Origin of the sequence: Terrimonas pollutisoli (assembly GCF_029360765.1) — a bacterium.
GTDB lineage: Bacteria > Bacteroidota > Bacteroidia > Chitinophagales > Chitinophagaceae > Terrimonas_B > Terrimonas_B pollutisoli.
Map to the genome: position 1 here is coordinate 115,344 of NZ_JARKNA010000004.1, position 57,671 is coordinate 173,014.

The following is a 57,671-nucleotide window of genomic DNA, read 5'->3' on the forward strand; positions in this document are numbered from 1 at the left end:
ACAGTTGTGCAGGGTATGTTAGCAAGGGTCTGCCTGCATATGGCAGGTTACCCGGTAAATGATCAGAGCAAATACGCAGAAGCGCTTGAATGGGCGAAAAAAGTAAAAGCTTCAAACCAGCATTCGTTGAATATGTACATTGATCCGAAGTACGTCAACTTCGATCCTAAATTTACCCCTACTTCTCCTTATAGTCAGATTTTTATTAATCAGGCACAAGATCTTTACGATGTAAAAGAAAGCATGTGGGAGGTTGAATTTAAAGGGAACAGGACTGATGGTTTTAATGAAAACGGCAGAATAGGTAACAACATCGGTATTATCTTTCAACCTGCTGCTGGTACTGCTCTCGAAAGAGACAGTGGTTTTTGCTGGGGTTTGGTGAAGGTAACAGGAGTGCTGTATAACCTATATGGAACAAAAGATACACTACGGAGAGACTGGGCAATCGGCAATTATTCAATTAACAGGCTCACAGGTATAAGAACCCCGCTTTTAGCTTCAAATAAGCACGGCCGTTACCCCGGCAAATGGAGAAGATCATTTGAATTAGTAACTCCAAAAAACAAGAATTATACGCCCATCAACTTTCCCTTATTACGCTATGCAGATGTATTGCTCATGCTTGCTGAAGCAGAGAACCAGGTAAATGGTCCTACCCTTGAAGCTTATGAAGCGGTAAATATGGTAAGAAGAAGAGCGTTTAATGCTGCTTCTTTATCTGAACCTAATATAAATGCAGATGCACCTGCCGGGCTTGATAAAGCATCGTTTCAACAATTTATTGAAGACGAACGTGCACGTGAATTATGTTTTGAATCGTTAAGAAAATTAGATCTCATCCGCTGGAACAAATTTGTTAGCCGTATGAAAGATGTGAGTGCCGATTTCACTGCAAATGGTGGCGGCAATGCCTATGGTAGTCTTGCTGGCAGAAATGTTAACCAACGTCATTTGTTATTTCCCATACCCGCCGCAGAAATATTACTCAACAAGAAGTTAACGCAAAACCCGGGTTGGTAACTAAACCTTGCACCTCCATTTTTAAAAAAAAACTATTTAAAATGCGCATAAATTATATAGTGGCTATAGCCGGATTATTTTTCCTGGCCTCATGCAGCAAGGAAATTAAATTAGAACCAGTATCATTCAACGTTGTTGCCGATAGTGCTTCTTACAATGCAGGAAGCAAAACGACATTCAATTTTTCAGGTAAACCTAATTACATTTCTTTTTATTCGGGTGAACCTGGCCAAAGATTCGAATTTAAAGACAGAGAAACAGCTAATGGCATTCCTTTATTAAGTTTCACTTCGCAACTAGATACAGGCACACAAACGAATACGCTGAAGTTGATGATCACCTCTGATCTTAATGGATTTATTGATTCGGCGTCAATCGTAAATGCACCTTGGACAGATATCAGTAATCGTGCAGTATGGGCAACCAATGCAACTGCACTTGGTTCCGGCAATGTTGACTTGTCTGATTTTGCTGCAGCTGACAAACCTGTCTATATTGCTTTCAAATACAAGGCAGCAGCAGGTTCAATTCAAAATAAGTGGACACTGACAAAGTTTTCTCTGCGCAACTCTTTGAGTGATGGCACTTCCTATCTTATTGATTCAGTTCCTACCATAACAACAGCCACTAATTATGGTAATACCAGCAATCTTCCTGTATGGGTGGGACAAAAAACAGTTGGTTCCACTACCGCATTTGATGTAAAAGCAATAATGATTGTTGCAGGTGAAACTTCTGCTGCAACAGCAACCAATGATGTAGAAGCATGGTTTGTTACAGGTCCGGTTAACTTGAAAAAGGTAACTCCTGATGCTGGGGTTCCTATTCAAACTATTGTCAACTATATGCCATCCTATACATATACTTATTCAAAGAGTGGCACGTATGAAGCGGTATTTGTAGCAAGTAATCAAAATGTTAATGCGGCTTCAAATACCGTGAAAAAAGTTGCTATTACTATTAACTAAACTAATAGTTCAACAACGGCCTTTTTAAAAGACATACTTAATAACAACGAATATATAGGCTTCAATGTCAACTAAAAGGTGATATTGAAGCCTGTATTTATTTACGTCATTTACTTGTTTGTAAAACACCGCATCATTCTATCAATCAGCCGTCCGGTTTAGAAAGAGGGTGTTTTGTTTTAATATTTTTTCATAATTATCTAAATGAAAAAAAAGATTGAGCTTACTTTGTCTTAGGGGAAATTTCGGCAAGCCGGTAACAGTAGTGATTGATAAATAACAGCATTTTACATTGTAATATTTTTATTAAGAAGTACTAAACGTTTTTTTATGAGGATAACCATAAAACAAGTGAGCTGTTATTTAGTTGGTATGGCAAACGTTGTGTTGTTGTTCGGTCAGCAAACAAATGATTCGAAATTATTTGAAGCTTACAAGCAAAACAAACAGCAGTCGCCATTGCCCGATTTCTCGTATGCAGGCTATCGTTGTGGTGAAAAAGCCATACCGGATGTAAAGAGCTATAAGACATTTAATGTGCTCGATTTTGGTGCAAAACCTAATGATGATGTCTCCGATCGTGAAGCTATTCAACAAGCAATTGATGCTGCGAATAAAAACGGATCTGGCATTGTGTTCTTTCCAAAAGGTAGATTTATTGTAAACGACGACAGCACACTTACAAAAGGGATTGTATCAAAAGGCAGTAGAATCATTTTCAGAGGAAGTGGATCGGGTCCCGGTGGAACAGAGTTGTTCATGAAAGAAATGTTGGTGCCGGAAAACCCAAAGAACATGTGGACAGGCAGGCCGATGTTTACATTTACAGCAAAAGGTGTAGATACTAAAATTGGTACTATCACTGCAAATGCGAAAATTGGTGAGTTTAATTTGCAGTTGAGCAAAACAGAGAACATTGAGGAAGGAGATTGGATTGCTGTAAAATTATTGGATAATAACCCTGCATTGGTTGATGCTGAACTTGCACCACATAAAGCCGACCGGGCCTGGAAATACATCATTGAAAAAGGAGTGGATGTTTGTATGTATTACCAGGTTAAAAAAATAAAGAAGGATGTTGTTACAATTCATGCGCCCCTGGCTTATGCAATAGATACAAAATACAAATGGACTGTTTATAAATTTGCCAATGCCGATGAAATAGGTATTGAAGACATCGCTTTTGTTGGTAACTGGAAAGAAAAATTTGTACATCATGGATCATGGAAACATGATAGCGGATTTAACCTGTTCAATTTTTCACGCTGTACTAATTCGTGGATGAAAGATTGCCGTTTTACCGATTGCAATATTGCAGCCATGGTTAGTCAAAGTGCCAATGTAACGGTGATCAATTGTGTGATTACCGGCAATGCCGGGCACGAAGCTATCGGCTCCAGTCATTCTACCAATGTATTGCTTGCTAATTTAAACGATGAATCCTCTCAATGGCATTCATTTGGTGTGCAGAATAGATCTGTCAATACTGTTCTTTGGTATTGCTCTTATCCTTCCACTACCTGTTTCGAAGCACATGCAAGCCAGCCAAGAAATTCTTTATTCGACAATACAACCGGTGGCTTTATGCCAGGTCGCCAGGGTGGTGCCGTAGATAATTTGCCAAATCATTTATCAGGCCTTGTGCTTTGGAATTATACACAAACGAATGCTCCTGTAAAAGACTTTGACTTTTGGCCGGTGAATGATGTATGGTTTAAAATGGTAAACCCCATTGTGGTTGGTTTTACAAGTAACGGCAGCAACTTTAAAAAAGATCAACCAGGTAATTTTGAAAGCATCGGACAAAAAGTTACACCTGCTTCTTTGTATGAAGCACAGCTTGCATTGCGATTGAAAAAAGTGCCGAATTGGTTAAAAAAAGAAAAGAAATAATCAACTCAAATCAAGCTTCTTCAATAAAAACGATAATCATTTTTCATCAAACATGATTAATAAAATACATAACCTTTTTGTAGGTATTCTTTTCAACCTTGTTTGTTTTACAGCCTTAGCTCAACAAAAACCAAACGTTATTTTGGTGTATGTTGATGATCTTGGATATGGCGATCTTAGTTGTTATGGTGCAACTAAATTGAAAACGCCCAATTTGGATAAATTAGCAAAAGGCGGAGTTCGGTTTACCAACGCACACAGTACCTCAGCTACTTGTACGCCATCAAGGTTTGCAATGATGACTGGTAATTATCCATGGCGACAATCAGGTACCGGTATTTTGCCTGGCGATGCATCGTTGATTGTACCTACAAATAAAACAACCTTGCCGAAAGTATTTAAGAATGCAGGATATCAAACAGCTATCATAGGCAAGTGGCATTTGGGCATAGGCGATTCGGTGGCAAAAAACTGGAATGGTGAACTGAAGCCCGGCCCCAATGAAACCGGTTTTGATTACTCTTTCATCTTTCCCGCTACAGCCGATCGGGTGCCTTCTGTGTTCGTAGAAAATCACAGGGTGGTGGCGTTGGATACAAGCGACCCGATAGCAGTGAGTTATACAACTAAAATCGGCAATGAACCAACAGGTGCCGAACACCCCGAGTTATTGAAAATGGTTTCTTCGCCCAATCATGGACATAACCAAACCATTGTAAATGGCATTGGTCGTATTGGCTATATGACTGGAGGAAAAATGGCTCGATGGACCGATGAAGAAATGCCACTTACTTTTCTTGAAAAAGCAAAGCAATATATAGTCGACAACCGAAACAACCCTTTTTTCCTTTACTATGCACTTACCGAGCCGCATGTGCCAAGGGTACCTTCTACTATGTTTAAAGGAAAGAGTGGCCTCGGATTCAGAGGCGATGCTATTCTTCAACTCGACTGGGCTGTAGGTGAAATTATAAAACAGCTTGAAGTGCTGAATCTGCGGAAAAATACGATCATCATTTTCAGCAGCGACAATGGTCCGGTACTGGATGATGGTTATATGGATGGCGCAGTAACGCAATTAAACGGGCATACACCTTGGGGGCCGTTGCGTGGCGGAAAATACAGCATGCTCGAAGCTGGTACTCGAGTGCCGTTTATCCTAAGCTGGCCCGGCAAGGTAAACGCCGGTGTATCAGATGCATTGGTTTGCCAAATTGATTTGATCAGGTCATTCGCCGGCTTTTTTCATCAACGCCTGCAGAACGGCGAAGCAAACGATAGCGAAGATCTGATGAATGTGCTGTTGGGTAAATCGAAACTTGGCCGTTCTTCCCTGATCGTGCAGGGTGCTGATTTGTCGCTGATTCAAGGCAATGAAAACAAAGCAGGATCTTCTGATCGAAAGACAATATCAACATTAGCGCTGATTCAAAACAACTGGAAATATATTCCGGCTAATAACGGACCTGCCAATACAAACCCGAAGCTTACCAATATTGAAACGGGAAACTCTACGGTGCCGCAATTGTATAATCTGAAAGAAGATATTGGTGAACGAAACAATCTTGCCGAAAAATATCCAGAAAAGTTGAAGGAAATGGAACAACTGATGGAGAAGATAAAAAGAGTAAAACTATAATGCAGAAAGAATTGAAATAACAATTTCTGTCACTTTTTTGAGTTGGTTAAAAAAGCTGTAGCAATAGATTATTAAACTAATATGTATAAAATGAATAAACTATTAATATGTCTTATATTTTTTCTTAAGAGTGTTACTGGTTTTGCACAACAAAAACCTAATATCATTTTAATTTTATCTGATGATGCCGGTTACGCCGATTTTAGCTTTCAAAGCAAGCGGCTTATACCTACACCCAACATTGATCGCATTGCGCAAAATGGAGCTTCTTTCACTAATGCCTATGTAACCGGCGCAGTTTGCGGCCCTTCAAGAGCCGGCATTCTTACAGGTGTTAATCAAGCAGAGTTTGGTCATGTATATAATTTTCTGCCTTATAATACTTATACAATCCCCAAAGACAGTTTTGGAATTCCTGTTTCTCAAAAGTTGATCGGCAATTATCTAAAACCGCTGGGCTATACTTCAGGCATAGTAGGTAAATGGCACGAAGGTTATTCTCGTTCCTATCATCCTAATCAACGTGGATTTGATTATTTCTGGGGCTTTCTTGATGGCAGCAGTAATTACAAGCCAGGATTGGCAAAGGGAGTACAAGAAAACGGTCGGCCTGTACCAGCCGATTCTATTCCTTATATGACAGATGCCATCGGCAATCAATCTTTGAAGTTCATAGAAGCCAATGCTAGTCACCCGTTCTTTTTGTACGTTGCTTTTAATGCGGTGCATACGCCATTACAGGCAAAACCCGAACTGCTGGAAAAATATAAAAAACAGTTTAGCGTGGAAGGCCGTGCATTAAATGCAGCGCTTACTGAAAGCCTCGACGAAAATGTAGGACGTATCCTCAATAAACTTAGTGAATTAAAATTGCTTGAGAATACAATTGTTGTTTTTACCAATGATAACGGAGGATCAACAGCTTCTTTTGCTGACAACTATCCTCTTCGTGGCAGTAAAGCAGAGATATATGAAGGTGGTATAAGGGTGCCTATGAGTATGATGTGGAAGGGGAAAATAAAAGCCGGTACCAGGTATGAACATCCCGTTTCAACACTCGATTTTTTGCCTACCTTTTTGAATGCTGCAGAAGCTCAAGCTGAGAAAATTCCACAGATTGCCGGCGATGATTTGGTAAAACGATTGCAAAACAAAAAAAAGGTTGTCGACCGGCCAATGTATTGGTATATCGGCTGGGCCAACACAGGAGCCATCAGGCTGGGTGATTACAAAATGATATTCAGTGCCAAAAAGGGGCCGGAACTTTATAATTTGACGAAAGATATTGCTGAAACAACCAACCTTGTTGAAAGTGAAACTAAAGTGGCGAAAAAGCTGGAGGAAATGTATAAAGTATGGAGGCAGAAATTACCTAAGCCACTATGGGAAGTAGTTAAGTCGGGAAATGGCAGCGAGTAAATTACATGAAGTCATGTCCACATTCGTAAACAGTCGTTTATTATAAATCGATATGTAATGCAAAGAGTACTTATGTTGAAAAGAAATTTATTGTATAGTGTAGGAGCAGTTATACTTATTTTAAGTGTCTCTCTTCGTTGTGCTTCAGTGTCAAAAACTACAAAGGTTTCAACCAAGGAAAAGCAACCGAATATTGTGGTCATTCTTGTTGATCAATGGAGGGGGCAGGCACTTGGATACAGAGGTAAGGAAAAAGTGTATACGCCCAATCTTGATAAACTTGCATCAGAAGGGTTAACGTTAACACAAATGGTTTCAAATAACCCGGTTTGCTCTCCGGCAAGAGCGATGTTATTAACCGGCACATATTCGCTTAAAAATGGTGTTCATTGTAATGTCAATTCAAAGTCGGCGGTTTATGGTGTTGAGCTGCCAGCGAATATTGTTTGTTGGTCTGATGTGTTAAAGCAACAAGGTTATTCAAATGGTTATATTGGTAAGTGGCATTTAGATGCACCGCATAAACCTTATATCCCCTGTAAGAACAATGAAGGTGAAGTGGCCTGGAATGAGTGGACTCCTGATGATCGCCGACACGGATTTGATTATTGGTATGCTTATGGTACTTACGATTATCACGAACGACCAATGTATTGGGATACAAAAGCATCAAGGGATGGTTTTCATTATGTAAATCAGTGGGGACCCGAGCATGAAGCCGAAAAAGCCATCGACTTTTTTATGAACAAAGGAAATGTGCGAAATCCTTCTTCTCCTTTTTCATTGGTCGTTTCTATCAATCCGCCGCATACTCCTTATAACACAGCACCTGCAAAATATCATGAGCCTTATAAAAATATTCCACTCGATTCATTGTTGACAGATGCCAACATTCCACCAGCAGGTACTCCAATGGGTGAGGAGTATCGTAAAAACATTAAAGATTATTATGCAAATATTACCGGTGTAGATGCACAAATCGGTCGCATTATTCAAACATTGAAAACAACTGGTTTGCTTGATAATACCATTATAGTTTTCACTGCCGACCATGGTAACTGCCTTGGTAAGCACAACCAGGAATCGAAGAACAACATTTACGAAGAGTCGATCAGTGTGCCCTTACTTGTTTATTGGAAAGGGAAAATCAAACCCGGTATTGACAATGATTTGCTGATAGGTATGCCTGATCTTTATCCCACTTTACTTGATCTCGCAGGCTACAAAAAAAACATACCATCAACAGTTGACGGAACAAGCTATGCTTCGTATTTCCTCGACAGGAAGGGAAGCAAAGCTTCTGAACAATTTATTCTTGGAACAATAGCCTACGACCAAAAAATGATTAAGAAATCAGGATTCAGAGGAGTGCGGACAACACAATATAAATTGGCTTACGTAACAAAAGGAAGTAATGGTGCTGAACCTCATTTGTTCGATCTGCAAGCCGATCCTTTTGAACTCAATAATATTTACCGTCAAGATCATCCGGCGGTAAAGAGCCTTGCTCCAAGGCTGCAATACTGGTTGCAAAAAACAGGCGATGAATTTGTAATTCCTGCAAAGTAGAAGTTGCGTTTAATAGGCATTGTCAGGAGATGTATCTTGCATTGCACAAACAGAATTAGCAGATAAATGAACGATGCAAAAAAACTAATGACAGGTAACATGAAAAGCTTTTTTTTAATTGTACTTATTTCGCTCGGTTTGCAAGTTCAAAGTCATGCTCAACCTTATACAATTCCTGCAAACGTAAAGCGAATTGTTTTTCTGGGGAATAGTATTACGTATGGAGGTTACTATGTATCCTGTATTGATGCTTATCTGCGTCTTCAATATCCACAACGGCAGTTTGAAATAATCAACGTTGGATTACCAAGTGAAACAGTTTCCGGTTTATCAGAACCCAATCATGCAGGAGGAAAATTCCCACGCCCCGATTTGCATGAACGCCTCGATCGTGTGTTGAAAGAACTAAAACCAGATTTGGTATTTGCTTGTTACGGAATGAATGATGGGATTTATTTACCATTTGATGATAAACGTTTTCAAAAATTCCAAAAGGGAATGCAGTGGCTGCACGATAAGGTTGTAAAATCGGGAGCATCGATAATCCACATCACTCCACCAATTTACGATGAACGAAAGGGTAGTGCCTATGCCAATGTTCTCGATGTGTATACTGATTGGCTGATCAGCCGCCGTTATACGAATAGCTGGAGTGTGATAGATATTCATTGGCCAATGAAAAAATCGTTGGAAGACCAACGCATTAAGGACAGCGTATTTACTTATGCAAAAGATGGAATACACCCCGACAATGCAGGACATTTTATTATAGCAAAACAGATTCTTTTAAACCTGGGAGAAACAATGATTGCTGATGCTACAGATATGAAAGATATTTTATCTGGCTATAAAAACGGCGATTCTATTTTTCATTTAATAGAAAAAGAGCAGGCCATCAGGAAAGATGCCTGGTTAACTTTTACCGGGCACAAAAGACCTGGGATGAATGCTGGTCTTCCTTTACCTGATGCTGAGCGGCAATGTGCAGAAATTGATAAGCAGGTACAAATGCTTATCAAACCCAGATGGTAAGTTGTGTTGGGGAGAATATGTTGGAACTAATACTAAAAGATTAAAGGTGAAATGACAGCAATATGCATAGGTGCTTTTTTAACGATAAGTACTGAAATATTTTGTCTGGAGGAGAAATATTAATCAAAACCATATGAGAATATTGAACAAACAAATAAGGACTTATTCATTGAGTGTGCTTTTCTTGGGTGGGATATTTCACTATAACGTGAAAGCCCAAAGTGCCGTAAGCAGCGATTCAAGAGTATTAACCTGTCGCTTAAAAGAAAATCCATTGTATCAGCAGGAAAAAGACAGGATTTACCAGTTAATCGAAAAACAAGTGCATCACCTTCGTGGCGAATTGCACTACTGGAAAGGCGATTCTACCATGAAGCTGATCACCAAAAGCGGATCAGCAGAAGCATACGTTCGTCCCAATACTACCTGTGTGGCCAATATGGCTTTTCTGTACCGTTTTGGAAAATATGAACAGTCGGTTGTGGGCATATCAAAGAAAGAAATACTGCAGCGGGAAATTATTCCTATGCTCAGGTATTTGGTGCGCACACATAAGGCAGGTGATTTAAAAACAGAGGACGGCAAGGCTTGGGGTAATGCCTGGCAATCGGCGCATTGGGCTGCCACATTGGGAAATGCAGCCTGGTGGGTATGGGAGGAATTACCGGCCGATATTCAAAAAGGAGCAAGGAATGTTGTGGCGCATGAAGCAGACAGGATTGCTGACACCAATCCTCCACAGCAGCTTAAATTAGATAGCAAATCGGAGGAGAATGCCTGGAACAGCCAGGTAATTTCTGCCGCATTGCTGCTAATGCCCAATGATCCCCGTTATGCTAAATGGGAGAAAGCCCTGCAAAAATGGGCCATGTCGAGCTACCTGCGTCCAGCCGACTCAACTTCAACCGCCATTATAGATCAGCTGCCTGTTTCAAAACAATTTAGCGGCGCTAATATCTACGACGATTTTACTTTGGAAAACCACAGTTTTGTTCACCCCGATTATATGGGCGCCTGGATTATGAATGCCGGAAATGAGCTCGATTATTTATTAACCGGAAGAAAACCGTTTCAGGCTTTTTTATATAACCTGTCGCCAATCTATAACAACCAAAAGCGTCTGTTTTTACCCGATGGCAGCTATTGCTATCCAAACGGACAGGATTGGACATTATTCAGGAATGCTGACTGGATTCTTCCACACGCAACAGCCGTAGCAAGGTTTAATGATCCGGAAGCGCTTTATTTTCTGCGGGCCGGGCTGGAAACCGCAGAAAAAATGCAACGAAGAAATCAAGACGGAGCCATTTATGCACCCGGTGAAAATTTTTTCGCTTCTGCCCAGGGCCATGTAGGCTATTGGCTGGCGCAGGCCTGGCTGGAATTACAGTTTGCGCAAAAGCAATTAAAACCTGTTTCGCAAAAACCGGGAATCAACTATTTTGTTGATGGTAAGATTCTCATTCACAGAACGGAGAATGCATTCCACAGTATTTCCTGGGGAGAAAAAATAATGATTCAGTTAATGCCGCTGGCAAAGGATCATATTGTTTCCCCCGATCAAAGAAACGGGATCGGATCCATATCTGTAAATGATACTGTACAGCGTGTTGTACTAAAATCTGTTGAGGTGAAAGAAACCAAAAACAGCTTTGTAGTAAACATGGTAGTGGAACATGGGAAATATATACAAGCAGTTATCAGGTGCGAATCGGATCCTAATGGACAATTAACGATCAGCGAAAAACTTACGGTACTGCAAGATTGTACTACTGATGCTATAGGAACCCTGTCTTTTGGCATTCTCAACAATCCCAACTGGGTGTATGAAAATGGATTGAGAACACTGAAGCTGGATCAACAGGAATCTAAAGTAAAAGCAGCATCGGGGCAAATCTATCAGGCCGTCGCAAAATCTGTGAAAGTAGATAAACTGAATTTTGATCTGGGTAGGCCTGGTAATATTATCTATAAAGCAGCGACTAAACTGAAATCCTCACGTTATACGGACATGCTTGTGTTAAACGCTATAGAAGACAAGCACGACTGGAAACAGGGGGCAGTGATCTCAAAAAATAAGTTGAGCATTACGACAAGATGACGCTTTTTCCCCCGACGCATTCCGCAGACAAATGTTATCCCCAAAAAAACACATTTCATCATGGAGCCAGCAATACATTTCGTAAACATCTGAATAAAACCAATTTTAAAACATTCAATTACATCAGCTTTAACAACACTCAACTTTATGAAACAGGTACTAACTATCGCTTTATTAGTAGCCGTTGTGTTTAGCGCACAGGCACAGAAAAACGGATGGCAATCTCTATTTGACGGAAAAACACTCAAGGGCTGGAAACAAATGACCGGCTCTGCACCTTATGCTGTTGAGAATGGACAGATAGTTGGCACAACGGTAGCCGGTTCGCCCAATTCGTTTTTAGTAAGCGACCGAAAGGTTACCGGTGATTTTGTCTTGGAAATGGAAACAATGATGACCGATACTAATACCAATTCCGGTGTGCAGTTTAAAAGCAATTTTGATCCGAAAGCAAATAACGGAAAGGGACGCATTTACGGTTATCAATTCGATTTTGATGCTTCTTCACGCAAGTGGGCCGGCGGTATTTATGATGAGGGAAGAAGAGACTGGTTATATCCTGTATCGTATAACCCGGGAGGCCAGGTTCTCTTTGCGCCAAATGTGTATCACAAGATCAGGATCGAGTGTATTGGCAATGCAGTAAAAACATGGCTTGATGGTAAGGCTGTTTCTTATTTGGTGGATACCGTAACTTCAAACGAAGGGTTATTTGCTTTGCAGGTACATTCTATTGGAAAGCCTGAATATGCGGGCATAAAAATATTTTGGAAAAACATCCGTATTCAAACCAGCCACATTCAACCCAGGGCATTTCCCAAAGGTGTTTATGTATTAAACATGCAAGCCAACCAGCTTATTCCATACGAAAAACAAAACGGCTGGAAATTATTGTTTGATGGAAAAACAACCAATGGCTGGGAGGGTGCGTTCAAAACCAGCTTTCCTGAAAAAGGATGGGAAGTAAAAGATGGCATATTAAAAGTATTATCATCGAACGGCGATGAATCAACCAACGGCGGCGATATTGTTACCAAGGATCAATACAGCGCCTTTGAATTGTCGTTTGATTTCAAACTCACCAAAGGCGCCAATAGTGGTGTGAAATATTTTGTTACGCTCAAAGAAAAAGTGAGCAACAAGTCTGCAATTGGTTTAGAATTCCAACTGCTCGATGACACTTTACACCCCGACGCAAAACTGGGTCGTGATGGTAACCGCACACTGGCTTCTTTATACGATCTCATTAAAGCCAACAAGTCATCCCGTTTTATCCGCCAGCCGGGTAACTGGAACACAGGCCGTATTGTTGTGTATTCCAACAATCACGTAGAGCACTATCTCAACGGCGTTAAAGTAGTGGAATACGATCGTGGTTCGCAGGCATTCCGTGACCTGGTTGCTATCAGCAAGTATAAAGTATGGCCCCACTTTGGCGAAGCTCCCAGGGGACATATTTTATTACAGGATCATGGTAATGAAGTGTGGTATAGAAATATTAAGATCAGGGAGTTGAAATGAATGTTATATTTTCAACCGGTAGGCCTTTACGAAAGAAGCATTTGAAAAATTTATTCTAAAAAAAGAAGCGTATGTCAGATAATAATTATTCAAGAAGAAAATTTTTGCAACAGGCATTACTGGCCTCAGCCGCCGCCGCCACGCCAGGGTTTTTAATAGCCAAAGGAAAAAGCGCAGGTTTGCCTGCAGGCGAAAAAGTAAACCTTGCCTGTGTTGGTATTGGTAACCGCGCCGGCGAAATCATTCGTGAATTGTATAATACAGGCCTGGCCAATATTGTAGCGCTTTGCGATGTGGATATGGAAGCACCGCACACGCAGGCTATCTTAAAGCAGTTTCCCAATGTTCCCCGGTTTAAGGACTTCAGACAAATGTTTGATAAAATGGGCAACCAGATTGAAGCCGTATCAATTGGTACCCCCGATTTTGCCCACTTCGCCGTTACGATGATGGCCATTGGGTTGGGCAAACACGTATATGTAGAAAAGCCTATGGCGCACACTTTTCAAGAGGTGGAGCTGATGATGAAAGCGGCTGCCAAACATCCGAAAGTGGTAACACAAATGGGCAACCAGGGCCATTCGGAAGCAAACTATTTTCAATTCAAAGCATGGAAAGAAGCCGGCATTATTAAAGATGTTACAGCTATTACGGCACATATGAACTCAGCCCGTCGCTGGCATGGATGGAATCCAAAGATCACATCATTCCCGGCAGCAGAACCCATTCCTTCAACACTCGATTGGGATGTATGGCAAATGCAAACACAGGGACATCAATACAATAAAGATTTTGTGAACGGACAATGGCGTTGCTGGTTCGATTTTGGGATGGGGGCGCTGGGCGATTGGGGAGCACATTTGCTCGACACAGCGCATGAGTTCCTGGATCTTGGGTTGCCTTATGAAGTAAATCCTTTGAAGTTAGAGGGACATAACAATTTCTTCTTCCCTATGTCCACTACGCTTTCGTTCAAATTTCCCAGGCGTGGCCACATGCCCCCGGTGGAAGTAATGTGGTACGATGGAATTAACAACCTGCCGCCGATCCCCGAAGGCTACGGTGTGCAGGGATTAGATCCAAACATTCCGCCGCCAGGCACAGGTGCAATGCAGCCGGCAAAACTTAACCCCGGCAAAATCATTTACAGCAAAGAACTTACGTTCAAAGGGGGTTCGCATGGAAGTACATTGTCAATTATCCCTGAAGCGAAAGCAAAAGACATGGCGTCGAAACTGCCTGTGGTTCCGCAAAGTTCATCGAACCACTTTGCCAACTTCTTAAAAGCATGTAAGGGCGGGGAAAAAACACGATCGCCATTTTCGGTTGCGGGTCCGCTGAGCCAGGTGTTTTGCTTAGGCGTACTGGCCCAATGGACGGGTGAAAAAATTGTGTTCAACAAAAAAAAGAAAATCATCACCAGCAGCAAGCGTGCCAATGCATTATTGGTTGGCCCTCCTCCACGCAAAGGTTGGGAGCAGTTTTATAAAGTGTAATGGTATCCGGCAAATAGTAGGTAACAAGAATGAGCCTTCTCAAAACACCTGCTATTCAACCGGCAACTTTTTATATGGTAAGAAGTATGAAGAGAACTGGTTGGTGTTTTGTGCTCCCACAGCGAAAGGATGTTAGCTAAACCAGTGGTGAAAGAAATAAGGTTCTAATGATATGCAACGTTTCTGTTTATAGTAATACTTTTCCTGGGAATTCAAATTCAATGTGATGCCCGGCCTTATGCTATTCCGGTTAATGTGAAGAGAATTGTTTTTATAGGGAATAGTATTACTTATGCAGGTTACTATGTGTCCTGTATAGATGCTTGCCTGCGTCTTCAATATCCCACAAGGAATTTTGAAATAATTAATCTGGGCCTTCCCAGCGAAACTGTTTCTGGTTTGTCGGAGCCCAATCATGCAGGGGGTAAGTTTCCCCGTCTCCCTTTATCTGAAGTTGAGCGACAATGTGCTGCAATTGAAAAGCAGATCCAAATACTTTTAAAGCCCTGACTCAAACATTTATTTCATTTGCCTTGCATGCATCTTCAAACGTATAATTGAAAAATATGATGGCGCATTGGGGGTAGTAAATGAAGCGAATGATTATTGCTTCACCCAGAAATGAGGAAGCATTTTCCTTATTTACTTCAACTTTCAGCAGACATATCTCACCCTAAACAGAGACAGATTCGCCCCTCTAAGTTTCTTATTTTTTCACAGATTTACTGCGTAAAAAGTATTCACTTCTGTTTAACGATTGTTTATGATGAAAAAAAATCTACTCGCATTTTTAATGCTGTTGTTTGCAGCAATGTACGCCCAGGCTACAGATTACTACACTGCTTCTGCCAGCGCAACACTCACCGGTAATTCAACAGCTTCAGTCGGCTGGACAACAAATCCAGATGGAACAACTGGCTTAACTTCAGTTACCATTGTCGCTGCTGACAATCTTATTATTTTGAATGGAGGCGTAGCTACCATTACGAATACTGGCACCATGACCGTTGCCTCTTTAAATATTCATCAAGGAGGAAAAATTATCCATAACAATAATGCCACTGGTGCTTCATTTACCATTACCGGTTTGCTCACATGGAACGGAACAATCAAAACCTTACAGGCAGCATCGGGAAGTAATTTTTTCAGCGCAAACGGTGATGTTACAGGAAACACAGCGCTACATGATATTGGCAGCACCAGAGGTGTTTACTTTGGTGGTGATGGATTACGAACAATTAATTTAACCCAGGTTGCAGGAGGTATAATTGCTTCAGGCGCTGCCGGTATTCAGGTAACCAAGAACCGAAAATTGACTGGAAACTGTATTTGGTATAGTCCGCTTATTTTCGGTGGAGGTCCAACTCCCGCTACTGTGTTAGACCTGAACGGTTATGATCTGCAGGTGTCGAGTATCCAGGCAGGAAACACAACCAGGTTGCTGAAATGCAATCCCAATTCAAGTCTTTCCATTTCCGGAGGACAACAGGCTACTAATCTCTTTCTCGATCCAAGTGCATCAACACTTAAGAAGCTGACCATCGATGCATCAATGAACCCATCAGGTGTGACAACCAATGCAGCAGTTAACATCACCGGCAATCTTACAACAAGTACATTGTATTTTGGAGTTCCTTCAGGAGGCACGCTTGTAAGAACGCCTCAGTTAACAGGTAACTTTACATTAGCCGATAACGGTTCAATGCGCATACAAAGCAAAGGAGCTTGCGATCAATTAAAAGTAATCGGAAATATTACAATAGGTAATGCCAGCACTTTGCAGTTTGATTTGATTAATGCTTATGCTCCTGCGGTTGGATCGCAGTTTGATTTTGCTACAGCAACCGGAACTATTACAGGAACTTTTGCATCAAGGCAAGATCCTAATAATTATACGGGCATCATTAATTATCCTGCAGGGAAAATACAATATGAAATAGTATCTGGTCCACCTCCGGCTCCGGCTTGTTCTATGAGTCTAAACCCAGACCTGCCGTTGGTTCCTTCAAATGCAACAATCGACGCCGAAATTGAATCAATATTTAAACGGTTTTCAGATAATTTTTTAGGTACAGTCGAACCATCGGCCACAGCACTTAATACGGCAATAGCAGGTTATAATGCACTTGGTATTTCGGTAAACGGATATAATATCAGTTCAACAACAGCTGTTACCAGTTATGATCAGGTATCATTTATAAAAACCTTTGCCCAATATCTCAAGTTTCATCCTGAAGACACTACTAATATATATGCCAAAGCCCTCAATACGGTATGGCTGGTTTCAGATCGTATATGTAAGGGAACAATGAATGTAGAATACAATGGATATTCCTTTCGGAATTTCGGATGGTCCTCCATATTAATCCCCCGTATCAAAGACAATTTTTATGTAAAAAGTTTATTTGAGAATTTGCTGAATCAACAAAATGTTTTTGACTACATGTGGGAACCTGATCAGAAAAGTGTGACTGTCGGTTACAATATGGATCATCTGGGAAATATGGCATCTGTTACGATGGCCTATGTAAAGTGGATTGATTCTGCTGATGAACGCTATCGTTATATGACCGCATTCAAACGTATGATGGGAAAGTATATCCGCTACTCAGGAGGTACTCTTGATGGAATTAAACCCGATGGTTCTGGTTTTCATCATTGGGCTGGCTATCCGTCTTATACAGGTTACAATCTAAATCCTGCTGCTGATATTACTTTTTATTTGTGGCAAACTTCTTTCCAGGTAAGCACTGAAACTTATCTTCTCTTAAGAGATGCTATTATGGCGCAACTCATGTTTGGTAATGATAAAACCACACGATCAATATCTATGGGAGGGAGAAAGCCCCAGGAATTCAATACGGTATTAAATCGATTTTCTTTCCGTAACATGGCAGTAGCCGGGGGAAGCATCTTAGGAACAGGAACTTCAGATCCTGTTATGGCTACTCTTCATAATCGTATATGGGGAGGCTATGCACCTTTTGGTAACAGTACCGTAGCTCCTTTTAATGCAGGATATTTTCAGTTTAACCACAGCATGGCGGGTATTTATCGGAAAGATAATTGGGTAGCTACCTGCAAAGGTTTCAACAATAATATGTTTGGTGCAGAAATTTATCCAAATTCAAATCGTTTTGGACGCTACCAAAGTTATGGTGCTGTTGACATCGTTTATGCAGGTGATAACCTTATTGATAATGGTTATGATGTAACAACAAGAGATTGGAATTTTATTCCGGGTACTACTGTTATCAGACTTCCCTGGGATAAGCTTCATGCTGAAAGAGGCCAGGTTGACGAGCTGCAACAAAAAAGATTTGTAGGCTCATTAAGCTTCATTAATAAAAACAGCAGTTATTTAAAAGCCATTCATGGTACTTACGGAATGTTTGCCATGGACTTCCAGGAAAAAACAGGACAGGGATGGGATGCTGTTTATGGTCCGGAAAGTCATAACAACACATTTACTTTTAAGAAATCCGTATTTACGTTTGACAACATGTTGATCTGTCTTGGTTCTGGCATTGGCAATAACGATGCAGTGAATACAACGTTAACCACCTTGTATCAACGTAAAACTGCAACCGGCAAAGATGTAGTAAATGTGGATGGTGGTTTGTTGCAGGCTGGCAGTTATAACAACATCTATTCAGGTACCGGTAACCATTGGTTGGTTGATAATTACAATACCGGTTTTTATGTGTTTGCAGGTAGTGGTGATATCAAGCTCACAAGAGCAGATCAGCAAACACCGAATCACGAGCAGCTGTGGTCGGCACAAAACATTGCCAATAATCCGGTAGGGAATTATGCTATTGGTTATATCGATCACGGAACGTCTCCATCAAACAAAGAGTACGAATACATTTGCGTGCCGAATGCAAGCACTACTGACATGGTTCAATTAAATAACCAGGTAAGTGCAGGCAACAAGCCGTATACGGTACATCGTAAAGACAGTGTTGCTCACATCGTGGAATACAAACCCAATGCAAATGCAAACGCTATATTTGGATACGCTTTTTTCAATCCGCTTTCCGGAATAAACAACACAGGATTATTGACCGGTGCGGACTACCCTTGCCTGGTGATGTCACAATACGATAAAGCACAGAAAACCCTCCAGATAGCGGTAAACAATCCTGATCTTGGATTTGTTTGGAGACAGGATAGTCCCATATCTGTTGACAAACAAATAAACATCACAATAAAAGGAACAAACTGGCAGATTTCCCAACCGAATGCCAGAGCCAGCATAGCAAGCGCTGCAAACGGAGAAACTACCATTCAGTTCACGGTAGTGGATGGATTACCGGTAGAAATTGTGTTGAGTCGTGTGTTGACTCCGCAAACGATTAGCTTTGATCCAATACCGACAAAAACAACCAGTGATCCAACATTTGATTTAACGGCTACGGCTTCATCTGGCTTAGCGGTTAGCTATACCAGTTCCAATACTGGCGTGGCTACAATAAGTGGCAACACCGTAACTATTGTTGGCAAAGGTATCAGTACTATTACGGCTTCACAGCAAGGCAATGACATTTATGAAGCTGCCACGCCGGTAGCACAAACACTAACGGTGAACGATATTGAACCCCCGGTTCTTACGGCTCCTGCTAATGTAACAGTGAATACCGATGCCGGGGCGGCCACCGCCAGCAATGTGGCTTTGGGTACAGCAACAGCTACCGATAACGACGGCGTTCAATCTATTACCAACAATGCTCCGGCAACCTATCCTGTAGGTGTAACGGAAGTAATTTGGACAGCTGTAGACAATTCCGGAAACGTAACAACCGCCATACAAACAGTAACGGTAACCGACAATGAACCTCCGGTTGTTACAGCTCCGGCAAATCAGTTCTTCTGTTATGCCGGTAACAACCACAGCTATACTATACCTGCTGTAACGGCAACAGATAACAGTGGCGTTTCTGCCATTACGTATGCTATTACAGGTGTTACCCAACGCAGTGGTAGCGGTGCTGATGCAAGCGGACAGTTTGAACAGGGCGAATCAACCATTACCTGGACGGTGACCGATATTCACGGTAATCAATCATTAGTTGTTTGTACAGTAACCATCAATAAGCGTTTGAATGCAAGTATTGCAGATGTGTTTGCAATGAACCCGGCAATAGATGCAAAAAATACAGTTTATCTTGGCTATGGACCTTCAACACTTACAATTGTTGCTTCTCCTGATGGAGGAACAGAAGGCTATGCTTATGCATGGAGCAATGGGCAACAAGTGCAGTCGATTGCAGTTACAGAAGCCGGTACATATACGGTAAACGTAGCAGACTCGAAAGGCTGTCAAACATCTGCATCAATTCAAATAAATGTGTTAGATGTACGATGTGGTAACAATAACAACAAGGTAAAGATTTGCCACAATAACAATAGCATTTGTATTTCTTCTGATGCTGTACAGGAACATTTAGATCACGACGATTTACTTGGTGAATGTGGTATGGGAAGCCGGACTAGTAATAACACCGGAGGTTCAAATGAACGGATTGTTAATGAACAGATTGTTTCGGTATATCCCAATCCGGTTCAGGATATGTTGTATATATCAGTAACAACGCCGGATGCAAATGCAATAATGCAGATATATAATTCACTGGGCATGTTGGTGCGTACTACAAAACTTACCACAACAAGTCAGGGCGTCTCATTAAATGGATTAGCCGCCGGTATGTATTTCGTTCATGTAAAAAATGGTACAGAGTTGATCAAAAAAAAGATAGTGAAACTGTAAAATTTTTCGGTTTAAGCAAGCAGTCAAGGCAAATGTGCGGGGGAGTTTCTACTCTTCCTGCACTAAGCCTGAATAAAATGAAAGATGACCGGTTAAAAATAACAGGCGAATGAAAAGGATGATGACAACCTGGGAAAAGACAAAGGGGAAATGGCGATTGCTGGCCCGGCAGGCAGTTCGTGTTTGATCATTTTAATCACAATAACTCAGTAAACTTTATTATGAATACTATCGATCAGATTCAAAAACAATTTGCCAAAATTTTCGGCAATGGCCCTGCATCTTTAATTGTTCGTTCGCCAGGCAGGGTGAATATTATTGGAGAACACACGGATTACAACGAAGGATTTGTATTGCCAGCAGCGATTGACAAAGCAGCTTATATAGCTATTTCACTCCGGGATGATAATGAAATTCATCTTTGTGCTTTCGATCTTAATGAAACATTTTCAATAAATATTGATGAATTAAAACCAATCGGCGATGTCAGTTGGCCCAATTATATTTTAGGGTCAACAGCTCAATTTATTAAAGAGGGAGTTCCCTTAAAAGGTTTTAATGCTTTACTCACCAGTGATGTACCGATTGGCGCCGGATTATCATCTTCTGCTGCTGTTGAATGTGCTACAGTCTTTGCATTGGATGAACTGTTCCAAACCGATTTTGACAGAATAAGCATGGTGAAAGCGCTAACCCCCGATGCCTTTGCGGATGCCGTAGTGCAGGAGCGTGCCTGGGAGTTTGCCGGAGAATATACCCGCTGGTTCGACCTGGTTCGCTTAGAAAAAGTGGAAGCAGCCAACGCCAACAAACATGCCGACGACCTGAAGCCCGTTGGGTCAATCACCAAAGCTAATTATTGGTTGCCCATTCCTTATGCCGATGCGCTGCTGAACCCTAACTTAAAGTAAGGGAAGTAATAACAGCAAAGCACTGACAGCCTGTTTTCAATACTTGTTACAAAGAACAGGCGATGAGTTGGTAAACGAGTTTAAAATATCCAATAAGCCAGCAATGCCCTCAATTATGAAGGCATTGCCGGCTTATACTTATAGCTGATATTTCAAAAAAAGCACAAAGAAATTCCATGCAATACTTGAAATTTTCCTTGGCATTGATTTTTTCGGTTTCAATTTTTTAAACATTTTCCCAGGGATCCACAAGGTATCCTCCGCTAATCCACCTGTTTTTGTTGCCGACCCGAGCCAGAATTTGGCTTCGGTAAATATAGGATTGCAGAATACGGTTTTTGGACAGTGCATGCAGTCCATTAGAAAGAAGATTATAAAGCAATAGAATACTGATGCATCGGAGAGGTGAGGACTCCTTTCAGCTTTGAGGCAGAAAGAGCCTTTGTTTATCAGGTGATAAGTTTCAAATAACTTATCAAGATTTTTTTAGCAGATATAAGCAGTTGGCTAATGTTCGGAGGGAGTTTCTACTCTTTCCTCGCTTTAGCTTAATGTCAATATTTGTACAACGAAAGTAGATATCATTTGCACTGGTAAACAGTACACAAGCAACTAAAAAACTTTATCCAGATAAAATTCACCCTAATTCAATACAACTTTCACCTTGTTGTGGGAAAATGAAAACTAATTTCATTTCTGAGTTTAGCAGTGCTCGCTGAAGTTGTAAATAAGTGATAGAAAATGCCTCGTTTTAAATCCAATACGTTCATGAGAAAAGGTTGTCAGGGTGACAACCGAACAAACCCGCCGAAGTGCGCCTGCTTTTAATGACCACCTGGCAAAAAAATGAGTAAACGGAAATTACTTGCGAGGCGAATGGTCCGGGTTTGATATATATATATATAGATCATAAACACTAAACCAAAGATTGTCGAATGCGAACATTAGAATTATTTAACCTTACCGGTAAGACTGCATTGGTAACCGGATGCGATACAGGATTGGGACAAGGTATGGCAATTGCGTTGGCAGAAGCAGGAGCTGATATTATTGGCGCTTCAGTTGTAAAGGAAGCGATAGAAACGAAAAATGCTGTGGAGGCTGTCGGTAGAAAATTTACCTACATGCAGGTAGATATCTCTGATCGCCGGCAATTGTATGAATTTATCAATGTTGTTAAAAAGGATAATGAACGCATAGATATCCTTGTGAATAACGCAGGGATCATTTTGCGAATGCCTGCTGCAGAGCACCCCGACGCATACTGGGACAAAGTGATAGATATTAATTTGAACGCACAGTTTATCCTGGGCCGTGAGTTCGGAAAACACATGATGGAAAATGGGGGAGGAAAAATCATTTTTACCTGTTCATTACTCAGTTTCCAGGGTGGGATAAATGTTCCGGGTTACACAGCCAGCAAATCGGCTGTAGCCGGCCTTGTACGTGCTTTTGGAAATGAATGGGGTAGTAAAGGTGTTTGTGTAAACGGAATTGCACCAGGCTACATAGCTACTGCTAACACAAAAGCTTTAAGGGAAGATCCGGAGAGAAATAAAGCAGTACTGGATCGTATACCTGTTGGCCGATGGGGAGTTCCGAATGATTTCAAGGGACCAGCGGTGTTTCTTGCTTCATCCGCTTCCGATTATGTAAACGGTACTGTTTTGTTTGTAGATGGTGGCTGGATGGCACGATAAGAAGTGTTTCCAAATAGGAACGATAATCATTTGTGGATGATAAATAAGAAGAAGATTTCATTCTAATAATCAATAGTCAATTTCACCGGGTTCATTCTTGTTGCTTGAATTTAAGTGAAAAAAACGGATAAGAGACTTGGTTTGTAAAATTGAACTACTATAAATAATAGTAGGTGGTGCAAAGCCCGTCAGCAAATCGTTGGAACTTCCCAATAATCCCGAGTTAAGGGCCGAATATTTTTTGGAAAGAAGAGAACAGCCGAAACATCGGGCGTGCGATCATGTATATGTTATAAATGAAGAGGGACGTTGGCTAAAAAAAGCATTTACTCTTAAATCTGAAGGTATTCTAAGTAATAGAGAAATAATTGATCATTTAAAAACTAAGGGCGTTCGGGTAAATGAGAAAAATTTTCGTTGGATCATCTCAAACCCATTCTACGCTGGCTATGTAACTGGTAATCTTGTAAACGGAAAGTTGATTAAAGGGCATCATCCTGCACTGGTTAATTTAAAAACGTTTTTAAAAGCCAATGATCTTTTCAAAAGTGAACCTACTGCTGGTATCGCTAAAAGCTATAGGGTGGAGGAAGCTCCCCTAAAAATCTTTGCCAAGGATGAACTATCATTATGCCCCCTTACCGCATACATTAAGAAGGAACATTGGTATTACAAGACAAGAAATAAATCCGGAAAATTAAACATTAATGCCTTCAGGTTAAATACTCATTTTGAAGATCTACTTCGCAAGTTTGAGTACAGCAAGAAATATAAAGAGGTATTGTCAAAACTTTTAATGCAGAAGCTTACAGATAAGTTCGGAGAGGCTTTAAAGGACAACATACAGTTGAAAAAACGTATAAAGGGATTGGAAGATCAGATTGAGAAACTTGAAGAGCGCTATGTGCTGGGCAATTTAAACAAAGAATTGTTCGAAAAGTACAGTTCAAAATACAACGATGAACTGATAAAATTAAGGCAAGAATCAGTTGATACCTCGTTTGACAGATCGAACCTGAAAATGGTTGTAGAAAAAGGGATGGCAATCGCTGAAAACCTAAGCCAGTTGTGGCTTTCCTTGGATTTTAGTAACAAGCAACGGTTGCAATACCTGATATTCCCTGAGGGAATTCTGTACAACAAGAAAAAAGGTACAGTTCGACCTTCAAAAGTAAATTCAATTTTCGCTGAAATCCAGCCACTGGTAAAGGATACAGAGGATAACAAAAAAGGCAATTTTAAAAAAATTGCCTTAAATCGTGTTCCGTGCCCGGGACTGGAATCGAACCAGCACATCCTTGCGAACGGCAGATTTTGAGTCTGCTGCGTCTACCAATTCCGCCACCCGGGCAGGTGGTGTTTGGGGTTGCAATATTACGGCTTTCCGGGTAATTGCCGGCGATGAATTCAAATATTTTTTTGAATATTGAGGTTATCTGCAACAACTCTTTTTCGGCAATAGTACCTTTCTAACCAGGCTCCACAATTTTCTAAAAAAGCTCATGTGCAAGATGAAGATTGAGCGTTAACAAATTATCCAGATAAACCAGGACTTATACTTCAAATGATACTTCAGCCCGTCCCGAATTTTAAAATTACATTTGCCCTTCTTATAAATCGATTGCAAATGTACGACTATGACAAGGATAGGACTTATTAAGGAAGGAAAAGTTCCGGCTGACAACCGCGTTGCTCTTACCCCGGCCCAATGCAAATGGATACACAAAAATGCCTCACATGTTAAGATTGTGGCGCAGTCATCTCCCGCAAGATGTTTTACTGATAAGGAATATATTGCTGCCGGTGTCGAAATAAAGGAGGATCTTTCTGATTGTGATATTTTGTTAGGCATAAAAGAAGTACCAATAGATCAGCTCATTCCCGGTAAAACCTATTTGTTTTTTTCGCATACCAAAAAGAAACAGCCATATAACCAGCAGTTGTTGCGGGCTATATTAGACAAAGATATTCGCCTGGTAGATTACGAATGCCTGGAACATGATGATGGGCAGCGGATCATCGGCTTTGGTTTTTTTGCCGGCGTAGTAGGAGCTCATAATGGCATTATGGCCTATGGCAACCGGACCGGTTTGTACAAATTGGAAAGAGTGTATAAGCAAAGAAGCTTCCGCGAGTTAATACACACTTATTTTGGTCTTAAGTTGCCCAATGTAAAAATCGTAGTGGCAGGATCAGGTCGGGTAGCACATGGCCTGCTTGAGATTATGAACCTGATGGGTATCCATGAAGTGGAGCCGGAAGATTATCTTATCCGGCGTTTTGCCTACCCGGTTTATACGCAATTAAAAGGAGCTGATCTGTACGAACATAAGAAAACAGGAAAATATAACCGGCAGGCGTTTCATGATCAGCCGGAAGAATATCGTTGTAAATTTTTGCCCTATGCAGCCCAAACTGATATTTTAATGAACGGCGTGTATTGGGATAAAGCTGTTCCGAGACTGTTTGAAAAAAATGATGTGAAAGCGAACGATTTCATCATTCAGACGATCGCGGATATTACCGACGATGCCGATGGCTCTGTGCCCATCAATGCAGGCGATCAAACTATTGAAGATCCTATTTATGGGATCGATAGAACTACGTTACAAAAAACGGCCCCTTATTTGCCCAATTCAATTGATATTATGGCTGTGGGCAACCTGCCCAATGAATTGCCACGGGATGCTTCCCGCTACTTTGGCGAGCAATTAATAAAATATGTTTTGGATGATCTCATCAAGGGTGGTTCTCCCATTATTGAAAGAGCCACAATGACGAAAGACGGACAATTGACAGAACATTACATGTATCTGAAAGACTATGCAGAAGGGAAGTTAGCAGTTGGTCCTGAGCGGTAGCCGAAGGATTAATGGTTGATAATTGCGATTCACTAATTGTGTCAAAGGTGAAGATAATAGTTCTTTAAAAGCTGAATAAACTCAGGCATGTATTCCTGCTTTTCATTCCGGATGGTTAATTCCGTTGTGGTAGATAGCCCTTCTTTATTTGCTGGATATTTACCAGAAATCATTATCCGGAAATAATGATGTTGTGTAGATTGTCTTACAAAAGTGATGTGAGAAATAGCTAATTCATTTTTTGCAAAGGCGATGTCAATAGCTTCCTTTCTTTTATAAGGCAGCAGTAAATAAAACTCACCTCCAGGCGCTAAATTTTTTTTAATGATCGATAAGAGATCATCCAGCAATAAACCTTCGTCGTGATGAGCTTTGTTCTTTTTACTGTTTTCAGATTTTAATTCCTTCTCATAAAAAGGAGGATTGCTGATAATGACATCATATAAGTAAGGTGATGAAAATTCTTTTGCGTCACCGTGAAAGACGCTTATCCGGCTGTTCCATGGCGAATTGGCGATATTTTCTTTGGCTTGTTCAAAAGCATCTTTATCAATCTCAATGGCGTCAAGCTTTATTGCCGAGTTTGCCTGTGCCACCATCAATGATAATAACCCCGTACCTGCGCCAATGTCAAGCAGTTTTGTCACTTCTTTATTTTCACTCTTCACCTGCTCCGCCACCCAGGCGCCAAATAAACAACCATCTGTCGTCACCTTCATAGCGCAACGATCCTGGTGAACCATAAACTGCTTGAACTGGAAATAAGAATTGGCCATCCGGCAATTATTCTTTTATAGTTTCAGTGAATACAAGATGGTTGCCAAACGGGTCAATCAGGCATACTTCCAATGTTCCCCATTCGGTTGTATTGATGCCGGGCTTGAGATAGCGGTATTCTTTTAGCTGTTTATGAAAATCGGCGACACTATCCATTTGAATTCTTATTCTTGCCCCGGGGATGCAATCGCCATAGTGTTCAGTCAGGTGAATGATAATACCATCTTTTGATACCTGGAAATACAACGGAAAATTTTCACCAAAGCGATGTTCCCAGTCAACGGTAAAGCCAAGCCAGTCCACATAAAACTCTTTCGCTTTCGCCACATCAAGTATTCGCAGAACCGGGGTAATGGTTTGTATCTTTTCCATATGAAAAATTTACCATTCAGCTCTTGCAGTTGCACTAACAGTAAGATCGGCAAACTGGCCATCCAGGTATTTGTAATAGCCGGTGATAGCAATCATGGCCGCATTGTCGGTGCAATATTCAAAAGCAGGAATAAAAGTGTTCCACTTGTTTTTTTTACCCATTTCTTCAAATGCCAGCCTTAAACCGCTATTGGCTGAAACACCACCAGCCAGGCACACATCAGTGACGCCGGTTGTGATGACAGCCTTCTTTAATTTGTTCAGAAGAATAGAAACAATGCGATGCTGAATGGAGGCACAGATATCTGCCAGGTTGTTATCAATAAATGATTGCTTTTCTTGTTCCGTAGCTTTAAACTCTTCTTTATACACGAGGCTTGTTCCGGCATTTTGCAAGAAATATAGGATAGAAGTCTTCAGACCGCTGAAACTAAAATTCAATCCCGGTATTTGGGGTTCGGGAAATTTAAAACGGTTGGCGTCGCCCTGTTTAGCATATTTATCAATCAAGGGTCCGCCGGGATAGGGGAGCCCCAGCAGCTTCGCCGATTTATCAAAGGCTTCTCCCGCGGCATCATCAATGGTTTCACCAATCACTTTCATTGTAGTCGGCGATTCACACAAAACGATTTGCGTATGACCTCCGCTGACCGTAAGACACAAAAAAGGAAACCTTGGTTTTGGATCGGTGATAAGATTAGCTAATACATGCCCCTGCATGTGATGCACGGCTATTACCGGTTTGTCCAGCGACAGCGCAAGCGATTTTGCAAACTGGGAGCCTACCAATAATGAACCTATCAGGCCCGGCGACTGGGTGAAAGCGATGGCGTCTATAGTTTGCAATTGATCCTGAGCGGTAGCCGAAGGATTGGCAGCTTGTAGTGCTGCTTCTACTACAGGAACTATATTTTGCATATGTGCCCGGCTGGCTAATTCAGGTACAACACCGCCATATTGCTCGTGTATTTTTTGTGTAGCAATAATGTTGGATAAAATTTTTCCATCCCTGCAAACGGCTGCTGAAGTTTCATCACAGGATGACTCTATAGCGAGAATTAACCCTCCCCGTTCCCTAAAGGGAGAGCCCCAGGAGTCTGCAAATTGATAATTTTCTTCAGGTAGCATTTGGCAAAAATAAATCTTTAGGAATCAGGTATGGAAAAGAAGACTGCGATTTAATACCGGATACTACGCAAAAGAATAATTTAATATAATAAATGCTGTAGTAAGCTAAAGCCTCCCTTCAGGGAGGTTTGGAGGGTTTTTATTTACTCCTGATCGCAACAACCGGGTCCATTCTTGCTGCCTGCCTGGCCGGAATAAATCCTGCCAGTATACCTACACCAATACAAATAAGAATGGCCAGTATCATATTGTTGGTAGAAATAAATACCGGGAAATCGAGAACATTGGTTAATATCTGGGTGAGAACAAATACAAGGGTAAGCCCAATCAATCCTCCGATGATGCAGAGAAAAGCGGACTCCAATAAAAACTCCGTTAGTATCACCCGGTTTTTAGCGCCGATCGCCTTTTTCAAACCGATCTGGCTGGTTCTTTCACGTACCGATACAAACATAATATTGGCCACGCCAAACATTCCTACGATCAATGACAAGGCAGCAATAGCCCAGCCACCAATATTAAGGCTCACAAAAGCTGAACTCACCGATTCACTAATGTCATTAATATCATTGAGCGCAAAATCATCTTCTTTTGTTGGACTTAGCTTATGGATTGCCCTCATCGTGCCTGTCAGGTCATCTTTTAACGCCTTACTGGTCAGGTTATCCTGGCCCTGCACCATGATGATTGGTTGTGATCTTACTTCATTCATCAATGTGCGGGCAAACTTGTAGGGGATAACCACACTCTGGTCAAAATTCCACCCGCCAATCATTTGTTTCCCCTGTTTTTTAATCACACCAACTATCAGGGCTTTTTTGCCACGCACCGTTATTGTTTTATCCACGGCCAATTCCGCCGAGCCAAACAGTTTTTCTGCAATTTCATTTCCGGCTACAACAATATTATTGCCCCTGTCAAATTCAGATTCTGTGACATAGCGGCCATAGCTTATATCGACTGGTTGTATTTCATGAAATTCTTCAGTAACGCCGTATAAGTTTACATTGGAGAGAACACTGCCCCTATACTCCACATTATCGGTGGCGCTGATATTAAAAGCGGCATATTTGGCACTGGCTGTTCTTTCTTTTACCTGATTTAGTTCCTCATATTTTGGCGAAGGCCTGTTTACATATCTCCACCAGGGAAAATCGGGTCCACCGCCCGCTGTCCAATCCCACTTGTCAATATAGATAGTATTGGTGCCAAGAGAATTGACTTCGTTTTTGATGTTTTGTTCCAGGCTGTTTACAGTAGCCAATACGCCGATAATACAGAAAATTCCGATAGTGATTCCAAACAAGGACAGAAATGTGCGGAGTTTGTTTTTCCATAACTCCAGCAAAGCCATTTTAAAACTGCTGACAATAATTTCTATCGTGCGGCGGACCATGCTTCAAATTTACTGGATAGTGTTTGAGTGAAGACAGAATTTATTTAAAAGGTTAAAGTCATAGCTGCTCATACTCTTTCCAACCGAGATGACGGCAATAAAAAAAGTTGCCTTTATTGGAGGCAACTTTTATGTTTTTTCTCTTTTGATTTTAGCGGGGACCGCCACCGATACAAAAACCGACTTTAATACCCAGGTAGCCATTTTTAGCCTTCATGGTAGCTGGTTCGCCGTTATTGTCGTAACCAATAACATCAGTTTTTGGAATAAGGTTATACTCAATACCCAGGCGGAAGTGTTTCATTTCGAAACCACCTCTTATCATTCCACCAAATTTACTACCGGCGGAAACACCTTCTTGTGTTGAGTTGACCTCAGCACTTGCTAACGAGAAGATACCGGCGCCTACTCCGCCAAATGGGCGAAAGGAGTAATTGTCGCTAAAGTAGTAATCACCGGTAAGCAAATAAGAGCCGGCAGCTTTTACACTTGCTTCGTTCACGTTGCCTTCCGCATCATAACCGCTGAAGCGGGCAATAACAGCTGCTTCCATCCGAAGACCAACAGCGAGATTGCTCATTACGGCATACTTTGGTTCAACGGCAAATAGAACGCCGCCTTTAGCTCCGGTGCCTCCGGGTATTGCATAACCAAGGCTGACATCTACTTTAAAAGGTTTCAGGTCCGATTCAGATTGTGCACTGGCGGAAAAAGATAAAATAGTTCCTACGGTAAGAATCAACAATTTGTTTTTCATGGCTTGTTTTAAAGTTTTAAAAAAATATGGGATTAAATGTATACTGCCGATTTCCGCAAAACGAATGAGGTAATATCTTTTTAAAGAAATTAAGTAAGAATACTTTTGAAGCGCTGGGTTTTTACCGTGATATATTTTTTAATTTATATGTTATTGTTAGTTGGCTTATGAATAATATTCCCAAAAAGGTTTTGTAATGCTTTTGCATCTGGGAAAAGATTTGATAATTTACTGCATAGCCTATGTCTTAAATTTGGATTGCGATGTCTGCCAGCCTTTTTATAGTACGTCAATGGAAAAAACAAGTACAGGTTTTTCAGCAAAATCTTGCGTTGGTGAAAAAGCAAAAGCAAACTGAGGCGGTACATGACCTGCGGGTGGCGGTAAAAAAAATGCGTTCTTACCTTAAATTGCTGAATATAGCCCGGCAGGACAACTACAGTCTTGCGTTTGACGGAACGGAAAAATTATTCAGCGTAATGGGAAAGTACCGGGATATCGAAATGGGGCTTGACCTGCTTGGTCGTTTTGAAAAAGAAAATAATACCAGTTACAAAGTTTTTAGCGATTATCTCGCTATTGCGCTTTTACAACAGGGAAAATGGTTGCAGGCTGCTATGTTGGAATATGACGAAAATGAATTGACCGGGTTAACTTACCAGTTGGAGCAGGATCTTAAAGATGCGGACCGGGAAGAGCTGATGCATAAATTTAAGATCGTTATTGAAAAGGAGTTTAAAAAAGCTGGGCGGCATATAAATCACTTTAACCGGGATACGCATCAAATACGTAAAATTTTTAAAGACATCTTCTATTGGGTTGAAATCGCACCAGCAGGTGTTTTGATGAACACAGATCAGGTGAAGAAAATAAAAAAGATTTTAAATAACCTGGGCGATTGGCAGGACCATGAAATGCTTCATCAAAAAATTAAACATTTCAGGAAAGATTTTGTACCCGATGCAAAAGATGAATACCAGGCGCTAAAAGAACTGGAGAGCAATATCCAGGGCCAGAAGGAAAAATTGCTGGATAAAGCAAAAGCCATCGCTATATTTTGACAATAATTTCGCCGAATTAACCCTTAAACTATCTCTGTCCGGTTCTGGATGTCAGGCTTTCAAACCTTAACTTTGCCGCCTTAAAAAGAGTGCTATGGACTGTCGTCCATGGACTGTGGACCGAATCATGAAATATCATCACGAAATAAGCCGGCGTAGAACATTTGCAATTATCAGTCACCCGGATGCGGGTAAAACAACATTAACAGAAAAATTGCTGTTATTCGGCGGCGCCATTCAGGTGGCGGGTGCTGTTAAAAGCAATAAGATCAAGAAACACGCAACCAGCGATTTTATGGAGATCGAGCGGCAGAGAGGTATCTCCGTCGCCACTTCTGTTATGAGCTTTGAGTATGACGGCATCCTGATTAACCTGCTGGATACACCCGGTCACAAAGACTTTGCGGAAGATACCTACCGCACACTGACCGCTGTGGACAGCGTTATCCTGGTAGTGGATAGCGTAAATGGGGTAGAGGAACAGACAAGAAGGCTAATGGAGGTTTGCCGCATGAGGGATACGCCGGTAATTGTATTTATTAATAAAATGGACCGGGATGGTAAAAACCGTTTCGACCTGTTGGAGGAGATCGAAAAAGAACTGAAAATATCACTTCATCCCATGACCTGGCCCATTAACAGTGGTAAAGAGTTTAAAGGAGTGTACAACCTGGACGATAAAAGCCTTGTTTTATTTACAGCTAACACGAAGGCTTCAGAGGAAGATGTATTAAAGATCCAGGACCTGAGTTTGCCGATTCTTGAGCAGACAATTGGCGATAATGATGCAAATACATTGAGAGAAGATGTGGAATTGGTAGACACGGTTCATGGCGAATTAAAGGTGGAAGATTACCTGGCGGGAAAAGTGGCGCCGGTTTTCTTCGGAAGTGCGGTTAATAATTTTGGAGTACGGGAAATGCTGAACACATTTATCCGTATTGCACCAACTCCAAGAAGCCGGGAAACAACAAAGCGGTTCCTAAGTGTGGAAGAGGACAAACTAAGCGGTTTCATTTTTAAGATACATGCCAATCTTGATCCCAAACATCGTGATAGGATAGCCTTTATGCGGGTGTGTTCGGGCAGGTTCGAACGCAATAAGTATTATCATCATGTAAGGCTGGATAAAGATGTTCGCTTCAGCAACCCTTATTCATTTTTGGCCCGTAGCAAGGATGTAATCGAAGAGGCTTTTCCAGGTGATGTTGTGGGGCTTTTTGATACCGGGAACTTTAAAATTGGTGATACACTGACAGAAGGAGAAGATTTTTATTTTACAGGAATCCCTTCTTTTTCACCTGAAATATTTAAGGAGGTGGTGAATAAAGACCCGATGAAAACCAAACAATTGGAAAAAGGACTTTTGCAGCTTACTGATGAGGGTGTGGCGCAATTGTTTACTCAATTTGGTGGCAATAAAAAAATTATCGGTTGCGTCGGCGAACTCCAGTTCGAAGTGATTCAATATCGCCTGTTGCATGAATATGGCGCTTCGGTTGTCTTTAACGCTTTGCCTTTTTATAAGGCTTGCTGGCTGACAACAACCGACGAGAAAAAGCTATTGGAATTCTCCCGGTTCAAGCAGGCCAATATTGCCGCAGACAAGGATGGCCACATGGTTTATTTAGCCCAAAGCGAATGGTTCCTGAATACGGAAATAAATAACAATCCCGATATTACTTTCCATTTTACCTCGGAAATTCATAAGGAAACCGCATGATCTTATTTGAAACAGAAAGATTGATTGTCCGGCATTACACAAAAGCAGATGCCGATAATTTCTTTTTGTTAAATGGTGACGAGGAAATCATGCGGTACATAAGACCTGCTAAAACCAGGGAAGAAGCCGATCAATTTTTACTGGAAGTGATTCAGTATGCAGAAAATTTTCCTTTGTATGGCCGCTGGGCCGTTAATGAAAAAGAAACCGGTGATTTTGTTGGTTCATTTGCGCTAATTCCCATAGAAAAAACGGATAAAATGCAGCTGGGCTATGCTTTGTTAAAATCAAATTGGGGAAAAGGCTATGCAACCGAGCTCACACATGGAGGCCTCGCTTATGTATTTTCCAAAACCGGGCTGGACGAGATTTATGCCGTCACTGAAATCGCCAATCTAGCTTCGCAAAAAGTATTGCTAAAGGCGGGATTTGACCCATTTGATGAAACAGAAGAGGATGGGAAAAAGCTGTCCCGTTTTATTTATTTGAAAAAAGACTTCCGGCCTTAAAATTTCGCAGCAACACCCGTATAATTATGCGGTGTAATTTTCTTTAATTCTTTCTTTACTTCGGTTTTGATTTTTAATCCGTCTACAAATTGATGAATGGTCTTTTGGTCAATTTTGGCAGCACCTCTTGTTAAATCTTTTAAGGCCTCATAGGGTTGAGGGTAGTTCTCTCTTCGCAGGATGGTCTGTATGGCCTCTGCAACTACGGCCCAATTACTTTCAAGATCTTCGTGAATCTTCGCGTCGTTGATGACTAGTTTTTCCAATCCTTTTTCGATGGATTTAAAAGCAATAATGGTATGGGCAAAAGGAACACCAATATTGCGAAGCACCGTAGAATCGGTTAGGTCCCGCTGCAACCTCGATACAGGTAGCTTTGATGAAAGATGTTCAAAGATTGCATTGCCAATTCCCAGGTTTCCTTCTGCATTTTCAAAGTCGATGGGGTTTACTTTATGTGGCATGGCGGATGAACCCACTTCACCCTTTTTTGTTTTCTGTTTGAAGTATTCCATCGATACATAGGTCCATATATCCCGGCAAAAATCGATCAGGATATTATTGACCCTTTTCATGCAATCAAAATGAGCTGCGAGATTATCATAATGTTCAATCTGCGTAGTGAATTGCTGGCGGCTTAATCCAAGGTGATCGGTAAACTCGTTACCCAGTTTTATCCAATCAATTTTTGGGAAAGCGACATGATGGGCATTAAAATTTCCGGTGGCTCCGCCAAATTTCGCACTAAAAGGTACCGTGATGAATTGTTCTATCTGCGCTTGTATTCTTTCCGCAAAGACCATTATTTCTTTACCCAGTTTTGTCGGGCTGGCTGGTTGTCCATGTGTGTGGGCAAGCATCGGGATGTCCTTCCATTGTTCTGCCAGTAACCTTAGTTGCGTATTCAGGTTAAGCAAACCCGGAAGATATTCATATTCGATTGCATGTTTCCAAAGTAAAGGAATAGCTGTATTGTTGATATCCTGCGAAGTCAGTCCAAAGTGGATCCACTCTTTGACCGATTTGCCATCCGTTTTTTCTAATTCATTTTTCAGGTAATATTCTACGGCTTTTACATCATGGTTGGTGATGTATTCAATTTGTTTTATTTCCTGGGCATCTTCGGGACCAAAGCTTTCGGCGAGTTTAGTAAGACTTTTAATGGTTTTGCCGGATAATTTGAAAAATTTTTTTCTCTCCAAAAACAACAGGTATTCTACTTCAACCAGTATCCGGTATTTGATTAAAGCATATTCCGAAAAATATTCGTCGAGGTGTTGAACTTGTCTTCTGTAGCGGCCGTCAACGGCAGAAATAGCGGTTAGTGCTGATAGTTCCATGAGAAAGTTTTTTGTTTTTTGTTTTTGGCTTATAGTTAACAACACCTGCAGGCTTTAGCGACATATTATAAACCATAAACGAGAAACAACTTGGTATATCTTTGCGGCAAAGATAAAGAACACAAATTGTAGTAATGAAACCGGGCATCTTTATTTCCCTCAATATGAGAATGAAGTTTTGCAAGACTCTGCCGATAAGGACGGTGTTGGCTCCGGCCTCAAAAAAGAATATAGCGGATGAAAGAAATTAGCTTGTCGCCGTTCGATGGAAGTGATGAAAGAAAAGTTCGGGTGGGCATCGTAAATTACCTGAATACAAAACCCCTGATCTACGGATTACAAAAGGAACCGATCAATAAATTGATCGATTTGATCGGTGCTTACCCGTCGAAGCTGGCCCAGATGCTTTCCGATGATCAAATTGATGTAGGGTTGATACCGGTAGCGGTCATTCCTCAATTATCCTCTTATCATATTAATGGAAATTTTTGTATTGGCGCCGAAGGAGAGGTGGCATCCGTATGTTTGTTCAGTGAAGTGCCGATGAAGGAAATAACAACGGTTTACCTCGATTATCAAAGCAGGTCGTCAGTTGCCTTATTGAAATGGCTTATGAAGGAGTCATGGGGCATAAATCCTGAGATAAAACAGGCACTGGATGAGAGCTACCGGCAGGAAATAAAGGGAACTACAGCGGGATTAGTGATCGGTGACCGGGCGTTGGAACAACGAAAAATATCCACCTTTATTTATGATCTGGGTAGTGAGTGGCGGGCAATTACGGGGCTGCCCTTTGTGTTTGCAGCATGGGTAAGCAAAAGGCCTTTGCCGGAGGCGTTTGTACGGATTTTTGATGAGGCCAATGCAATGGGATTAAATCATATTGATGAAATCGTCCGGGAAACAGCATTTGACCTGTATGATTTGAAGAAATATTACACTATTCATCTCAGCTATGGTCTTGATGAAAGGAAAAGACAGGGGTTACAAAAGTTTTTAAGCTTCATTATACCCTGAAGGCGGTATGTTGCGGGTTATGAATTATGATAACCGGACTTTATATTTGCGGAAATTAAAAGCGGAATGAAAAAAGCCCTTATCACCGGCATCACCGGCCAGGATGGTGCCTACCTTGCTGAATTACTATTAAGCAAGGGCTATGAAGTTCACGGGATCAAGCGTCGTACATCCCTTATCAATACCCAGCGTGTCGATCACCTTTACCAGGATCCTCATGAATCTAACCTGAAAATGGTTCTGCATTACGGTGACCTGACAGATTCTACCAATATTATCCGTATCATTCAACAGGTGCAGCCGGATGAAATCTACAACCTGGGGGCCATGAGCCATGTACAGGTAAGTTTCGATGAACCAGAATATGTTGCTAATACTGACGCTGCCGGAACCTTACGCATTCTCGAAGCGGTGAGAATTTTGGGATTAGCAAAAAAAACAAGGATCTACCAGGCTTCAACTTCTGAATTGTATGGTAAAGTGCAGGCAGTTCCTCAAAATGAAACAACACCTTTTTATCCCAGGTCTCCATACGGCGTAGCTAAATTGTATGCTTATTGGATTACCGTAAACTACCGGGAAGCTTATGGCATGTATGCGTGCAATGGAATTTTGTTTAACCATGAAAGTCCATTAAGAGGTGAAACTTTTGTAACACGTAAGATCACCCGGGGCGTGGCTGAAATAGTTTTGGGATTAAAGAAAAAACTTTGGTTGGGAAACCTGGATGCTAAGCGTGACTGGGGTCATGCCAAAGATTATGTGGAAGCTATGTGGCTTATTCTCCAGCAGGACGAGCCGGAAGATTTTGTAATTGCAACCGGGACAACGACAGCTGTAAGGGATTTTGTAAAGCTGGCTTTTGCGCATGCAGGCGTTACGGTTGATTTTGAAGGTGAGGGTGAAAATGAAAAAGGCGTTGTGAAAGAAGTTTCACTTCCGGACATTCCTTTGCGAAAAGGAGAAGTAGTGGTGGAAGTTGATAAACGTTATTTCAGGCCTACCGAAGTTGACCTGTTATTAGGTGACCCTACCAAAGCAAAACAAAAGCTGGGGTGGACGGCAAAATATACATTGAGTGAACTGGTAAAAGAAATGGTGGAATCAGATATCGATAATTTCCGCAAGGACGTAATTCTGAAAGATTCAGGTTATAACACTTTAAGGCAATTCGAGTAATGGAAAAAAATAGTAAAATCTTTGTAGCGGGTCATCGCGGGATGGTGGGTTCTGCCATAGTAAGAAAATTGCAGCAGGACGGTTTTTCCAATGTCGTTACCCGTACTTCTTCAGAGGTGGATCTCTGCAATCAGCAGGCGGTGAACGATTTTTTTGCAACCGAAAAACCTGAGTATGTTTTTCTCGCTGCGGCCAAAGTAGGTGGCATCATGGCCAACAATATTTATAGAGCTGAGTTTCTCTATAATAACCTGATGATAGAATCGAACATTATCCAGGCTTCTTATGTAAATGGTGTAAAAAAATTACTATTCCTGGGGAGCTCTTGTATTTATCCAAAATTGGCTCCGCAACCATTAGATGAAGAGTATTTGTTGACAGGTTTGCTCGAACCAACCAATGAACCATATGCGATTGCAAAAATAGCTGGTATCAAGCTTTGCGAGGCCTACAGGGATCAGTACGGTTGCAATTTTATTTCTGCCATGCCCACTAATTTATATGGGCAGGGCGATAATTACCACCCGCAAAACTCCCACGTTATACCAGCGTTGCTTCGCAAGTTTCACGAAGCAAAAGTCAATAAGGCCGACCATGTTGAAATATGGGGAACGGGTACGCCATTGCGTGAATTCATGTATGTGGATGACCTGGCTGATGCGTGTTTTTTCCTGATGGAGAAGTATGACGGAAAATTATTTATCAATGCGGGTACCGGGGAAGAAGTATCAATTAAAGAATTGGCATCAATTGTAAAAGAAGTGACAGGATACGAAGGAGAAATTAAATTTGATACATCAAAGCCGGATGGCACTCCCCGCAAATTGATGGATAACACCCGCCTGCATGCAATGGGTTGGACGCATAAAGTTTCCCTGAAAAATGGGTTGGCAAAGGCGTATCAGCATTTTTTGAAGGAGAACAAACACTGATATAATTTTTTTATCATATTTCTATCAAAAACTTCCATTTCATTTGGAAGTTTTTGTTTTTAGAAAATGTTGATGTGAAATTTGAGTTCCTGCTGTACTATTAGATTATAAAGATTTAGGCTATTTTAGCGTTTTACCACATTTCCACCTTATTCTTAGCCATCCGTTATATGAACCAAAACGTACTGAGAAAGCAATTCTTTCTTTGTTTATTTTTTCTGAATATTATACTTTCCCAAAGGGCATTGTCACAGTCTTGTGACAATGCCCTTTCGTTGCCTTCGCAAGGAGCAAAAGTTACTGTCGGAGATGTCGACGTGGCCGGAAATCAACTGACTGTTGAGGCAATGTTTAACCGGACGGCTGCCTTAAATAATGGCCTTTACTATGGGCACCTGGTTTCAAAACATACAGATCAAACGAATGTAAACTATGCACTGTTACCGAACGGATGTGAAATAACCACGAGTACCAGCGGATATAAAGCGATATTTCAAACCTGTGTTCCGGAGTTGAACAAAACCTATCATGTGGCGATGGTATATGACGGTACGACCTTAAAGTTTTATAGAAATGGTTTTTTAATGAGTCAGGTCGCCTGTACAGGAAATATAGTAAACAATGACCTGTTAACCACAATCGCCCAACTTGCTGGTAACACTGACCCTGCTAATAATCAATTCCTGGGTTATACAAACGAGGTTAGGATATGGAAAGTTGCAAGATCGCAGTCGCAGATACAGGCATATATGGATAAGGCATTGCCAAACCCAACTACTCAAACAGGGCTTGTCGCCTACTATAGTTTTAATGATCTTGCCAACAAGCAAGGAAATGTAGCTTTCAATGGAACGATAGGTGGTGGGGCAATCAGCGGAGTTTCTAATCCAGCTTGTTCCCTTACTCCATCTTCTTGTAATACGGTTACAAATGTACAGGCAGGATTTACTATGCCTGATACGGTTTGTGTCAATACACCTGTGAATATTTCGAATATATCGTTGAATGCTACGAGTAGTTACTGGAATTTTTGCGCTGCAGATCCTAATGTGATTCCATCTGCTGTTAACCTTGGCAATCCTGGTGGAAGCTTATCATTACCGGTTTTCTCTGATGTAGTAAATGATAACGGTAACTATTATGTGTTCGTATCGAATAACTGGCCAGGAGGATTGGTGAGATTGGATTTTGGAAATTCATTACTCAATAATCCGACGGTTGTAAACCTTGGAAACGTCGGGGGTGTTATACCCGGCACTATTGAAGGGATTCAGGTTGTAAGAAATGAAGGCAGATGGTATGCGATTATGGTTGGAGGTGATGCCAACGGGGGTATTCCATCGAGAATAATAAAAATTGATTTCGGACCTAACATTACAAACATCAATCCTGTGGGAACTAATTGGGGTAACATAGGCAACCTTGCTTACCCGGTTGACCTTCATATATTCCAGGAAAATGGGATTTGGTATGGATTTACAGTGAACGCTCAAAATAATACTATAACGAGATTCAATTTTTCTAATAGTTTCAACAACATACCAACCGGAGTGAATTTAGGAAATCTGGGAGGACTTAATTATCCAACCGGTATCAATGCGGTGAAAGATAATGGTAACTGGTACGTATTTATTACGAATGACGTAGACAATTCTTTTCTTGTTCGTCTCAACTTTGGTAATTCCTTATTGAATGCACCTACTGCTGTGAACTTGGGTAACCCGGGAAATGTTTTGCATAAGACACGGGATATTTATATCCTGAAGGCCTGTGATGAAATAACAGCTTTAGCAGTTAATGGAGATGGATACAGTGATCTGGTTAAACTTGATTTTAATAATAATATTACTTCTGTTCCTGCAGGGATTACCTTAGGTAATACCGGCAATATGAATTTTCCGCATTCGATTTCTGAATTATTTAGAGTGGGGAATGATCTGTACAGTTTTATCACAAACGTAAATAATAATACCATTACAAGGATTCGTTTCCAGGGATGTACAAACAGCAGCATACCAAACTCTTCTTTACAAAATCCTCCGCCGGTTACTTATTCTACTCCTGGTACATACAATATAAATCTCACAATAGATGAAGGATTGCCCACTCAAGCGTCCTTATGTAAACAGGTTGTAGTTAAGGATTGTGAGATAGTAGTTGGCCCTCTCCCAACTTCGGGATGTGGCGGATTTCAATTTGCTCTTGGTGGAAACGCATATGACAGGGCTTATGACGTAGCGGCAACAACCAATAATGAGTTTTTTGTTGCAGGAGTTAGTAAAAGTTTTTCTACCAGCGATGATATCCTGGTTTCCCGGCTTACTGCGGCCGGATCAGTGATATGGTCTAAAACTTTTGGCAATAATAACACAGAGTTGCTTAGAAAAATTACACCTACTGCAGATGGGGGCCTGCTGATTGTTGGTCAAACAAAATCATTTAGCAATTCGAAGGGTGACATTTTATGCATGAAGATCAATAGCACAGGAACGCTGGTATGGTCAAAAATCCTGGGTGTAGGTTCAGTTAATGGCGATTTGGGAATGGATATCATTGAAACAAGCGATGGTGGTTATGCTGTTTCGGGAATTTTGAATGTGGAAGGAACAGTAGCAGACGCAGTAGTTATAAAGCTGGATAACGCCGCCAATGTGATTTGGAGTAAAAGATTTGACAGGGGTGACGGCGATAATGGGGTTGGGCTATTTCAAAAAGGAGATACCCTTATTGTAAGCATCGATCTTCAAAATACGATATACAATTATGAAACTTTAATGATGAAATTAAAATTGGTCGATGGGACTTTCATTATGGCAAAAAAGTTGACTCCTGCGACCAGGGGATTATATAATCCATATATTCACAAAGACCCCTTACAACCTGGCTATATTGTTTCGCTCCATACAATTGATAATAGCAGTTATACAAAAATGAATCACACCATCCTCAACCTGGATGAGGATTTCAATATCAGGAAAAGCCGGCTTATTTCTATTGACCCTCCTACCAACGATTTTTATACCGGAATGGCTGTTTTACCAGACGGTAGCTTTATAGGCACCTCAACGAATCAAACAAATGGAGATGGATGCATCTATCGTATTAACGATGATAATTCAGGAGTTTTTGTAAAAAAATTTAATGCAGCAGCTGCAAGGCGTCTTTACCGGGTGGCTGTGTCGGGCCAGCAATTAATGGCAGTGGGTGGAGCAATAGACAATGGGCAGGAAGATTTCTTTATCACAAGCTTCGATATCACTGGAGCCCTGGGTGCTGTGTGTGACGTCGAGGATATTGCATTAAAAATTCAGCAACCGGTTTTTACAGTTTCACCGTTTACATGGCCTACTATTAGTGATGTAAGTTTCCCGGCTTCATCCGCTGTACTAAACGCAGTGAATGCACCTCTTCAAAATAAAGATCTGTGTCCTGTGTCAAGACCTGATTTTTCTATTAAAAGGGATCCTTGTAACCCAAAAACAATTCAAATTGAAACGAATCTTACAAATATTCAGAACTATGAATGGGATTTCGGAGATGGTCAAACAAATGTCGGCAACCCGAACCCGGTTGTTACGTATACCGATTTTGATACGTATATAATTAAACTAAAAACTCAGAATATAGCAGGATGTGCCGACAGCACTGAAAAACAAATTTCTGTAAATGTTATCAATGACAGTCTTATTATAACGAACGACACAACTATTTGCTACGGTACTACCAAGCAACTGGTCACTGCTTCCGCATTAAGTTTTTGCTGGTCTCCCATTACTTACCTTGATAATCCCAACTCACCCAATCCTGTCACATCAGCTACACAAGACATTACTTATTTTTTCACTGCAGAAGTAACGGGTGCTAATCTTATTACAAATGGAAATTTTTCACAGGGAAATACGGGATTTACTTCAGGATATAATTTTGCCAGCTCCAATACAACAGAGGGGCAGTATTTTGTCGGGAGTAATCCTCAAAGCTGGAATAGCAGCCTGAGTGCCTGCAAAGATCATACAGCCGGCAATGGAAACATGATGCTGGTAAATGGATCCCCTACGGTAGATGTAAATGTATGGAAGCAAACAGTGAATGTAACTCCCAATACAAACTATGCATTTTCAACCTGGATACAAGCTTTGTGGCCACCCAATCCTGCCCAATTACAATTTTCTATTAACGGAAAAGACGCAGGTTCGCTGATAACGGCCAGCCTCCCTACCTGTACATGGACTCAATTCCATACCACATGGAATTCGGGAAATAATACAACAGCAGTTATTTCAATCGTAAATAAAAACACCCAGGTGCAGGGCAATGATTTTGCATTGGATGATATTTCTTTTGCACCGGTATTTATAAAAAGAGATTCTGTAAAAATAAAAGTGGAGAAGCCTTTTGTCCAGGCAAATGTTGACACCTCCATCTGTACAGGAAAATCAGCTCAATTGAATGCAACAGGTGCGGAAAATTATGTATGGTCTCCCGCTACAGGTTTATCGGCTCCCGCTATTGCAAACCCTGTTGCATCGCCGGCAGTTTCAACAGCATATATTGTTACCGGCACTACCGTCAACGGATGTTCGGCAAAGGATACTGTCCATGTCAATATTTATGCAAAACCGGCTATTGCAGTTTCTGATGATACATTGATCTGTAAAAACGCATTGGCCCAACTGTCTGTAACAGGCGGAGCCAGTTATAGCTGGTCTCCGGCAGCTACATTAAATGATCCGCTTGTTGCAAGCCCGGTAGCTTCTCCTCTTGTCAATACGAAGTATTATGTTACTATCACTGATGCAAATACCTGTGAGCACCTGGATTCTGTACAAGTATCTCTAAGGCCTGATGCGGTTTTCACTATCAATAGCCCGCAACCGGTATGCCGTTTCGATTCTGCACAATTGATTGCTTCGGGTGGGGATATTTATAGCTGGCAACCCGCAAATGGATTGAGCAATACCAGTATCTCCAATCCAACGGCTTCTCCTGCTGTAACTACCGACTATACTGTCACTATAACGGAAAATACCTGCCACCAATCGGAGGCCTTGTCGGCAAGGATTACTGTTAAGCCCTTGCCAATAGTAAATGCTGCTAAGGCGAATGATATTGATTGTAGAAATGACCGCAGCCAACTGAACGCAACAGGGGCCGATCAATATGTATGGGCTCCCGCAGCCACTTTAAACAATCCGGGCGTCGCTAACCCCGTCGCTAAACCTGCGGTTTCAACAGAGTATATTGTTACAGGCACTGAAGACGGCTGTTCGGCAAATGATACCGTTGTTGTCCAGGTATATACTAAGCCGGCTATTATTATTTCCAGTGACACAATGATCTGCAAAAATGCCCGGGCCCAATTATTTGTAACAGGAGGAAACAGCTATAGTTGGTCACCTGCAGCTACCTTAAGTGATCAATTTATCGCAAACCCGGTAGCTTCTCCGCTTGTCAATACAAAATATTACGTAACTATTAAGGATGCCAATAGCTGTGAGTATCTCGATTCTGTGAGTGTGTCTGTAAGGCCTGATCCAGCTTTTTCAATCAATGCTCCCGGAAAAGTTTGTCTTTTCGATTCTGTGCAGTTAAATGCCGCTGGCGGGGATATTTATGCCTGGCAGCCCGCTGAAGGATTGGATAATATCGCTTCCAATCCATGGGTTTCTCCTGCTGTTACTGCCGATTATAAGGTCACGATAACGGAAACAACCTGTAATCAGTCTGCCACATTATCAACCCGGCTAACGGTGATGCCTTTACCAACAGTAAATGCCGTGAAGTCTAATGATATTGATTGCAGCAATGATCGTAGCCAACTTAATGTTACGGGGGCTGCCCAATATGAATGGACTCCCGCACCAACTTTAAATAATCCGGGAATAGCTAACCCCGTAGCCACACCTGCAACAACAACTGCGTATGTCGTAAAAGGGACGGATACGGAAGGTTGCACAGGATATGATACGATTACTGTAAAAGTTGATAATGTAAATAAAGGCGGCTACCTGATGCCCAATGCTTTTACGCCTAACAACGACGGGCTAAACGATTGTTATGGCGTAAAATACTGGGGTGTGATTGAAAAATTTGAGTTTAGCATTTACAACCGTTGGGGAGAACGGATATTCACCACCAAAAATCCGGGTCAATGTTGGGATGGTACTTACAAAGGTGTTGAGCAGGATGGAGGAGTGTATGTATACATGATAAAGGCTAAAACGATATGCGAGGCCGAAGTTTTTAGAAAGGGGACATTTACACTGATTAGATAGTAAAATGATAACTCCATGATTGCCACCGGAAGCAAAAATCTATATTAAACCCAAAATATATCGGTAAACGAAACGTAAATATTCTAAATGGGTTCAACGATGAGACTTAGATGGCTGTCGCGGTAAACCTTCATAGAATCCGTCGAACGAATTCCTGTTTGATAAAGATAGCATCTGCAAAAAGTGGAATGCCCGAGGTTCTTGAATGTTCCTGTTCGGCAAAGCCCATAAATTTGAACCCGTTGTTTGTAAAATGTTTGTAAATGTCATCAAAGAGCCATTGACTTTCATAGAAAGGCTCAAAAATAGTTTCAATAATAAGAGCGGAAGCTGCTGCAAAGGTTTTCTCACCTCCTGCTATTACTTTTTCTTCGTAACCTTGAACATCCAGTTTTATCAGCAAGTTATTTTTTAGATTATAATCGAGAAGAACATTATCAAGTCGTTTTAATGCGACGGTTTCTTTTCCAACAAAGACCGCTTCAGGAAAAGATGTCTTATGAAGCTCCTTCATCTCTAAAAAAGATGAACTGGCCAGGTTGTTACTAATGTTGATTTCCGTGCTCCCTTCCTCATTGCTCAGGGCAATATTGAATGCCGTAACGTCAGCATTAGCGGCTATAATCTTGTTGAAACAGGAGGGGATAGGTTCAAACGCAAATATTTTTGCCCCCGGGAGAACCTTTTTTATCCTTTTTATGAATTGCCCTTCGTTGGCGCCAATATCAATAACAGTTTGAATGTTCAATTTTTCAAGCCAGTTTGGTCCCGTTGATGGCGGAATTAAATTGTCTATAGGTGAAATGGTATAGCCTAGCGCATGAAGTAATTTACTTATCGGCCGGCTGATTATTTTAAGCATATATCTTTACCTTGCTTTCTTACAGCGACGAAGATAATATTAAAAAAACATGAAAAAGTTTTTAAAACCGCTTACTTCCTGGTGGCGCTTAAGCAAAAGAATCGGGAATAAGAGATTGGCTTATCAATTATTGCCGGAAGTATACACACCTCTTTTGACATCCGAAACAACTGAGAATGATAATGCAATAATATTTGAGAAATATGCCAAGCGATTTACAAAAAAGCAGCTCGCATTGTTTGGTAACCACGGGGAGTTGCTGATAAAATTTATTAAAGCACCTGGAATATCGTTTATCGAAGCAAATGATAAAAGGGAAACGGTGGTTATCGGGAATAGTGAAAAAAAAGTACAGCTGTTTGTGAATGATTATGATAATCTGAGAGTCGTCGAAGAAATATTTATTGACAGGCTATACGATGTAATGATGCCGGGAGAATATGTAGTTTGTGATGTTGGGATGAACGTGGCCGCTGCCAGCCTGTATTTTGCCGGTATGAGTAATATCAGCAAGGTGTATGGATTCGAGCCGTTTAAAGATACTTTTGACATGGCTAGGGAAAACATCAATTTAAATGCAGAGCTTTCGCCGAAACTGGAAGTTCATAATTATGGATTGGGTAAAAAAGATGAGTCGCTTCTGGTGCCTTGCCCTACCGGAGGGGCTTTGGGTGGAAGTACCACTGCTTCTTTTATAGAAAAAACACCAGGTGCAGATAAAGAAAAATTAGTGATGGTTGAAATAAAGGATATTGCAGCTATAGTTGATCAGATTAAAAACAGCCATCCGGAGGCGGGAATTATCATGAAACTGGATTGTGAAGGTGCGGAATATGAAATAATGGAAAGGTTGGATGAAACAGGGTTGGTGAAAAAGGTTGACATTTTTATGATTGAATACCATTTTAAAGGGAAAAGACCCTTACAGGATATTTTATCGGCTAATCGTTTCCTGGTATTGTCACCCGGCGACGATTCACTAAATGAATACGGAATGTTATATGCGATAAATCCAAAAGTTCAGCAGTAGAGGACAACTATGAAAGCTCCTTTTTTTTCCATTGTAATTGCTACATTCAATGCAGAACAAACGCTTGAGAAAACACTCCGGAGTATAATCAACCAGCGATTTAAAGACTTTGAACTGCTGATCATTGACGGCCGGTCAACGGATCAAACAATGCATATTCTAAGACAATTCAGTGCCGGTGACAGCAGGATCAAAATTCTTTCTGAGCCCGATGCGGGTGTTTATGATGCGTTGAATAAAGGAATCAGGCTTGCGGAAGGACAATGGTTGTACTTTTTAGGGGCAGATGATTTTTTTTATGCCGACGATGTACTGGAGAAATTGCAAATAGTAATGAAGAATACGACCGCTTCAATCGTTTATGGCAATGTGTGGTATGAGCAATATGGGAGATTTTATGATGGAAAATTTACTATTTCAAAACTGTTGACAAGAAATATTTGTCACCAGGCTGTTTTTTATAAATCCGGGGTTTTTGCTGAAATCGGTATTTACAATCTTTTGTATAAAACAGAAGCGGATTATGATTTCAATCTTCGTTGTTGGTTGAGGGGTGCTCGTACCCAATTTGTGCCGGTGACGATTGCTTTTTACACTTCGGGCGGATTAAGTGGAAGCAGCAGGGATAGTGCGTTGGTGGATGATTATCCGTACATCGCAAGTGCTTATTTATTGAATGGCAATCTTAGTAAGATTTCAATCATTGCTAACCTGGCTCATTTGTTCCGGAAAATACTGTTGAGGTATCCATTCAAAAAAATGAGAACGGTCATTTGGAGGGGCGGACATTATGCAAAAAAAATAATCGCTTGTTTTTGGATGCTGTTAACTTTGCCATTCTATTTCCTGATTTCCATTATTCACCGTCAAGAATGAAAAAAATAGTATTTACAATTTGTTCCAATAATTATCTGGCGCAGGCATCACTTTTAGCTGAGTCCTTTATCCGGGAAAATCCTGATTTTGATTTTTATATCGGTTTGGTAGATGTTATTCTTCCTGATATCAAATATCCCGCTGCGGATAATCTGTATATATTGCCCTGTGACAAGGTGGTACCGGCAGAACAATTGAGCGAGATGGTGAAAGTGTATAAAATAGTAGAGCTTAATACAAGTGTGAAGCCATTTTATATCAGTTATTTTTTTGCTAATAATAATGAGTGCAAAGTTATTTACCTCGACCCGGATATATACGTGTATAACTCATTTAACGAGGTCATCAATTTGCTGGATGTACATGATTTTGTGATTACACCCCATATACTTTCTCCTATTCCTTTGGATGATCAATTTCCGCAGGAGCGGGTGTTTGTGAAGTATGGCATATATAATCTTGGTTTTATTGCCTTAAGGAAAGGTGAGCAAAGTATTTCTTTTGTGAACTGGTGGAAGGAGAGATTGGCAGTTCTTTGCTATTCCGAGACACAGATGGGTATTTTTGTGGATCAGTCATGGGTTGGATTTTTGCCTGTATATTATAAGAATGTACATATTTCTGACCATCCTGGAATGAATGCGGCATTTTGGAACTTACACGAAAGGTATTATCAGGTAATTGATAACAGGTTTTATGTTAATAAGGTCCACCCGCTAATTTTTTTTCACTTTAGTTCTTTCAATTTAAATGACATAAATTCATTAGCCAGGAATGGAACGAGGTACACATTGAAAGACAGGCCGGATTTAAAAAAGCTTTTTGAAGATTATGGAGCTAATTTTCGAAATGCAAAGAAAATGTATAATTCCAATGTGGAGTGTTTTTATACAAAAAGAACATTTATACAAAGAGCAGTTTATTATTGGAACCGGTACAAAATAAGAAAGTCGATGTAAGAGCAAAGTGCTCACATATTTTCCAGCTTTAGCTTTGTTTTTAGATTAAATAACCATTTTCCCACTTGTGATTTCAATAACAGGTGCAGAATTTTAAGACGTAGCTGCCATATATCTATCTTAAGCGAATAATCAAAATACCGTAAGTAAACTGCTTTGGTTTGTTTCAGCGAAAGCAGATATTGAGTGGCACTGACTCCTGCGGGGGCCATCACAACAAAAGGTTGGGGTATAAATTGAAATTTTTCCTTATAAATGCGGCAAAGAAAATCATAATCCATTGCAATGGATAAACCCGGATCATAAAGACCCTGTCTGTCATGCAATTCCTTTTTTACAAACATGGTTTGATGGCAAATGCTACGCATACCACGATATAGCTTATCCTTTTCAAATGGCTTGCCAATAATGATCCACTTGCCACCTCTCATTATTTGATATTTTGCGTGTAGCCATTGCAGGGAAATGTCGTTCGAAAAGACGGTCGATGCCATCTTTAATACGTTGTTATCAACATACGTGTCCCCGGAATTAAGCATGTTTACAATCGTACCGGTCGCCCGCAAAATACCCTTATTAAACGCATCACCTATTCCACTGTCTTTTTCGCTGATCCATTTTCGGTAGGCTGGCAGCTCATGATTTTGCAGATAGTTACGGATATCGTTATTGGTTGAGCCATCAATGATCCAATGCTCATAAGGCGGGGTATCCTGGATATCAACGGACTTGCAGGTTATAATAAGGTCTTCCAGGTTGTTAAAGCAAATCGTTATGATGGAGATAGTAGGATTCACAGGTTTGTTTTAATAATGTCGGAAGCTTGTCTCGCTATATTGTCCCAATAAAAATGATTAAAAAAGTCCATAGGAATACGATCTTCTACACTTTCGGCGGCAGCAATAATATTTTTACAAAACGCTTTACTATCGTAGTCAGGAACTATTCTCAATTTGTTGCCGGTGATGGCTGCCGGTACCCCGATGGCGCCGTTGACGAAAGAAACAGCGGAGCAGCCTGCAGCTAATGCTTCTACCAGTTTTGTTTTGATACCGCCTCCATCGGTGACGGGATTTATAAAAATATCGGCAGCTTTAAAATAAGTATCAATTTCATTGACAAAACCAGCATAGACAATATTGCGATCCCTGTAGTCTTTTAGCTCATTGTATTCAGGTGAAAGCAGGGGGCCGCAAATAATAATAGTATAGCGTATGTCCTTTTGCTGCAGTAGCATCGGGTTTATATGCTTAAGTATATAATCTAACCCTTTTTTATTAGGCAGATAGTTCAGGGCCCCATTGAATAACAAAAGATAATTGTCGCCGGCAATGCCCAATTGCTTGCATATCTCTTTTTTGGCTGCTTTTTTTTCTTCAATAGAAGGCGGTGCGTTTTTTTCTGAACCATATGTTATCACCGCACACTTTTCTTTGGGTATGCCAAAGTTTTTTACTCCATGGAGTAAATCCTCTTCAGTGATAAAAAAGTTGAAATCTGCATTTTTATGAACAGTACGTTCATACCAGGTCATTATCCGCCACCACCATTTGCCGGTCGACCGGAAGCGAAGCCCCTCGATATTGTGGGAATGTATAATGAGCTTCACGCCTGTAGTTATTTTCAACAAAATCGCCAACCATCCGTAGTATGGCTGCTCCATCAGCAGGTGAGTGATTTTCTCTTTTCGAAATTCGCTTTTGAGTTTGAAAAAGTAAGCAGGGTTTATATAACGCAGGTTGTGTGTGCCAAGGATCTTTTTTACTATAAATGGTTCATGGCTTTGCTCGCTATTGTTTTTAGTGGTATAACAAATCACATCGCAATGCCGTGAAAAATACTTAAGGAAAAAATAAATTGCTTTTTGCCCCCCCATTTTGGCCGGCATTACACGATAAGGCACCAAAGACGCAATGCGTATCATTTTGCCCGTCTTTTTTTAACCCCCGTCCACCATGACATAAAAAATCCCAACACAATTAGCAGCAAAATAAAATAAGAGGCGATATAACAAATTCTCATTGCCTTTTTATACATCTCCGATTCAAACACAAATTTGATAGTGTGTTTGCCGGCAGGGACGGAGAGGCCCCGCAATACATAATTGGTTTTTACATAATCAACTTTCTTGCCGTCAATATAAGCGTTCCATCCATCCGGGTAATATACTTCACTAAATACAGCAAACTGGGGTGTTTGTGCATTGGAGGAATACTCCATTGTATCATTATCGAATTTTGTGAGGGCAATAGTGGCAGCCGAATCAAAAGACGGCTGCGCTGCATGAGCGGAAAATGCCTGCTGAACAATGGCTGTGTCTTTTAAATCTGTCTTTCCAATTGTTTGTATTTCCTCTACATCATCTTTTACAAACCGGATATGTTTTACAAACCAGCTGTTCCCATAAGCATTAGGATTAGGTATCAGCGTTTGCTGACCGTTTTGTGGATTTTGAGCGATAACATATTTTGCATTTAGCATGTTGAGCACCTGCGGGTTGGGATTACCATACAGGTATCGTTCAATGATATCCTGGTAAATCCTGAGTTTTGCAGGATGATATCCCCCGATAGCTTTATGAAAGGCGGAAACCCGGAAATCACTTGCACTAAATCTATCCGGCCCTGCATTGTAAACCCGGTAGGATAGATCTTTATCTGCCAGTATTTGTTCGTCTATCGGTGTTTTAGTAAAGTTTTCTGCCTGTTGCTCATCTTTAGACTGATAGTTGTTTTCATTTAAATAGTCTTTGTCTATCACTAATAAATCAGCTATCGTTACTACGGTAAGAATAACTGCAATGCTAAAAGGTTTTAAAATGCTCTTTACATAGACCCAAAATAACCCCAATAGTAATACTGCAAAAATAATCGTACGCAATACCTGTCCGCCAAACATGGCACTGCGGTCGGCTTTCAGGCCGGCAATGGTGGTTCTCGAAATTTCATCATCAGCACCCATGCTTTTTAAACGCTGAATCATAAAATCATCAATTGGCGAACTATAGTCCATGGCTATATAAACCAGGCCGGTTAAAACAACAAGGCCGCCAAGTGTATAGAGTATTTTTTTGAAGTTTGCTTTGACGTATTCACGGCTGTTTTCGGTAAAGAATAAATGGTGAACGGCCAGTACTGCCATCACCGGTAAAGTGAGCTGCGCCATCACCAGTGACATAGAAGGCGCCCTGAACTTATTGTACATCGGGAGGTTCTCAAAAAGAAAAACATTGAACCCCGGAAAAAATTTACCCCATGACATCAGGATGGATAAAACGGATGCTGCCAGCAAGCCCCATCGAAGCGGATGCTTTACCAGTACAAAACCGAGTAAAGCCAATAAGCAAACAATGACGCCGATATATGCAGGGCCGCTGGTGCTTTCAAGTCCTCCCCAATACCTGGGCAACGCACTTGCTACCTGTGCTGCTGAATTTTCAGGCAATCCTTTAGCGGTTAACTTCCTGATGACATTTGAATTTTCATCAAGAGGGTTGGCGCTGCTGCCGCCAAAAGCATTTGGCATCAGCATGACCAATGGCTCTGCTTTCGAAAAGCTATATTGAAAAGCATAGGAAGTGTCAAGCCCTGAAGTCTTTTTCACTTTTACACTGTCACCTTCAATATTTATATTTTGACCACCACGTATGGTATGTTTGGCATAGCTGGAGCCGATCAAAAAAGAGAATGAATTAGCCGCTACACCTGCTACTGCGGCAATCGCTGTTATGCCAAATCCTATTGCTATATGTTTCCATTCTTTTCTTTTTATCCAGGTAGCCAGGTATCCCAGCGTGACACAGCCGGCTACAAGAAAAAAATAAAAATTGATCTGTGGATGATTGGCAAGTATTTCCATATAGGTGCCAAGGGTGGCAATGGCCAGGCCCAGCCAATACCTTTTTTCAAAAATGAGAATGAGGCCGGTTAGCAACAGGGGCATATATACAATCGCTGATATCTTGGTCATATGACCAGCGCTAAGGATAACGGGATTGTATGTTGAAAAAGCATAAGCTAATGCGCCGAAAATACCAACCACGGGTTTCATCCCGAGGGCCAGGCAGAGTATATAAAAAAATACGGCTGCCAGGAAGAAGTAATGAATAGGATCAGGCAGTCCTAATGAAAAAATTTTATTGAGATCAGGTAAGATACTTTTTCCTTCCACTGCAATCTGGTAATTCGGCATGCCACTAAATACATTGGAGTTCCACAAAGGAAAATGTCCATGTTTTTCTTTATAATCAAACGCATTTTGTGCGACGCCTTTCCAGCCTAACACATCATGCTGGTTGAGCACATTGCCATCTAATACAGGTTTGCAAAAGAAAACGGAAACAACTAAGAAAATAAGTACAGCGATTACATGCGGAACTATTTTTTTTACCAGGTCGTTTTTCATTCGTATATTTTTTATTCTATTTTGCCCGAATGGAACCTTTGATGACAAAAATTTTCATTTCCCTGTGTAATAAAAATGAAAATTTTGTCATGTCGGTTTCATTGATAATTTTTTTAATCTTCCCGGGTCAGTCATCGTTTATGGAAAACCGGGCAGGAACATTCGTTGGCTTTGTTTTAAAAGAAAGCCCCGCAAAATTAGCCCGGGGCATTCAGTTTCAGGCTGACAAAATAATGCTATTTTAGACGAAAATCACCGATGGGTTGGCTATTATTTTTGTCAAGACTGGCTTTTATCTGCGGGTTATGTTTCCTTGCTTCCCTGGCATTCCTGGTGCGAAGAGAAGGGAATACCGAAGTAGTTTCTTCCACTATTATCACTATTGGATTTGTGATGGGTTTGTTAATTGTTCCGGCAACCCTTGTTTGCTATTTGATCGTGCTGGTCAGAAAAAAACAAATCCCGGTTCCTCTTTGGCTGATCATTGCCAACATCGTGTTCCTTTTTATTTTAATGCTTTATATAATTTTCATCAATGTTGAAGGCAATTATCCATCATAAGCCCACCCGGTTATTTTTGATATTAAGCGGTTTTTTTGTTGCTAATGCCCTGATCGCAGAGATCATTGGGGTAAAAATTTTTTCGTTGGAGAAAACACTGGGTTTTGCTCCCTTAAATATTCACTTGTTCGGAAACGATCTTTCGGTGAATCTCACAGCCGGTGTTTTACTCTGGCCGGTAGTTTTCATCATGACGGATATCATTAATGAATATTATGGGATGAAAGGAGTGAGGTTTTTATCCTGGCTGACAGCGGGCCTGATTGCCTTTGCTTTCCTTGTTTTTTATGGCGCCATGAAATTGACACCGGCAGATTTTTTCATTACCAGCAAACAGGGTAGTGGCGTGCCCGATATGGAAAAGGCTTATAACAGTGTGCTGGGCCAGGGCGGTTTTATCATCATCGGATCGTTGACTGCTTTTATCCTGGGCCAGTTAATTGATGTGTTCGTGTTTCATAAAATAAAAAAAGCGACCGGTGAAAAAAATATCTGGCTTCGGGCAACCGGGTCAACCTTAATCTCGCAATTCATCGACAGTTTTGTGGTATTGTTTATCGCTTTCTACGTTGGTACCAGGGTAAATCGAAGTGGTAATGATTTTGTATGGCCGTTTAATTTATTTATCGCGGTTGGGGTCGTGAACTACATTTATAAATTTACAGTGGCGATCCTGTTGACCCCGGTTATTTATCTTGTTCATAGCCTGATTGAAAAATATCTCGGGCCTGAACAAGCCACCGCCATGAAGAAGGCCGCAATGGGTGATGAATAGATTAGTTCCTTTCTTTTATAAGTGCGGCGACTACTTTATCAATGGGTAGTGTGACACTTTCTGCAGAAAAGTCATCCCATTCAATCAGGCGGAAAGTTTCTGTTTCTCCTTTTTCGTTATAAACCGACAATTGCTTTTCATCAAAATCAAAAACTTTGTCCCGCAGCGGAACTTTGATTGCTTCCAATGCTTTTACATGATAGTAAATGGAGACGATCTGGTGACTGGGATTGAACGCAGACATCTGGTAGAAATCGGTAGTATAAAGGTGCTCACCCACTTCTACTTCAAGATCCATTTCTTCTTTGAACTCCCGTTTCAGGCAATCTCTCGTGCCTTCACCAAACTCTAAGCCGCCACCGGGAAATTTTGTATAATAGTTGCCACGGATATATTCATCACTTACCAGCACTTGTTTTTTTTCATTAACCAGGAGTCCATATACCCTGATAGTAAATATTGACATACGAATTAAAATATTTTTCTTCGGAAAAAAAGCCAGCCAATCGTTAAGGCTATAATTAAGGATACAAATACGACAATATAAAATGCATACGGCGAATGTTCAAAACCACTGCGAACATTCATGCCAAAAATACTTGCTATCAAAACAGGGAAAGTCAATACGATAGTAATAACCGCCAGTCTTTTTAAGACCTGGTTTTGATTGTTGGCGATAATGCTGGCAAAAGCATCCAGCGTACTCGTAAGCATGGTAGCATAAATATTCGCCATTTCAAGAGCCTGCGAATTGTCTACGGTAAGATCGGCAAGAAACTCTTTCTCATCTTCATTCAGCCCAAGAAAATTGGTTCTTTCCAATTTTATAAACAAGAGCTCGTTGGAACGTAAGGCTGTCACAAAATAGGTCAGGCTTTTTTGAATGCGCATCAGTTGCAGCAGGTGTTCGTTCCGGCTGGCATCATACAATTTTTGTTCCAGGATGTTGCGGCGTTGATTGATCTCTTTCAGTGTATCGAGAAAGTTTTGAACTATTTTTTCAAACACTTTCAGCACAATCATATTCCTTTTATCGGCATCCCTGTTTTGAAACGTGTTCAGGAATTTCTTGATCGCTGCGTTTTCAAAAGAGTTGACCGTTACCGTATGATTATGCGTAAGAATGATACAAATAGGGATTGTGATATAATAGGCATCACTCTCATTAAATGAATTATTCTCAGTGGGCGTTTTTATCACAATGAGCCGTACATTATCCTCTTTTTCAAACCGGCTTCTTTCATCAATATCCAGCGAGTCGGTCAAAAAGTCAAGGGGTATTTCCAATTGGGAGGATAGTTCAGAAAATTCTTCCTGCTTCAACGGCGGCAATACATTAATCCATGCACCATCTTCCGGCTTATCTATTTCAACCGTCTGGTGATTAATATTTTTAAAATATTTTATCATAAAACGGCGTAAAGGTAGGGGGAAACGATGAAGTGAGGAGGGGTGGGGGATGGCTAGTAGCTAGTGGGGCATGGGGAAAGGGAAGTGGCAAGTGGGCCGTGGTTAGAGGGGAATGGGGAGGTGGTCAAGGCAGCTTCACATGACTGTTCGGGCGGAGGAGTGTACGTTGTCCCTCCCGATAGTCATCGGGACGGGGGAAGCGCTTTGACCATGATGAAATTTCAATTGGGGGTGGATCATGAAATCCTCAATATAATTCAACACTGAGCAGGAGGTCAGTGAATGTTATTCTTTTCACTTTTATCTTTTCGCTTTTCACTTTCACCCCTCATACATCTTATTGCTGATTTCATTCCCCGCCTCTTTCTTTAATAATGTTCAGGTGATGTTGGGTATGATAAATGGTGAAATAGCATAATTCCCGCAACGTTATTTTACCCAGCAGGGGATGAGGGGCAAGGAACTGATCCAACTGGTCGTCACGATAATTTTTCTGTATGCTGCTGATAAGCCTGTTCATCGTTCTTGAAAAATCATTCAGCATATTCTCTTTCCCGGTTTGCGGGTTGATGGTTTTAGGAATATAAATGCCAGAAGCTTTGCCGCCCTGCTGTAATTTTAATTTGTATTTATTTACCAACTCATCATAACTACGGGAAGAGCGGTTGGGCCTGCCTGTATAGAGTCTCACAATGAATTTGGGTAGTATAAATGCCAACCGGGTCGTGGTTGCCGAAATAACAAGGTGCTTTACATTTTGCGCAATCGACCACTTAGTTGAAGGTTGGTGGAAAAAAGAATCATCATGAATTGATGCGCAAAAACTAATGAACTCATCTGAGCAGGACCGTAAGTCTTTAATTATTTCCTCTTTCGACAAGCTCATTGCTAGCCACCCTATGTTTTTATAATAATGAATAGCCACCCACTCGCCACACCCCACTCGCCATTCCCACTTCCCATTCCCCATTCAACCTATTTCACCTGTACAGAGCCTTCAAACACTCTTTCCGCGGGTCCGCACAACCAGATATTAGCATACTTTTCATCATCCAGCCGATCATACTCGATCGTTAAACTGCCGCCCAGTGTTTTAACTTCTACATCGTTAAAACCATTTTCATTGTGATAGCAAACCAGCGCCGCAGCAGTAACACCCGTACCGCAAGAGTAGGTTTCATCTTCCACGCCTCTTTCATAGGTGCGAACGATGATCTTATCATCACCAGCCTGTTCTACAAAATTTACATTGATGCCTTCCTGTTCAAAGTCCTTGCTATAGCGGATATCCCTTCCTTTCTTGTAAACATCCATGTCCATCACGTCGTTTACCAGTTTCACATAGTGTGGTGAACCGGTATTTAACACAAAATCACCATGCACTTTGCGGATCGTATCCACATCTTTCATTTTCAGCGACACGATGCCATCGACATCTATCTCTGCCTCATGTTCGCCATCAACCGCTATGAACTTATACTCGTTGCGGTGAATGCCGAGGTGGTAAGCAAATTTGATAATGCAACGGCCGCCATTACCACACATGCTGCCTTCACGGCCGTCCGAATTATAATACTTCATTTCGAAATCATAACCATTTTTCTCATTAAGCATCATAAACCCATCGGCGCCGATGCCCATTCGACGGTCACACAACCAACGGATTTGGTACTCTCTTAACGAAGAATATTTGTTGTCACGGTTATCGACAATAACAAAATCGTTTCCCGTTCCCTGGTATTTATAAAATTCGATTTGCATAGGAAATCATTACTTTATTCTTAAACTAAATATTGGGCGAAAATATTCCATCAACTCTATAATTTATTTCTCAACAGCAGTTTTCTGTTTTGGGACACTTCCAGCGCCTCTTTTTTTTCGAAATCTCCCTACGGAGGAAAGTCCTCCACCTACCGGGGGAGGATTTAGGAGGGGGCCGAAAAGCAGCGCCTCCCGTTGCTCCGCATAGCACGATAAACAATCTTCGCCCTTCCACTTCGAATAAGTGGGCGGCTTTCAACCTTTCGGAGTGCTTGTGCGCTGGCCCGCCCCGATAGCGATCGGGGCTTGACTTTTTTTGTTACTTCTGAGCCAAGTCGAAGAATTGCGTCAAAGCCTGTCCCGATAAGTCGGGAGCAAAAAGTAAATAAAAAATACAATAACAAGAACTGGTTTCAAAAAGCATCGGAGCTTATCATCGCAATCAAGTAAATGCGTACCCATTTCCTCAAGAAGCTCCTGACTAATTCATATACATATAAAAACGTTTTTTTTCTTTTTTTGATATCCGTGATGCCCCTTCTGCGATATTGCTGGAAACAGAAATGGCCGACCTTCGCACCTGGGAGATCAAAACAAATTGTTCTTCTTTCGGAAACTGCCTGGTCGCTTTATACACTTCCCTTACAAGATTCAACGAAAATCG

41 protein-coding genes, 1 tRNA gene and 1 pseudogene (2 of these 43 cut by a window edge) are annotated in these 57,671 nt (G+C 41.1%); 27 read left to right on the forward strand and 16 right to left on the reverse strand.

Annotation, left to right across the window (positions count from 1 at the left end; translation table 11 throughout):
• From P2W73_RS09135 to P2W73_RS26485, 14 genes and pseudogenes are all read left to right on the forward strand, one after another.
• A protein-coding gene (locus P2W73_RS09135) for a RagB/SusD family nutrient uptake outer membrane protein (RefSeq protein WP_276501717.1) crosses the window boundary here: on the forward strand, positions 1-1,023 show its 3' portion. It extends 615 nt beyond the left edge of the window; the window shows 1,023 of its 1,638 coding nt (coding positions 616-1,638); the start codon falls outside the window, past its left edge; its stop codon occupies positions 1,021-1,023.
• A 41-nt stretch (positions 1,024-1,064) separates the two neighbouring features.
• Entirely contained in the window at positions 1,065-1,991 is a 927-nt protein-coding gene (locus tag P2W73_RS09140) for a DUF5017 domain-containing protein (protein ID WP_276501718.1), read from the forward strand.
• A gap of 330 nt (positions 1,992-2,321) precedes the next feature.
• Positions 2,322-3,884: a DUF4955 domain-containing protein gene (locus P2W73_RS09145; protein ID WP_276501719.1), complete on the forward strand. Its 1,563-nt coding sequence runs from the start codon at positions 2,322-2,324 to the stop codon at positions 3,882-3,884.
• A 52-nt stretch (positions 3,885-3,936) separates the two neighbouring features.
• Positions 3,937-5,523 (forward strand): sulfatase family protein, encoded by a 1,587-nt coding sequence (locus P2W73_RS09150; RefSeq protein WP_276501720.1) that lies wholly within the window; start codon positions 3,937-3,939, stop codon positions 5,521-5,523.
• Between the two features lie 90 nt (positions 5,524-5,613).
• Complete coding sequence (locus tag P2W73_RS09155) at positions 5,614-6,942, forward strand: sulfatase-like hydrolase/transferase (protein WP_276501721.1); 1,329 nt, start codon at positions 5,614-5,616, stop codon at positions 6,940-6,942.
• Between the two features lie 57 nt (positions 6,943-6,999).
• Positions 7,000-8,511: a sulfatase family protein gene (locus P2W73_RS09160; protein ID WP_276501722.1), complete on the forward strand. Its 1,512-nt coding sequence runs from the start codon at positions 7,000-7,002 to the stop codon at positions 8,509-8,511.
• Between the two features lie 99 nt (positions 8,512-8,610).
• The gene (locus tag P2W73_RS09165; protein ID WP_276501723.1) at positions 8,611-9,543 is read left to right on the forward strand and encodes an SGNH/GDSL hydrolase family protein; all 933 of its coding nucleotides are present in this window, start codon (positions 8,611-8,613) and stop codon (positions 9,541-9,543) included.
• A 133-nt stretch (positions 9,544-9,676) separates the two neighbouring features.
• A complete protein-coding gene (locus P2W73_RS09170) occupies positions 9,677-11,644 on the forward strand; it encodes a hypothetical protein (RefSeq protein WP_276501724.1) in 1,968 nt (655 codons plus the stop codon).
• A gap of 147 nt (positions 11,645-11,791) precedes the next feature.
• Positions 11,792-13,165 (forward strand): 3-keto-disaccharide hydrolase, encoded by a 1,374-nt coding sequence (locus P2W73_RS09175; RefSeq protein ID WP_276501725.1) that lies wholly within the window; start codon positions 11,792-11,794, stop codon positions 13,163-13,165.
• A 71-nt stretch (positions 13,166-13,236) separates the two neighbouring features.
• On the forward strand, positions 13,237-14,661 hold the full coding sequence (locus tag P2W73_RS09180) for a Gfo/Idh/MocA family protein (RefSeq protein ID WP_276501726.1): 1,425 nt from the start codon (positions 13,237-13,239) through the stop codon (positions 14,659-14,661).
• Positions 14,662-15,424: 763 nt separating this feature from the next.
• A complete protein-coding gene (locus P2W73_RS09185) occupies positions 15,425-20,431 on the forward strand; it encodes a polysaccharide lyase family 8 super-sandwich domain-containing protein (RefSeq protein ID WP_276501727.1) in 5,007 nt (1,668 codons plus the stop codon).
• Positions 20,432-20,652: 221 nt separating this feature from the next.
• Positions 20,653-21,342, forward strand: coding sequence for a galactokinase family protein (locus P2W73_RS09190; RefSeq protein ID WP_276501728.1), 690 nt, complete (start codon positions 20,653-20,655; stop codon positions 21,340-21,342).
• Positions 21,343-22,277: 935 nt separating this feature from the next.
• Complete coding sequence (gene kduD / locus P2W73_RS09195) at positions 22,278-23,042, forward strand: 2-dehydro-3-deoxy-D-gluconate 5-dehydrogenase KduD (RefSeq protein WP_276501729.1); 765 nt, start codon at positions 22,278-22,280, stop codon at positions 23,040-23,042.
• A 241-nt stretch (positions 23,043-23,283) separates the two neighbouring features.
• A pseudogene (locus P2W73_RS26485) lies at positions 23,284-23,577 on the forward strand (recombinase family protein); the annotation flags it as partial.
• 732 nt (positions 23,578-24,309) lie between these two features.
• On the opposite strand, the gene P2W73_RS09200 reads toward P2W73_RS26485, so the two are convergent.
• Positions 24,310-24,393, reverse strand: a tRNA-Leu gene (locus tag P2W73_RS09200).
• Between the two features lie 286 nt (positions 24,394-24,679).
• On the opposite strand from P2W73_RS09200, the gene P2W73_RS09205 reads away from it, so the two are divergent.
• On the forward strand, positions 24,680-25,903 hold the full coding sequence (locus P2W73_RS09205) for an NAD(P)-dependent oxidoreductase (RefSeq protein WP_276501730.1): 1,224 nt from the start codon (positions 24,680-24,682) through the stop codon (positions 25,901-25,903).
• Positions 25,904-25,944: 41 nt separating this feature from the next.
• On the opposite strand, the gene P2W73_RS09210 is transcribed toward P2W73_RS09205, so the two are convergent.
• From P2W73_RS09210 to P2W73_RS09230, 5 genes are all read right to left on the reverse strand, one after another.
• A complete protein-coding gene (locus tag P2W73_RS09210; RefSeq protein ID WP_276501731.1) occupies positions 25,945-26,679 on the reverse strand; it encodes a tRNA1(Val) (adenine(37)-N6)-methyltransferase in 735 nt (244 codons plus the stop codon).
• A 7-nt stretch (positions 26,680-26,686) separates the two neighbouring features.
• The gene (locus P2W73_RS09215; RefSeq protein ID WP_276501732.1) at positions 26,687-27,052 is read right to left on the reverse strand and encodes a glyoxalase superfamily protein; all 366 of its coding nucleotides are present in this window, start codon (positions 27,050-27,052) and stop codon (positions 26,687-26,689) included.
• 9 nt (positions 27,053-27,061) lie between these two features.
• Positions 27,062-28,180: a tRNA (adenosine(37)-N6)-threonylcarbamoyltransferase complex transferase subunit TsaD gene (gene tsaD, locus P2W73_RS09220; protein ID WP_276501733.1), complete on the reverse strand. Its 1,119-nt coding sequence runs from the start codon at positions 28,178-28,180 to the stop codon at positions 27,062-27,064.
• Between the two features lie 139 nt (positions 28,181-28,319).
• Positions 28,320-29,576 (reverse strand): ABC transporter permease, encoded by a 1,257-nt coding sequence (locus P2W73_RS09225; RefSeq protein WP_276501734.1) that lies wholly within the window; start codon positions 29,574-29,576, stop codon positions 28,320-28,322.
• A gap of 151 nt (positions 29,577-29,727) precedes the next feature.
• Complete coding sequence (locus P2W73_RS09230) at positions 29,728-30,333, reverse strand: outer membrane beta-barrel protein (protein ID WP_276501735.1); 606 nt, start codon at positions 30,331-30,333, stop codon at positions 29,728-29,730.
• A gap of 263 nt (positions 30,334-30,596) precedes the next feature.
• Here P2W73_RS09230 and P2W73_RS09235 point away from each other — a divergent pair, with 263 nt between their 5' ends.
• The 3 genes from P2W73_RS09235 to P2W73_RS09245 all read left to right on the forward strand — a co-directional run bounded on the left by P2W73_RS09235 (position 30,597) and on the right by P2W73_RS09245 (position 33,626).
• Positions 30,597-31,394 carry a CHAD domain-containing protein gene (locus tag P2W73_RS09235; RefSeq protein ID WP_276501736.1) on the forward strand — a complete coding sequence of 266 codons (798 nt, stop codon included), beginning with the start codon at positions 30,597-30,599 and terminating at the stop codon, positions 31,392-31,394.
• Between the two features lie 127 nt (positions 31,395-31,521).
• Complete coding sequence (locus P2W73_RS09240) at positions 31,522-33,117, forward strand: peptide chain release factor 3 (RefSeq protein ID WP_439145491.1); 1,596 nt, start codon at positions 31,522-31,524, stop codon at positions 33,115-33,117.
• Entirely contained in the window at positions 33,114-33,626 is a 513-nt protein-coding gene (locus P2W73_RS09245; protein WP_276501738.1) for a GNAT family N-acetyltransferase, read from the forward strand. The genes P2W73_RS09240 and P2W73_RS09245 overlap by 4 nt, the downstream gene beginning before the upstream one ends.
• Here P2W73_RS09245 and purB read toward each other — a convergent pair.
• On the reverse strand, positions 33,623-34,966 hold the full coding sequence (purB, locus tag P2W73_RS09250; RefSeq protein ID WP_276501739.1) for an adenylosuccinate lyase: 1,344 nt from the start codon (positions 34,964-34,966) through the stop codon (positions 33,623-33,625). The two genes, P2W73_RS09245 and purB, sit on opposite strands and share 4 nt — an antisense overlap.
• Positions 34,967-35,203: 237 nt before the next feature.
• On the opposite strand from purB, the gene P2W73_RS09255 reads away from it, so the two are divergent.
• The 4 genes from P2W73_RS09255 to P2W73_RS09270 all read left to right on the forward strand — a co-directional run bounded on the left by P2W73_RS09255 (position 35,204) and on the right by P2W73_RS09270 (position 44,369).
• Positions 35,204-35,983, forward strand: a complete 780-nt coding sequence (locus P2W73_RS09255; protein WP_276501740.1) for a menaquinone biosynthetic enzyme MqnA/MqnD family protein — start codon at positions 35,204-35,206, stop codon at positions 35,981-35,983.
• A gap of 66 nt (positions 35,984-36,049) precedes the next feature.
• Positions 36,050-37,162, forward strand: a complete 1,113-nt coding sequence (gene gmd / locus P2W73_RS09260) for a GDP-mannose 4,6-dehydratase (RefSeq protein ID WP_276501741.1) — start codon at positions 36,050-36,052, stop codon at positions 37,160-37,162.
• Positions 37,162-38,094, forward strand: coding sequence for a GDP-L-fucose synthase (gene fcl / locus P2W73_RS09265; protein WP_276501742.1), 933 nt, complete (start codon positions 37,162-37,164; stop codon positions 38,092-38,094). The genes gmd and fcl overlap by 1 nt, the downstream gene beginning before the upstream one ends.
• Positions 38,095-38,264: 170 nt before the next feature.
• Entirely contained in the window at positions 38,265-44,369 is a 6,105-nt protein-coding gene (locus tag P2W73_RS09270; protein WP_276501743.1) for a T9SS type B sorting domain-containing protein, read from the forward strand.
• 130 nt (positions 44,370-44,499) lie between these two features.
• Here P2W73_RS09270 and P2W73_RS09275 read toward each other — a convergent pair whose 3' ends face one another.
• Positions 44,500-45,231 carry an FkbM family methyltransferase gene (locus P2W73_RS09275; RefSeq protein ID WP_276501744.1) on the reverse strand — a complete coding sequence of 244 codons (732 nt, stop codon included), beginning with the start codon at positions 45,229-45,231 and terminating at the stop codon, positions 44,500-44,502.
• 49 nt (positions 45,232-45,280) lie between these two features.
• Between P2W73_RS09275 and P2W73_RS09280 the strand changes: the two genes are divergently transcribed.
• The 3 genes from P2W73_RS09280 to P2W73_RS09290 are packed head-to-tail and all read left to right on the forward strand — an operon-like array spanning position 45,281 to position 48,096.
• Positions 45,281-46,261, forward strand: a complete 981-nt coding sequence (locus tag P2W73_RS09280; protein WP_276501745.1) for an FkbM family methyltransferase — start codon at positions 45,281-45,283, stop codon at positions 46,259-46,261.
• Positions 46,262-46,270: 9 nt separating this feature from the next.
• Positions 46,271-47,137, forward strand: coding sequence for a glycosyltransferase family 2 protein (locus P2W73_RS09285; RefSeq protein ID WP_276501746.1), 867 nt, complete (start codon positions 46,271-46,273; stop codon positions 47,135-47,137).
• The gene (locus P2W73_RS09290; protein ID WP_276501747.1) at positions 47,134-48,096 is read left to right on the forward strand and encodes a hypothetical protein; all 963 of its coding nucleotides are present in this window, start codon (positions 47,134-47,136) and stop codon (positions 48,094-48,096) included. Before P2W73_RS09285 ends, P2W73_RS09290 begins: the two co-directional genes overlap by 4 nt.
• Before the next feature lie 11 nt (positions 48,097-48,107).
• Here P2W73_RS09290 and P2W73_RS09295 read toward each other — a convergent pair whose 3' ends face one another.
• Genes P2W73_RS09295 through P2W73_RS09305 form a run of 3 tightly spaced genes read right to left on the reverse strand, consistent with a single transcriptional unit; the run spans position 48,108 to position 52,500 of the window.
• Positions 48,108-48,893: a glycosyltransferase gene (locus tag P2W73_RS09295; protein ID WP_276501748.1), complete on the reverse strand. Its 786-nt coding sequence runs from the start codon at positions 48,891-48,893 to the stop codon at positions 48,108-48,110.
• Positions 48,890-50,020 (reverse strand): glycosyltransferase family 4 protein, encoded by a 1,131-nt coding sequence (locus P2W73_RS09300; protein ID WP_276501749.1) that lies wholly within the window; start codon positions 50,018-50,020, stop codon positions 48,890-48,892. Before P2W73_RS09300 ends, P2W73_RS09295 begins: the two co-directional genes overlap by 4 nt.
• Complete coding sequence (locus P2W73_RS09305) at positions 50,017-52,500, reverse strand: YfhO family protein (RefSeq protein ID WP_276501750.1); 2,484 nt, start codon at positions 52,498-52,500, stop codon at positions 50,017-50,019. Before P2W73_RS09305 ends, P2W73_RS09300 begins: the two co-directional genes overlap by 4 nt.
• 258 nt (positions 52,501-52,758) lie before the next feature.
• Here P2W73_RS09305 and P2W73_RS09310 point away from each other — a divergent pair, with 258 nt between their 5' ends.
• Together P2W73_RS09310 and P2W73_RS09315 are read left to right on the forward strand one after the other, a co-directional pair.
• A complete protein-coding gene (locus P2W73_RS09310) occupies positions 52,759-53,061 on the forward strand; it encodes a hypothetical protein (RefSeq protein WP_276501751.1) in 303 nt (100 codons plus the stop codon).
• Positions 53,036-53,836, forward strand: a complete 801-nt coding sequence (locus tag P2W73_RS09315) for a queuosine precursor transporter (RefSeq protein ID WP_276501752.1) — start codon at positions 53,036-53,038, stop codon at positions 53,834-53,836. Before P2W73_RS09310 ends, P2W73_RS09315 begins: the two co-directional genes overlap by 26 nt.
• Before the next feature lies 1 nt (position 53,837).
• On the opposite strand, the gene P2W73_RS09320 is transcribed toward P2W73_RS09315, so the two are convergent.
• The 5 genes from P2W73_RS09320 to P2W73_RS09340 all read right to left on the reverse strand — a co-directional run.
• Positions 53,838-54,302: an NUDIX domain-containing protein gene (locus P2W73_RS09320; protein ID WP_276501753.1), complete on the reverse strand. Its 465-nt coding sequence runs from the start codon at positions 54,300-54,302 to the stop codon at positions 53,838-53,840.
• A 5-nt stretch (positions 54,303-54,307) separates the two neighbouring features.
• Positions 54,308-55,246, reverse strand: a complete 939-nt coding sequence (locus P2W73_RS09325; RefSeq protein WP_276501754.1) for a magnesium transporter CorA family protein — start codon at positions 55,244-55,246, stop codon at positions 54,308-54,310.
• 349 nt (positions 55,247-55,595) lie between these two features.
• Positions 55,596-56,132 (reverse strand): DinB family protein, encoded by a 537-nt coding sequence (locus P2W73_RS09330; protein ID WP_276501755.1) that lies wholly within the window; start codon positions 56,130-56,132, stop codon positions 55,596-55,598.
• Positions 56,133-56,221: 89 nt separating this feature from the next.
• Entirely contained in the window at positions 56,222-57,007 is a 786-nt protein-coding gene (gene dapF, locus P2W73_RS09335; protein WP_276501756.1) for a diaminopimelate epimerase, read from the reverse strand.
• 481 nt (positions 57,008-57,488) lie between these two features.
• On the reverse strand, positions 57,489-57,671 hold the 3' portion of the coding sequence (locus tag P2W73_RS09340) for a four helix bundle protein (protein ID WP_276501757.1). It continues 36 nt past the right edge of the window; the window shows 183 of its 219 coding nt (coding positions 37-219); its start codon lies off the right edge, out of view; the stop codon is at positions 57,489-57,491.

Coding starts and splice junctions, on each gene's coding strand:
- P2W73_RS09285 (WP_276501746.1), top strand. CDS start 46,271: ATGAAAGCTCCTTTTTTTTCCATTGTAATTGCTACATTCAATGCAGAA.
- P2W73_RS09235 (WP_276501736.1), top strand. CDS start 30,597: ATGTCTGCCAGCCTTTTTATAGTACGTCAATGGAAAAAACAAGTACAG.
- P2W73_RS09165 (WP_276501723.1), top strand. CDS start 8,611: ATGAAAAGCTTTTTTTTAATTGTACTTATTTCGCTCGGTTTGCAAGTT.
- tsaD (WP_276501733.1), bottom strand. CDS start 28,180: ATGCTACCTGAAGAAAATTATCAATTTGCAGACTCCTGGGGCTCTCCC.
- gmd (WP_276501741.1), top strand. CDS start 36,050: ATGAAAAAAGCCCTTATCACCGGCATCACCGGCCAGGATGGTGCCTAC.
- P2W73_RS09155 (WP_276501721.1), top strand. CDS start 5,614: ATGAATAAACTATTAATATGTCTTATATTTTTTCTTAAGAGTGTTACT.
- purB (WP_276501739.1), bottom strand. CDS start 34,966: ATGGAACTATCAGCACTAACCGCTATTTCTGCCGTTGACGGCCGCTAC.
- P2W73_RS09175 (WP_276501725.1), top strand. CDS start 11,792: ATGAAACAGGTACTAACTATCGCTTTATTAGTAGCCGTTGTGTTTAGC.
- P2W73_RS09190 (WP_276501728.1), top strand. CDS start 20,653: ATGAATACTATCGATCAGATTCAAAAACAATTTGCCAAAATTTTCGGC.
- P2W73_RS09310 (WP_276501751.1), top strand. CDS start 52,759: ATGGGTTGGCTATTATTTTTGTCAAGACTGGCTTTTATCTGCGGGTTA.
- P2W73_RS09290 (WP_276501747.1), top strand. CDS start 47,134: ATGAAAAAAATAGTATTTACAATTTGTTCCAATAATTATCTGGCGCAG.
- P2W73_RS09270 (WP_276501743.1), top strand. CDS start 38,265: ATGAACCAAAACGTACTGAGAAAGCAATTCTTTCTTTGTTTATTTTTT.
- P2W73_RS09140 (WP_276501718.1), top strand. CDS start 1,065: ATGCGCATAAATTATATAGTGGCTATAGCCGGATTATTTTTCCTGGCC.
- P2W73_RS09280 (WP_276501745.1), top strand. CDS start 45,281: ATGAAAAAGTTTTTAAAACCGCTTACTTCCTGGTGGCGCTTAAGCAAA.
- P2W73_RS09150 (WP_276501720.1), top strand. CDS start 3,937: ATGATTAATAAAATACATAACCTTTTTGTAGGTATTCTTTTCAACCTT.
- P2W73_RS09325 (WP_276501754.1), bottom strand. CDS start 55,246: ATGATAAAATATTTTAAAAATATTAATCACCAGACGGTTGAAATAGAT.
- P2W73_RS09145 (WP_276501719.1), top strand. CDS start 2,322: ATGAGGATAACCATAAAACAAGTGAGCTGTTATTTAGTTGGTATGGCA.
- P2W73_RS09230 (WP_276501735.1), bottom strand. CDS start 30,333: ATGAAAAACAAATTGTTGATTCTTACCGTAGGAACTATTTTATCTTTT.
- fcl (WP_276501742.1), top strand. CDS start 37,162: ATGGAAAAAAATAGTAAAATCTTTGTAGCGGGTCATCGCGGGATGGTG.
- P2W73_RS09210 (WP_276501731.1), bottom strand. CDS start 26,679: ATGGCCAATTCTTATTTCCAGTTCAAGCAGTTTATGGTTCACCAGGAT.
- P2W73_RS09300 (WP_276501749.1), bottom strand. CDS start 50,020: ATGATACGCATTGCGTCTTTGGTGCCTTATCGTGTAATGCCGGCCAAA.
- P2W73_RS09245 (WP_276501738.1), top strand. CDS start 33,114: ATGATCTTATTTGAAACAGAAAGATTGATTGTCCGGCATTACACAAAA.
- dapF (WP_276501756.1), bottom strand. CDS start 57,007: ATGCAAATCGAATTTTATAAATACCAGGGAACGGGAAACGATTTTGTT.
- P2W73_RS09180 (WP_276501726.1), top strand. CDS start 13,237: ATGTCAGATAATAATTATTCAAGAAGAAAATTTTTGCAACAGGCATTA.
- P2W73_RS09225 (WP_276501734.1), bottom strand. CDS start 29,576: ATGGTCCGCCGCACGATAGAAATTATTGTCAGCAGTTTTAAAATGGCT.
- P2W73_RS09330 (WP_276501755.1), bottom strand. CDS start 56,132: ATGAGCTTGTCGAAAGAGGAAATAATTAAAGACTTACGGTCCTGCTCA.
- kduD (WP_276501729.1), top strand. CDS start 22,278: ATGCGAACATTAGAATTATTTAACCTTACCGGTAAGACTGCATTGGTA.
- P2W73_RS09275 (WP_276501744.1), bottom strand. CDS start 45,231: ATGCTTAAAATAATCAGCCGGCCGATAAGTAAATTACTTCATGCGCTA.
- P2W73_RS09315 (WP_276501752.1), top strand. CDS start 53,036: ATGTTGAAGGCAATTATCCATCATAAGCCCACCCGGTTATTTTTGATA.
- P2W73_RS09215 (WP_276501732.1), bottom strand. CDS start 27,052: ATGGAAAAGATACAAACCATTACCCCGGTTCTGCGAATACTTGATGTG.
- P2W73_RS09170 (WP_276501724.1), top strand. CDS start 9,677: ATGAGAATATTGAACAAACAAATAAGGACTTATTCATTGAGTGTGCTT.
- P2W73_RS09205 (WP_276501730.1), top strand. CDS start 24,680: ATGACAAGGATAGGACTTATTAAGGAAGGAAAAGTTCCGGCTGACAAC.
- P2W73_RS09240 (WP_439145491.1), top strand. CDS start 31,522: ATGAAATATCATCACGAAATAAGCCGGCGTAGAACATTTGCAATTATC.
- P2W73_RS09320 (WP_276501753.1), bottom strand. CDS start 54,302: ATGTCAATATTTACTATCAGGGTATATGGACTCCTGGTTAATGAAAAA.
- P2W73_RS09255 (WP_276501740.1), top strand. CDS start 35,204: ATGAAAGAAATTAGCTTGTCGCCGTTCGATGGAAGTGATGAAAGAAAA.
- P2W73_RS09185 (WP_276501727.1), top strand. CDS start 15,425: ATGATGAAAAAAAATCTACTCGCATTTTTAATGCTGTTGTTTGCAGCA.
- P2W73_RS09160 (WP_276501722.1), top strand. CDS start 7,000: ATGCAAAGAGTACTTATGTTGAAAAGAAATTTATTGTATAGTGTAGGA.
- P2W73_RS09305 (WP_276501750.1), bottom strand. CDS start 52,500: ATGAAAAACGACCTGGTAAAAAAAATAGTTCCGCATGTAATCGCTGTA.